Here is a 56,187-nt window from a genome sequence, read left to right as displayed (position 1 = left end):
GTGAAAGACAAATTGATTTTCCGGCACAAAATGGCGCAAAAAATTAGAAATTATTTGTCCGAAAAAGATTTTATCGAAGTAGAAACTCCGGTTTTAATTAAATCTACTCCTGAAGGAGCGAGAGATTTCGTGGTTCCAAGCAGAATGAATCCGGGACAATTTTATGCACTTCCACAATCGCCACAAACTTTCAAGCAATTATTAATGATTGGTGGAATGGATCGGTATTTTCAGATCGTAAAATGTTTTCGTGATGAAGATTTGCGTGCAGATCGACAACCAGAATTTACCCAAATCGATTGCGAAATGGCATTCGTAGAACAAGAAGATGTTTTGGAAATCTTCGAAGGTATGACGGGAACTTTATTGAAAGACATTACGGGGAAAGATTTCGGAAAATTCCCCAGAATGACTTTCGATGATGCCATGAAAAAATACGGAAACGACAAACCCGATATCCGATTCGGAATGGAATTCGTGGAAGTAAATGAACTCGTAAAAGGAAAAGATTTTAAAATATTTGATGATGCAAAATTGATTGTTGGTATCAATGCAGAAGGTTGTGCCGAATACACCAGAAAACAAATCGATGAATTAATCGACTGGGTAAAACGTCCGCAAATTGGTGCTTCTGGAATGATTTGGATTAAATTTCAACAAGATGGAATCATCACTTCTTCGGTTAATAAATTTTACAATGAAGAAGATTTAGCGAAAATAGTAGAAAAATTCGGAGCAAAAAAAGGCGATTTAATTTTATTAATGAGCGGAAACGAAAATAAAGTAAGAACCCAACTTTCTGCCCTGAGAATGGAATTAGGAAACAGATTAGGATTAAGAAATCCGAAAGACTTTGCGCCACTTTGGGTCATCGATTTTCCACTTTTGGAATGGGATGAAGAAACAGAAAGATTTCACGCAATGCATCATCCATTCACCGCACCAAAACCAGAAGACGAATATTTATTAGAAACTGAACCTGGAAAAGCTAGAGCAAATGCGTATGATTTAATTCTGAACGGAAATGAAATTGGAGGAGGTTCGGTAAGAATTTTCGATAAAGATTTACAGGCAAAGATGTTTCAATTATTAGGATTTACCCAAGAAGAAGCAGAATCACAATTTGGGTTTTTGATGAATGCTTTCAAATACGGCGCTCCTCCTCATGCTGGTTTGGCTTTAGGTTTTGACCGATTGGTTGCAATTCTGGATGGAAATGAGGTCATCCGAGATTATATTGCTTTTCCGAAAAATAATTCTGGAAGAGATGTGATGATTGATGCGCCTTCGAAAATTGCGGATGAGCAATTGGAGGAGTTGGAACTTAAATTGAATTTGATATCTTAAAAGTTTTGTTTTTTAAAATATAATCTTGTAATTCAAAATATTGTTTTTAACATTAGAGGAAATCATTATCGATTAGTTGCAATTATTATTTTTCAATCAAAAAAAGTTTACATAAGATTTATTGGAAATCATAAAGATTACGACAAAATTAATGTTTCAAATATTTAAAAAATGACAAAAACACAATATAAAGTTACTTGTGAAAGAATTGAAGAATTGTTGAAAGTTTTTGGTAATGAAACTTCTACAGATGATAAAAAATTTATTGAATTAGACTTTTTATCAGATTTGGTTGCAGATTATGAAGAAAAACATTTCCCTATTGAAACTCCTACTTTGCAATAGATTGTAAAACTAAGAACATTTGAATTAAATCATTGATTTCAAGGCAACTTCGCCACCAAACTTTCCGGCAATATTTTCAGGATAAAATAAATGATTTTCCATTTCCAATTGGGAACGATGGTGAAAGAATTTCCTGCGTTAACAACGAATTTCGCAACATAATCAGGCTCCATGATTAAGGATTGATTGAGTTCTAAACCTTCATTAATTTTTGTGTTGATATAACCAATCACCAAAACATTGACGATGATTTTTCGTTCCGCTAATTCTTGTCGAAGTCCCGCCAAATATTGGGTGAAAGCCGCTTTTGTACTCCCATAAATAAAATTACTTTTTCTTCCACGAACTCCAGACAACGAAGAAAGTCCAATAATTCTTTCTAAATTTTTGTTGGTTTTATCTGTCGCGATACTATTTAAAATAGAAACCGCACCGATGTAATTGGCTTTCATCATTTGAAAAGTTCCTTCGAAATTTTTCAATGCTTCCTGATTATCCACCAAAAAACCTGCAGCATATAAAACAATATGAGGTTTTTCGGAAAGTTCGTCGTAAAATTTCTGGTGAGAATCGAAATCTGCAGCATCGAAATAAACCACTTCAATTTGAGTAGAAAATTCCTGATTTTGAGTAACGAAATTTTTCAATTCTTCGGTGTTTCTGGAAGCAGCAATAACATGAAAACCCTTTGATAGATATTGTTTCATGCATTCTTTCGCTACATCGGAATTTGCACCAAGAACCAAAACTATTTTTTTAGAAATCGTTTTCATCAATTTATTTTGAACGCAATCTTTCCTTAATCATTTCAATATTTCTCTTCGCAGAATCTTCTAAAATTAAACTTGCACTCATCAAAATTCTTTCGGGCATTAATTGTTCGAAATGTTCCGTTCCTTCCCAGGAAACTATTTTAATTAATGCTAAAGCATCGTAACTTCTGGTTGATAATTTCTTTAAAAAACCATCGATTTGTTGGTCCATTTCTGAAATATTTTCAGAAACATTTTGATAAATATCGTGTTTTTCGCACCATTCTGCATTTCGGAAATCAGCGTCAATCGACATTGCAGAATAAGCAGATTTCCCAATTTTTCTTTCTACAAATGGTCCGATTACAAATGGTCCGATTCCGAGATTAAGTTCCGTTAAAGCCAATGCAGAATCTTTCGTGGCGAAACAATAATCGGCTGCACAAGCAATTCCTACTCCACCTCCTGTTGTTTTTCCTTGAACTCTTACGACGACTAATTTTCCACAATTTCGCATTGCGTTAAGAACTTTAGCAAATCCTCCGAAGAATTTTTTTGATGTTTCTAATTCTTCAATTTCTAAAAGTTCATCAAAACTTGCACCTGCACAAAAAGATTTTTCTCCGGCAGATTTTAATAAAATTGCTTTTACATTTTCATCTTTTCCGCATTCTAAAATAGTTTTCGCGAGTAATTCTAAAATTTCACCGGGAAGTGAATTGCTTTTCGGTGTTCCGAAAGTGATTTCGGCGATGTTGTTTTTTATTTCTGATGTTACAAATCCGTTGTTCATGATGCTTTATTTAGGGCCATTAAATATTTGTCGATGTATAATTGTTTTTCTTTGCTTTTGTATTGTTGAATAAATCGTGGATGTTCCAAAACGGTCATCTTGTCGAAAAACTTTTCTTCTTTGTTAATTTTATCAAGAAAAGTCGCATTCTTTTTTCCAAGAATAAAAACTTCCGAAGTATCTAAACCTAATTTAATATGATCTTTTAAACTTTTAATCATAAAAGGTTTTACGGCTTCAAAAAGATTTTTGTCATCATAATAATTGGCGTTTAATCCACCACGAATTGTTCGTCTTGTAATCGCCAAAGGAAAAGGAGAATTAATGTAAAATTCTTTATAAAAAAGTTCTGGTCCACCAAAATTTTCGATGACATCATATAAAAAAACAGAAGAAATTTCGTGGGTATGTGCAGATTTCATTTCAATTCCGCAAACGCTTTCCAGCCGTTTTGTATCGGTAAACGGAACACCTGTAACTCCGGCTCCATGACGACTCGGATTAATTCCGATGATGAATTTTCTTTGTGAATAATCGTTGTAAAATTTTTGATAAAACTCGGTCATCACCACTAAAGTTTCGGGGTTATCGAAAAATGGATTGAGTACGTCGAAACCTTCGGGAAGATTTCCGGAATATTTTAATTTTTTATTAAAAGCGACTACTTTTTCGCCGATTTTTTTTTGTTTTTGCACACAGATTTCACAGATTTTCACGGATGATGTGTTTAACTCTCTACAGATAGATTTTACAAAACTGCATCCAATATTTTCTATTAATACTTATAAGGGACTTTTTGACAGATTTTTTTCTTTTTTTGCACACAGATTTCACAGATTTTCACGGATGATGTGTTTAACTCTCTACAGATAGATTTTACAAAACTGCATCCAATATTTTCTATTAATACTTATTAAGGGACTTTTTGACAGATTTTTTTTTGAATTTTTTTTGCTCTTTTTTTGCACACAGATATTACGTTATTCTTTGCGCTGTATTGCACACAGATTTCACAGATTTTACTTTTATTTTGATTTTGATTTTTAATATCCGTTTATAATTCTAAAAATATTCTTATTTATTTCTGCGGTGTTAAAATTAACCAATAATCCTAAATGAAGATCTGTTATTTTCAGATAATTGAGTAATTGTTTATGATGAATTGGTAATATTTCTGTCACCGATTTTACTTCAACAATAATCCTATCTTCAACTAAAATATCACCTCGAAATGCAATTCCCAAATCAATCTCTTTATAAATTACAGAAATGGGAAACTGGCTTTTATTTCTAAACCTTGACTTTTAAGTTCAATTATTAATGCTTTTTCGTAAACACTTTCCAATAATCCTGAACCAAGCGTATTATACACCTCAAAAATTCCCTTTCGAATTGCGTAAGTTAATTCATTTTCTGTCATAACATTTTATATTAAAAACATTTTAAAAAAAATCTGTACAAATCTGTATGCCATTTAAGTACAATTAATCCAAGTTACTCTTTGCACTTTTCATTTTCATTTATCTGTGAAAATCTGTGAAATCTGTGTGCCAAAAATCAGTGATTAAGACAATCCAAATTGCTCAAAATGATGCGTCACATGTTTTTGATGAAAAAGTTCCATCATGTCTTTATTTAATTTTCCGAAGATAAAATGTAAATGCTCTGCTTCTGGATTTTCGCGGTAATAAATTTGATAGTTTTTTACGGATTCTAAAAAATTGGTTTTGGCTTCTTCCAGATTTTTATATTTTAATACGGGTAATTTTCCATCTTCAAGAAAAGGAGCGGGAAAATCTTTCGGCATTTTTCTAAAGTTGTAAAGCGAATCTTGAAAAGCTTCAATTTGTTCTTCGGGAGTTTTACAAGAATCGGTTTCTAATTCTCCGGTACTGTATTTCATGGTGGTTTCCAGATGTTCCAACATTTCTTGTACATTCATTCGACCCCATTTTGGTGAAGTTTCTTTGTTTAAAAGTTGAAGCCGCTTTGTAAAATCTTTGTAATCAATTTTAATGAAAGGCGATTTCTTCGCCACTAAGGTTAAGATCGTTGCAACACAAACTGTCTCTTCTCTTTGATTCACTACTTCAACCAACCACTTTACAACGCCACTTGGAATATTTCGTCCTTTTACGCCTTTGTTAATTTTTTCTTTTGCCGTTAAATAAACCGTAATCGTATCTCCTGCATAAACAGGTTTGAAAAAATTCGCGTTTTCTAACCCATAATTCGCGATCACTGGTCCTTTTTTACCGGACACAAATAATCCGGCCGCGGCGGAAAGGATGAAATAGCCATGAGCAACCATTTTATCGAAAATAGTTCCGTTGAGCGAAGTTGCATCAGTATGTGCATAAAAATGATCCCAAGAAACATTAGAAAAATTCACGATATCTGCTTCTGTTACGGTTCTTCCGGCAGTTTCCAAAGAATCGCCAATTTCAACTTCTTCAAAATAACTTCTGAAAGGATGTTTATCTGAAAAATTTTGTGTCGCGCCAGTTTGATAAATTTGTGTAATCGCCGTCAGAATATCCGGTGAACCTTGGATTGCTGTTTTCTGTAAAAAGAAATGAAGCCCATTTAACCCACCCATTTCTTCTCCACCTCCCGCTCTTCCGGGACCGCCATGCATTAAGGTTGGTAAAGGTGAACCATGGCCGGTTGATTCTTTAGCATTATCACGATTTAGGACAAAAATTCGTCCGTGCGAAGAAGCCATTTTCCAGGAGGTTTCTGCGACGAATTTTTCATCTCGGGAAATGATAGAACCGACTAAACTTCCTTTTCCACGTTTTGCTAAAGCTGCAGCTTCGTCGGCATCTTTGTACGGCATTATGGTTGAAACCGGGCCGAATGCTTCTACTTCATGAGAAGAGTTTTTTTCAAAAGGTTTATCGTTGTAGAAAACTTTCGGCGTCATGAAGGCTCCTTTTTCGTAATCAGCATCGATTAATTCCTGTTGACCGTCGTAAATTAATTCAGTTTCAGCTGATAATAAATCTATTTTTCCCTGAAGAACTTCCATTTCTTTTTTACCAACGATGGAACCCATTCTGGTTTCGCGGCTTAACGGATTTCCTATTTTGGTTTGATCTAAAGCTTTGCTTAACGCATTCTGAACGTCACCCACTAAATTTTCCGGAACGATTATTCTTCGGATTGCCGTACATTTTTGTCCGGCTTTGGTGGTCATTTCGGTGCGAACTTCTTTAATAAACAAATCAAATTCTGGTGTTCCGGGTTTTGCATCAAGACCGAGAATGGAACAGTTCAAAGAATCGGCTTCCATATTAAAACGGACAGAATTACTAGAAACTGAGGGTAAAGATTTTAATTTTTTCCCGGTAGAAGCAGAACCAGTGAAAAGTACTGAATCACCGTCCTGAACGAAATCTAAAATGTTTCCAGGTTCACCGCAAACCAATTGGATTGCTCCTTCCGGAAGAATTCCACTTTCAATCATATCCTGGAACACTGCGTTTGTCAGATAAGAACCTGGCGTTGCTGGTTTTATGATACTTGGAACTCCGGCTAAAAGAGAAGTTGATAATTTTTCTAACATTCCCCAAACCGGGAAATTGTAGGCATTAATTTGTACTGAAACTCCTTCGCTTGGCGTTAGGATGTGGGTTCCGATAAAAGTACCGTTTGCGCCAAGCTTTTGCGTATCACCATCAACCCAAAATGGCGTGTTGGGCAACATTCTTTTTGCAAGTCCCGAATAGGTGAAGAAAGTTCCGAAACCTCCTTCGATATCGACCCAGGAATCTGCGTGAGTTGCACCTGTTTTATAGGATAAATCGTAATATTTTTTCTTTCTTTCTAATAAATACAAAGCTACTTTCTTCAACATTTCACCACGATCGTAGAACGTCATGGAGGAAAGATTTTTGTAACCAACGGTTCTTCCGTAATCTAAAGCTGCTTCAAAATCGATTCCTTCGGTATCTGAAATTGCGACCAATTCACCATTAACTGCATTATAAAGTGGGACTTCATTTCCTGAACCTTCGATCCATTGTCCGCTGATGTAATTTTTTAGTTTCATTATTTATTAGATGTGGATTTTTTTAAACTTTTGAACAGCATTTTAATTAAGACATAGCATAAGAAGAAAATTAGAGCAATGTCAATGGTAAAAACCAATGATGGTAAAACATCACTTAAGATCTGTTTTTGCTCCAATGATTTTAAAGCCTCTTTATTTTCTGTATCATTAATGGCTTTCGAGATGCCGATTCCTTTTTGAAGAATATAGAAGGCTATAATATTAAGTGCAACCAAAAATATTCCTGCAGCTGCGAGTATCTTTTTACTTTTTGAATTCATTTATAATTTATATCGTTGATTGGAAAAACATTTACTCTTTCTTTTATTCTAAAATGACTTTTCCAGCAAACATTTTTTTCACTTCGTCAAGGGTATAGATTTTATACTCAAAATTTTCACCGTAAAGGTCCTTCGAATATTCTTCTACGGTTTGCGAAAAGCCTGCTTTTTTCCTTAATTCATTAACGTTAACAGGATCTTTTATCGGCCAAATAATAGAAATACCACCCATTTCCAGACCTTGAGAACCATATATTTGTTCTTCTTCTTTTCCCATAAGATATCGATCCAGCATTAAAGCATAACTTTGAAAAGGTAGCTCTTTTTTCTCAGCGGCAATTTTGACTATTGGTAAATATTTCGAAATCTTATCAGAATGTTGAATGACTAAAAAAGCGGCACGATTTGTTGGCTCGCCGACTAATGATTTTCCGGGGTAACCATATTTGGCAATGATGGTTTCAATTTTTTTAATGTTTTCTGCATCATATTTATTCATCAGTCCTAAAAGATTTTTATGCATCTCGTCGTAATCCATATTAAGACTGTCTGCAATATCCCGGCGTTCTTTCTCTGACATAGTAGGATCATATTGTCTGCGGAAGGCTTGATCTGTAAACATTATTGCATCCAATTCTTTCTTTAAATCAGTATTGATGCTCGTTCGGGAGTTACACGAAAGTACTGTAAAGCCGGTGATGAGGAAAAAAAGAATTTGATAAAAGAATTTCATTTGGCAAAGAATATCTATAGTGATTTTTCTAGGGGTTAAGATACTGAAATTTTCAATTTCGTTAAAATTTTGTTTCGGGGACGAATTTGCGCCCCGGCTTGAGTGGAGCTCTTTTTATTTTTTAGCGATGGGAAGAGCCAAGGGAAAAATAAAAAAGCGGGAACGGAAGACGGAAATGTGCGCCCAAATAAAGCATAAAAAATCCCTCTCAAAATGAATTGAAAGGGATCTTATAAATATGGTTAAGATTATCTTGCGCTCATGTCAACGTAATCACGTTTTGGTGAACCTTGATAAACCTGTCTTGGTCTTCCGATTGGATCGTTGTGTAATCTCATTTCTTTCCATTGAGAAATCCAGCCTGGTAAACGTCCTAAAGCGAACATCACGGTGAACATTTCTGTTGGGATTCCTAAGGCGCGGTAGATTATACCGGAGTAGAAATCTACGTTTGGATAGAGTTTTCTTTCGATGAAATATTCATCTTCCAAAGCTACTTTTTCTAGTTGTAAAGCGATGTCTAAAGCTTTGTCTTCAATTCCTAAGGCTGCAAAAATATCATCAGCTGCTTTTTTAATGATGCGTGCTCTTGGATCGAAGTTTTTGTAAACTCTGTGTCCGAAGCCCATCAAACGGAAATTGTCGTCTTTATTTTTTGCTTTTTCTACATATTTTGCAACGTCGCCACCATCTTTTTCGATCATTTCCAACATTTCGATTACTGCTTGGTTTGCGCCACCATGAAGTGGTCCCCAAAGTGCAGAAATCCCTGCTGAAACGGAAGCGAATAACCCTGTGTGTGCAGAACCAACCATTCTTACCGTAGATGTAGAACAGTTTTGCTCGTGATCTGCGTGAAGAATTAATAATTTATCTAAGGCATTTACAACCGTAGAATCCAAGTGGAATTCTTGGTTTGGACGACGGAAGCACATTTTGTAGAAGTTTTCTACATAGTTTAAGCTGTCATCACCGTGGTTGATGGGGAATCCCATTTTCTTGCGATACGTCCAGGCGCAAAGGTGAGAGAATTTAGCGATCAACATTTCTGCGGCGTGATCCATTTCTTCTTTTGAAGTTACATCAACTGCTTTTGGATTAAAAGCTGTTAAGGCAGAAGTTAGGGATGACAAAACACCCATAGGATGAGCTGAACGAGGGAATACGTCGATCAATCTTTTCATTTCATCTGCAACGAAGTTGTATTTTTTGATTCCTTTTTCGAACCCCGCAAACTGATCTGTTGTTGGTAAATCACCATTTAGCAAAAGATACATGACCTCTGTAAAACTTGATTTTTCTGCAATTTGCTCGATGGGATAGCCTCTGTAATACAATTCACCGTGGTCACCATCAAGATAAGTGATGTCGCTTAAAGTAGCGCCGGTATTTTTATATCCTAAATCTAAAGTAATCAGACCGGTTTGGTCTCTCAATTTTGAGATATCGATTCCTCTGTCACCGATGGTGCTTTCTATGATTGGATATTCAAAGGCTTTACCATCATAGTTTAATATAACTTTATTATCTGACATTATAATTTAATTTTTTACTAATTTATAAATATTGGAATGAAACCACAAGTGTTTTCAGCCCCAATCCATTAATTTTTTCTATTATCTTTTTATTTTGAAGGCATCTAAACCAGGGAACACTGCAGTTTCTCCTAAGGCTTCTTCAATTCTTAATAACTGATTGTATTTTGCCATTCGGTCTGAGCGTGAGGCTGAACCTGTTTTGATTTGTCCACAATTCATAGCAACAGCTAAATCTGCTATGGTAGCATCTTCAGTTTCACCGGATCTGTGAGACATTACAGAAGTGTAACGGTTATGCTGCGCCATTTGAACGGCATCCATTGTTTCAGAAAGGGTTCCGATTTGGTTTACTTTCACCAAAATTGAATTGGCAATTCCCTCTTTGATTCCACGAGCAAGTCTTTCAACATTGGTTACAAATAAATCATCACCAACAATCTGAACTTTATGTCCTAATTTATCTGTTAATAATTTCCAGCCTTCCCAATCATCTTCGTGCATCCCATCTTCTATGGAGATAATTGGATATTTCGCGGCTAAGTCTGCCAAATAATTGACTTGTTCGCTTCTGTTGAATTTCGCAGAATCTGGAGTTTCAAATTTACTATAATCGTAAATTCCATCTTTATAAAATTCTGAAGCGGCGCAATCTAAGGCAAACATAATGTCGTCTCCTACTTTATAGCCTGCTTTTTCTACTGCTTGTGAAAGGGTATCCAAGGCGTCTTCAGTACCTTTGAATTTTGGTGCAAAACCACCTTCATCCCCAACTGCTGTTGACAAGCCTCTATCGTGTAAAATTGATTTTAAACTATGGAAAATCTCGGTTCCTTTTCTTAATGAATCAGAGAAAGATTCTGCTTTAACCGGCATAATCATAAATTCCTGGAAGGCGATTGGTGCATCCGAGTGTGAACCTCCATTAATAACGTTCATCATTGGAACTGGAAGCGTGTTTGCATTTACACCTCCAACATATTTATATAAAGGCATTCTTAATTCAGTAGCGGCAGCTTTTGCAGCGGCTAGCGAAACTCCTAGGATTGCATTTGCGCCAATGTTTCCTTTATTTTTAGTGCCGTCTAATTCGATCATAATTTGATCGATAAAGTTTTGGTCATAAACGGGCATTCCGATTAATTCTGGAGCAATCACTTCTCTTACATTTTCAACTGCTTTCAGAACTCCTTTGCCACCAAACTCTTTCGCACCATCGCGTAATTCTACGGCTTCATGTTCACCTGTTGAGGCTCCAGAAGGAACAGCAGCACGACCCATCGCACCACTTTCTGTGAAAACATCAACTTCAATAGTAGGATTTCCTCTGGAATCTAAAATTTGTCTTGCTTCAATGTAAGAAATGTAACTCATTGTATAATTTTTTAGTATTATTTATTCTGAATTACAAATTTAGTTAAAATTGAATCATTGTAACGGTTTTAAACAATGATTTTAGCTATGTTTGAGTTAAAATTTAGTTAATTCTACCGCGATGATGGGAATTAGAAAAGTAATCATTAAATTTGATTAAACCCTAAAACTTTACCAATGAAAAATACATTGATTATTGCGCTAACTTCTATGCTACTCCTTAGTTTGAGTTGTGAAAAAAATACAGAAGGAAATAAAAGCGTCATCAAACAGGAAAATGAATATTCTGAAGATTTGCCTAAAGACAGTTTAGCAGAGATTCCGACGACCGTAGATCAGACCGCAGCAGAATACACGGAACGTTATGTAGGAGATGATGGCTCATCAGCATTAGTAACTTTTAAAAATACCGATGAAGAAAAAAGCATCAGTATTCGCAGTAATAATAAAACGATTTCTGCGCCTCAAAAAGAAGTGGGTGTTTATGGCAATTTCGACATTACCATTGAAACTAAAAATGACAGCATTATGATTACGCAGGAAAACAATGTGATTTATTTGAAAAAAGCGCGAGGTCAGTAATTGTAAGAATCAAGAAAAAATAGCCCAATAAGGAGCAAAAAATTAATGAAACTTTTTATTAAATGTGAACTTACTGCGACTTGGAAGTAAAGTGAGATTCTGTTATGAAATGAACCCTCCTTCATAAAATAAAAATCCGTCTCATATAAAAATGAGACGGATTTTAGTTTATAAGCTGGGGTAAATTATTCTCCCGCTTTTTCTTCTGTTGAATCAGCAGCCTCAGCTGTAGGCTCTTCAGTTTTAGCTTCTTCTTTAGCAGGAGTTTCTTTAACTTCAGCTACAGCTACAGCTGCTTTTGGAGTTGCTCTTCTGCTTCTTCTTGTTGCTTTTTTCTCGTCAGCATTCGGGTTGTAAAGATCATTGAAATCTACAAGTTCGATCATTGCAGTATCTGCAGCATCTCCCGGTCTGAATCCAGTTTTGATGATTCTAGTGTACCCACCATTTCTTTCTGCGATTTTAGGAGCAATTGTTCTGAATAATTCAGTAACTGCTTCTTTGCTTTGCAGGTAAGAAAAAACTGTTCTTCTGTTGTGTGTTGTATCTTCTTTCGCTTTTGTAAGGATCGGCTCAACATATACTCTTAAAGCTTTCGCTTTAGCGACCGTTGTGTTGATTCTTTTATGCTCAATAAGAGAACAAGCCATATTAGAAAGCAACGCACTTCTGTGTGAAGCTGTTCTAGATAAGTGATTGAATTTTTTACCGTGTCTCATTGTTTGTTATTTATCAGCGTCTAATTTATATTTAGCAATGTCGAAACCAAAGTTAAGACCTTTTGCATGCACTAATTCTTCTAATTCTGTTAAAGATTTTTTACCGAAATTTCTGAATTTCATCAAATCAGACTTGGTATACGAAACCAGTTCTCCTAAAGTTTCCACTTCAGCAGCTTTCAAGCAGTTTAATGCTCTTACCGACAGATCCATATCTACTAATTTAGATTTAAGGAGTTGTCTGGTATGTAAAGTTTCTTCGTCGTATTGGATTGATGCTTTTACGGCTTCAGTTTCTAAAGTAATTCTCTCATCGGAGAACAACATGAAATGATAAATTAAAATCTTAGAAGCTTCTGTTAAAGCATTTTGAGGGCTGATAGACCCATCAGTTTCAATATCTAATACGAGTTTTTCGTAGTCTGTTTTTTGCTCGACACGATAGTTCTCAACACTGTACTGAACTTTTTTGATTGGGGTATAGATTGAATCTATTGCGATGGTTCCGATTGGAGCGTTGCTAGATTTGTTTTGTTCGGAAGGAACATAACCTCTACCTTTCTCAATATTAAACGTGATTTCAAATTTCACATCTTTGTTCGTTGAACAGATAATCAATTCAGGATTCAATACTTCGAATTCCTGCATTGTTTTACCTAGATCAGCGGCAGTTACAGTAGTTTGACCAGACACTTTCGCAATCACTTGTTCTGCCGTAGCATTTTCAGATTTTGCTTTAAGTCTTAATTGTTTCAGGTTCAGAATAATTTCTGTTACATCTTCAATTACGCCTGGAATTGTTGAAAATTCGTGCTCTACGCCTTCTATTTTGATAGATGAAATAGCATATCCTTCTAGAGAAGAAAGTAAAACTCTTCTCAAAGCATTACCGATCGTAAGTCCGAAACCTTGCTCTAAAGGTCTAAATTCAAATTGCCCTTTGAATTCATTAGAGTTAAGAAGGATTACTTTATCGGGTTTAATAAATGTTAAAATTGCCATATAATATAGGTTGAGCAAAAATTTGAAAAATTATTATTTAGAGTAAAGTTCGACGATCAATTGTTCTTTGATGTCTTCCGGGATTTGGATTCTCTCGGGTGCAGATACGAAAGTACCTTCTTTTTTCTCATCGTTGAACTGCAACCACTCATAGTTTGATTTATAAGCTAAAGAGTCGGCAATTACTTCAAGAGATTTTGATTTCTCTCTCACTGCAACTACGTCTCCAGCTTTCATCGAATATGAAGCGATGTTTACCAATTCACCGTTTACGGTAATGTGTCTGTGAGAAACCAATTGTCTTGCTCCTGCTCTGGTTTTTGCAAACCCTAATCTGTACACTACATTGTCTAATCTAGATTCACATAATTGTAAAAGAACTTCACCTGTAACTCCTCTCGCTCTTACTGCTTTTTCGTAAAGATTTGCAAATTGTTTCTCCAAAATACCATAGGTATATTTTGCTTTCTGCTTTTCCATTAACTGAACAGCATACTCAGATTTCTTTGATCCTCTTCTTTTGTTAACACCATGTTGTCCTGGTGGTTGGTTTTTTCTTTTCTCGAAGTTTTTGTCGTCTCCGTAGATTGCAGCTCCAAACTTTCTTGCAATCTTTGTTTTTGGTCCAATATATCTTGCCATATTTTTTAAGATTTTAGATTCTAAATTTTAGATTTTAGATTTAAAAATGAAACATTCAAAATTTAAAATTCAAAATTTAAAATTTTAGATTATACTCTTCTTCTTTTTGGTGGTCTACATCCGTTGTGTGGCATTGGCGTCACATCAATGATTTCACTAACTTCAATTCCTGAATTGTGGATTGTTCTGATTGCAGATTCTCTACCTGCACCAGGACCTTTCACGTAAACCTTTACTCTGCGTAGTCCAGCATCGTGTGCTACGGTTGAGCAATTTTCTGCAGCCATTTGCGCTGCAAAAGGAGTATTCTTCTTAGAACCTCTGAAGCCCATCTTTCCGGCAGATGCCCAAGAGATGACCTCTCCACTTTTATTTGTTAAAGAAATGATGATATTGTTGAACGTCGCTTGGATATGTGCTTCACCAATTGCTTCAACTTTTACTTTTCTTTTCTTAACTGCTTTTGTCTGTTTTGCCATAATTCTTACCGATTATTTACTTGCTTTTTTCTTATTAGCAACCGTTTTTCTCTTTCCTTTTCGGGTTCTAGAATTATTTTTCGTTCTTTGTCCTCTTAAAGGTAATCCTAGTCTGTGACGTATTCCTCGTTGGCAACCAATATCCATCAATCGCTTGATGTTTAGTTGTGTTTCAGAACGCAATTCACCTTCCACTTTGATGTTTTCAGTGATGTAGTTTCTGATTAATGCCAATTCATCGTCATTCCATTCGTTGACTTTCTTGTCTTCGCTGATACCGGCTGCTTTCAAGATCTCAGAAGAAGTACTTCTTCCAACACCATAGATGTAAGTTAAACCGATTACGCCTCTTTTGTTTTTTGGTAAATCAATACCGGAAATTCTCGCCATAATTTAATTTTAGCCTTGTCTTTGTTTAAATTTTGGGTTCTTCTTGTTGATTACAAACAGAACGCCTTTTCTGCGAACAATTTTACAATCAGCACTTCTTTTTTTGATAGATGCTCTAACTTTCATTTCTACTTTGTTTAAAGTTTTTTAAAGGTAAAATGCAATCGTATGATTTCATTTGATCCTTGTTAATTTTCCAACGGTTAAATGCTTTCTTTCGATTACATTCCCTATCGTTTAAATATTTAAATGACAGTAAAATCAGATGATTTCACTTTGTTTCCTATTATAATAATCTTCAGATCACTCTGAAATTAGTATCTAAATGTTATTCTTCCTTTTGACAAGTCATAAGGAGATAGTTCTAATTTTACCTTGTCTCCAGGTAAAAGTTTAATGTAATGCATTCGCATCTTACCAGAAATATGTGCAATAAGTACATGCCCATTTTCTAGTTCAACACGGAACTGCGCGTTCGAAAGTGCTTCCGTAATTACGCCGTCTTGCTCAATATGTTTTTGTTTTGCCATTGATCTACTTACAGATTATTGTTTGTTCTGGATAATTTAGACTGCATTAAACCATCATAATGATGATTCAACAAATACGTATTGATCTGTTGCACCGTATCTAAGATTACTCCGACCATAATTAAAAGTGATGTACCCCCGAAAAACAGGGCAAACCGATCGGTCTGAACAAACGCTCCATACACAAGTGCTGGAAGGACTGCAAAGATAGCTAAAAAGAGCGAACCTGGCAAAGTTATTTTTGATAAAATATCATCCAGATAATCAGCAGTTTCCTTCCCAGGTCTTACCTTCGGAATTAGGCCTCCGTTTCTCTTTAAATCATCCGCCATTTGATTCACCGGAATTGTAATTGCGGTATAGAAAAATGAGAAAATGATAATTAAAATCGCAAACAATACATTATACTGCCAGCTGAATACATTTTTGAAACCTGCTAAGAAAGTGTTGGATTCATCAACCTTTGTTAATAATCCTGGCACGAACATTAAAGCTTGGGCAAAGATGATTGGCATTACTCCAGAAGCATTCACTTTTAGAGGAATCCATTGTCTTGCACCTTGCATTAAGTTTCTATTAACACCGCCTCTTGCTTGGGCTCTACTTACATACTGAATTGGAATTTTTCGCACCGCGACCGAAAGAACAATTGCTAACAGAACAACAACCATCCAGAATAGGACTTCAATCAGGATCATGATGGTACCAAAACCACCTTTACCTGTTTGTGTCGCAACTTCTTGAATGAATGCTCCTGGGAAGTCAGCTAGAATCCCTACCATTATTAAGATAGAAATACCGTTTCCGATTCCTTTATCAGTAATTTTTTCTCCTAACCACATGGCGAAGACAGAACCAGCAACCAATATTACAATACTTGGTAACCAAAACATAATAGACTGCGGATGTACATAGTAAGCCGAAGCGAACTGCGCATGTGGCAAGAACATTTGTGTGATTGAAGTAAGGTAAGAAGGTGCCTGTATCAAACAAACTGCAATAGTTAACCATCTTGTAATTTGGTTCAAAGTATTTCTACCACTTTCACCATCTTTCTGCAATTTCTGAAGGTATGGAATTGCCATACCCATTAACTGCACAATAATGGAAGCAGAAATATAAGGCATAATACCCAGGGCCATAATAGACGCCCGGCTAAATGCCCCACCTGTAAACGAAGAAAGCAAGCCAAGAAGTCCTGCTCCTTGCTTGTTGCCTCCTTGGTCTTTGTAAATATCCAAAAGATTTCCTACTTCTGCCATGTTAATAGCAGGTAGAGAAATATAAGATGCGAATCTATACACGAGGACAATCCCAAGAGTAAAAAGTATTTTTTCTCTTAGCTCCTTAAGACTCCAAATGTTTTTTAGTGTTTGTATAAATTCTTTCATTGTAAATATTAAAGAGTAATTGCTTTACCTCCAGCTTTAGCTATTGCTTCTTCTGCTGATTTTGTGAATTTATGTGCAGAAACTGAAATACCTGCTTTCAATTCTCCTCTACCCATAATTTTCACGATTTCGCTTTTTTTAGCTAAACCATTTGCTACCAATACCTCTTGGGTAATTTCAGTGATATTCTTAGTATCCGCTAAAATTTGAAGGGTATCAATATTAATTCCTCTATATTCTTTTCTGTTGATGTTGGTAAAACCGAATTTCGGTAATCTTCTTTGCAAAGGCATTTGACCACCTTCGAAACCGATTTTTTGCGAATAACCAGCTCTTGCTTGCTGACCATTGTGACCTTTCCCAGCTGTACCCCCTTTACCACTACCTTGTCCTCTACCGATTCTTTTAGTACTGTGAGTAGAACCTGCTGCAGGTCTAATATTATTTAAATTCATTATTTTTAGATTTGAGATTTAAAGATTAGAGCTAAGAGACCATGATAATATAGTCTCTTATCTCTTTGTCTAATTTCTATTTTTGTACTTCTAATAAGTGACTTACTGCCGCTACCATTCCTAGAATTGCAGGAGTATCGTCATGTTCTACCACTTGGTGAAGTTTTTTCAATCCTAATGCTTCAAGCGTTCTTTTTTGGGTTTTGGTTCTACCAATAGCGCTTCTTACTTGTTTTACTCTAATTTTTGCCATTGCTTTACTTATTAACCGTTAAACACTTTATTTAATGAAATACCTCTCAACCTTGCGATTTCTTCAGGTCTTCTGATGTCCAATAATGCTTTGAAAGTTGCCTTTACTACGTTATGTGGATTTGATGAACCTTTAGATTTAGAGAGAATATCTTTGATACCAGCAGATTCTAATACCATACGAACGGTACCACCAGCGATTACACCGGTACCGTGCGTTGCAGGTCTCAAGAAGATATCTGCTCCACCGTATCTTGCAGATGTTTGGTGAGGAATGGTATGTTCTTTCATAGGAATTTTAACTAAATTTTTCTTAGCATCTTCTACTGCTTTTGCAATAGCTGAGGCAACTTCTTTAGATTTTCCTAAACCGAAACCAACAGTTCCTGCTTCGTCTCCTACAACCACGATTGCAGAAAATCCGAAAGCTCTACCCCCTTTGGTTACTTTGGTAACTCTGTTTACTGAAACGAGACGATCTTTAAGTTCTAATCCTCCCGGTTTTATTTTTTCTATATTATCTAGTCCTAACATATTATCCGAAATTTATTGATTAGAATTTTAGTCCGCCTTCTCTCGCTCCATCAGCTAAAGCTTTCACTCTACCATGATATACGAAACCGTTTCTGTCGAACACTATTTTTTCAATTCCTGCAGCTTTAGCTTTTTCAGCGATTGCTTTACCAACTTCTGCAGAGATTTCTACTTTGTTTCCTTTAGCAGTCAGCGCTCTTGATGAAGCTGAGGCTAAAGTTTTACCATCTTTATCGTCGATCAATTGCGCGTAAATTTCTTTATTGCTTTTATAAACTGATAATCTTGGTAATTCTGCAGAGCCAGAGATTTTTCCTCTTACTCTACTTTTAATTCTATTTCTTTTTTGTACTTTGCTTAGTGCCATGTTCTTAAGTTTTAAAATTAAGCAGATTTACCAGCTTTACGTCTTACAATTTCTCCTACGAATCTAACTCCTTTTCCTTTATATGGTTCTGGTTTTCTGAAAGATCTGATCTTTGCAGCTACCATACCTAATAATTGTTTGTCGAAAGATGTTAAAGTAATGACTGGGTTTTTACCTTTTTCAGATAATGTTTCTACCACGACTTCTTTCGGGAGATCCAATACAATACCGTGCGAGAATCCTAAAGCTAAATCTAATCTATTTCCTTGATTAGATGCTCTGTATCCTACTCCTACAAGTTCCAATTTTTTTGTCCACCCTTCGGCAGTTCCTTGAACCATGTTATTGATTAACGCTCTGTAAAGACCGTGTAATGCTTTGTGTGATTTCGATTCAGAAGGACGGTCTAAAGTTAAGATTCCGTCTTCTTGTTTAAGAGTAATTCCCTCTTGTAATTGCTGTGTAAGTTCTCCTTTCGGTCCTTTCACAGTTACCAATCCGTCTTTCTCGGTTACGGTAACATTAGCGGGAATTTCTATAATTGATTTACCAATTCTTGACATTTTCCTTTGATTATTAATTAAAAAACATAGCAGATTACTTCTCCACCCACTTTTTCCTGACGTGCTTTTTTATCGGTCATCACTCCTCTTGAAGTTGAGATAATAGCGATACCCAAACCATTCAATACTCTTGGCAGTTCACCTGACCCTTTGTATTGTCTTAAACCTGGTCTTGAAGCTCTTTGGATGCTTTTGATGATCGGTTTGTTGGTTGTTTTGTCGTACTTTAAAGCGATTTTGATGTTTCCTTGAACAGCGTTATCTTCGAACTTGTAGTTCAAAATATACCCTTGATCAAACAAAATTTTTGTAATCTCCTTTTTGATTTTCGATGCAGGAATATCCACCACTTTGTGGCCTGCGCTTTGTGCGTTCCTTACTCTGGTTAGGAAATCTGAAATTGGATCTGTTACCATTTTTCTATATTAAATTATTGGTTTGTGATAGTTAGTATTGCTTCTGGCTTCTGGCTTCTGGCTTCTGGCTTTTTGCAAATAGCTATTCGCCAAATGCCATAGGCAACTTTACTATCTCGATTGTTCTAAATTATTACCAACTTGCTTTTTTCACTCCAGGGATTAGACCGTTGTTGGCCATTTCTCTGAAAGTTACTCTTGAAAGACCGAATGTTCTCATGTAACCTCTTGGTCTGCCAGTTAATTTACATCTGTTGTGTAGTCTTACTGGTGAAGCATCTTTTGGTAATTTTTGTAGGCCTAGATAATCGCCCGCTTCTTTCAAAGCTTTTCTTTTCTCTGCATACTTCGCTACCGTAGCTTCTCTTTTGCGCTCACGCGCTTTCATTGATTCTTTAGCCATCTTTTAGTTCTTTTTAAAGGGCATACCGAAATGCGTTAATAATGCTTTAGCTTCTTTGTCTGTTTTGGCAGAAGTTACAAAAGTAATGTCCATCCCTTGGATTTTTTTCACTTTATCAATTGCAATCTCTGGGAAGATGATTTGCTCAGTAATCCCTAAGTTGTAATTTCCTCTACCATCAAAACCATCCGCTTTGATCCCATTAAAATCACGGATTCGTGGTAAAGCTGAAGAAGTAAGTCGATCTAAGAACTCATACATTTGGTTGGCTCTTAAAGTAACTCTAGCTCCTACTGGCATACCTTTTCTTAATTTGAAAGCTGCTTCATCTTTCTTAGAAATAGTTCCTACTGCTTTTTGCCCGGTGATTGCGGTAAGTTCTTCTACTGCATAGTCAACAATTTTTTTGTCAGCTGTGGCAGCGCCTAAACCTTGCGATACAACGATTTTCAATAATTTAGGAACCTGCATCACAGATTTGTACCCAAATTCTTCCATCATTGTAGGAACAATTTTCTCTTTATATTGTTGTTTTGGTCTTGCTATATATTCCATCGTCGTTTAATTATAAAGTTTCACCGGTTGATTTAGCAACTCTTACTTTTTTATCACCTTCTACCTTAGATCCTGTTTTGGTTGCTTTACCGTTTTTGTCGATAAGCATAACGTTGGAAATATGGATTGATGCTTCTTTTTCTACAATTCCGCCTTGTGGATTTCCTGCAGATGGTTTGGTATGTTTTTTAACAATATTTAAACCAGCTACAACAACTCTTGCGTCTTTGCCTTCTTTTCTGATCACTTCAATAACTTCACCTTTTTTACCTTTAATTTCTTTCTTGCCGGTAGTGATGATTACGTTATCTCCTCTTTTGATTTTAACTTTTGTCATTTTTTGTAAATTTTAAAATTAAAGTACTTCAGGAGCTAATGAAATGACTTTCATATATTCTTTGTCTCTTAGTTCACGTGCAACAGGGCCAAAAACACGGGTTCCTCTCATTTCGCCGGTAGCATTCAAAAGAACACAAGCGTTATCGTCGAATTTGATGTATGAGCCATCTTTTCTGCGTACTGCTTTTTTCGTTCTTACCACTACTGCTTTAGAAATAGTTCCTTTTTTTGCTTGTCCTTGTGGTGTAGAATCTTTGATAGTAACTACGATTTTATCACCAACTGAAGCATATCTTCTTCTGGTTCCTCCCAGAACTCTGATCACGAGTACTTCTTTTGCACCTGTGTTATCAGCAACTTTTAATCTTGATTCGGTTTGTAACATTACTTAGCTTTTTCAATGATTCGTACTAATCTCCATCTCTTACTTTTACTTAAAGGTCTTGTTTCAGTAATTAATACTGTGTCTCCCTCAGTACACTCGTTGTTCTCGTCATGAGCGGTATATTTTTTCGTTTTTAGAACGAATTTACCGTACATCGGGTGTTTTACTCTCGTCGTTTCACTTACAACAATGGTCTTTTCCATTTTATTGCTAGAAACGATTCCGATTCTTTCTTTTCTTAAATTTCTATCCATGATAAAAGGAAAATTATGATTGTTGTTTTAGTGTTAACTCAGTTTCAAGTCTTGCGATTGTTCTTCTCAAGTCTTTAATTTGAATTGGATTTTCAATCGGGCTGATGCTGTGCGATAATTTCATTTTATAGAAATCTGCTTTTACTTCAGTCAATTTGTTTTGAATATCTCCTGCGCTTAGATTTTTGATGTCAGCTTTTTTCATTTTAATTAAATTATTGAGGTTGAACAAAATCGTTAGCTACTACAAATCTTGTAGTTACAGGAAGTTTTTGTGCTGCTAAACGAAGAGCTTCTTTGGCTACTTCGTAAGATACACCACCTACTTCAAACATAATTTTACCAGGTTTAACTACAGATACCCAATATTCTACAGCACCTTTACCTTTCCCCATCCTTACTTCGGCTGGTTTTTTAGTAATCGGTTTGTCTGGAAATATCTTGATCCATAACTGACCTTCTCTTTTCATATATCTTGTTGCAGCAATACGCGCTGCTTCAATTTGTCTTGCAGTGATCCAAGCTCCTTCGTTAGCTTTGATCCCGAAAGTTCCGTATGCAAGTTGACTGCCTCTTTGGGCAATCCCCTTCATCTTCATCTTGTGAACTTTACGGAATTTGGTTCTTCTTGGTTGTAACATAATTTCTAGGAATTTTAGATTTTAGATTTTAGATTTTAAAAAAGTAACGGTCATTTAAAAAATATCCTCCAAAATTTCATTAATTATTTTCTATCTCTTGGTCTACGGTCGTCTCTGTCTCTTCTGTCATTGCGATCGTTACGATCTCCTCTTCCTACAGGTCCTTTTTTCTGTTGTCCTACTAGTGGGCTAAGGTCTCTTTTACCGTACACTTCCCCTTTCATAATCCAAACCTTCACTCCTAGTTTACCGTACTGAGTAAGTGCTTCACCGATATGGTAATCTATATCAGCTCTAAAAGTTGACAATGGGATTCTTCCGTCTTTGAAAGATTCGCTTCTTGCCATCTCCGCTCCGTTTAATCTACCAGAGATTTGAACTTTGATTCCTTCAGCTCCCATTCTCATGGTACTTTGAATGGCCATTTTCACAGCTCTTCTATAAGAAATTCTATTTTCGATTTGTTTAGCTATACTGTCTGCAACTAAAACTGCATCGAGTTCAGGTCTTTTGATTTCGAAGATATTGATTTGGATGTCTTTATCCGTCAATTTTTTTAATTCTTCTTTTAATTTATCAACTTCCTGTCCTCCTTTACCGATGATTAATCCCGGTCTAGCAGTAGTAATTGTAATGGTTACTAATTTCAATGTTCTCTCGATGTAGATTTTTGAAATTCCACCTTTAGATAATCTTGCCTCAAGGTATCTTCTGATTTTGTAGTCTTCTGCGATTCTGTCTCCATAATCTTTACCACCATACCAGTTCGAATCCCATCCTCTGATGATACCTAATCTGTTACCAATTGGATTTGTCTTCTGTCCCATACCTTGATTATTTATTATCTTTAGTTCCTAAAATTAAAGTGATGTGGTTTGATCTTTTTCTGATTCTATGCCCTCTACCTTGTGGTGCAGGTCTTAGTCTCTTCAATTGTCTTGCACTGTCAACCATAATTTCCTTTACGATTAAGTTTGCTTCTTCGATATCAGCGCCTTCGTTCTTTGATTGCCAGTTTGCCATGGCAGAAAGAAGTACTTTTTCTAATTTATTAGAAGCTTCTTTTTTGGAATATTTAAGGATACTTAACGCCTTATCTACTTCTACTCCTCTAATGATATCAGCTACCAATCTCATTTTTCTTGGCGAAGAAGGGCAGTCATTATGCAACGCTTTGGCTACATCTTGATTTGCTATTTTACGTGCTAATGCACTTTCTCTTTTTCTTGATCCCATGATTATCTACCTCCTTTATTTTTGTTACCGCCGTGACCTCTAAAAGATCTTGTCGGAGAAAATTCGCCTAACTTATGACCTACCATATTCTCAGTTACATATACTGGGATAAAAGATTTCCCGTTGTGTACTGCGATGGTTTGTCCTACGAAGTCTGGAGAGATCATTGATGCTCTAGACCAAGTTTTGATTACTGTCTTCTTACCAGACTCTATATTTGTCTGAACCTTCTTATCTAAAGTATGATGAATGAAAGGTCCTTTTTTAAGTGATCTTGACATAATTATTTTCTTTTAGATATGATATGACGGTTAGACTCTTTATGTTTCTTTCTGGTTTTGTACCCTTTTGCTGGCATACCATTTCTTGATCTTGGGTGACCTCCAGAAGATTTACCTTCACCACCTCCCATTGGGTGATCTACCGGGTTCATTACTACTGGTCTTGTTCTAGGTCTTCTACCCAACCATCTGCTTCTACCTGCTTTACCAGAAACGGTAAGCATGTGATCGTGGTTAGATACTGCACCAATCATTGCCATACACTCTCCAAGAACCATTCTAGATTCCCCAGAAGGTAATTTAATGATCACGTATTTTTTATCTCTTGAAGTTAACTGTGCCGATGATCCTGCACTTCTTGCCATAATTCCACCTTGACCAGGTTTCAATTCGATACAAGAAATAACAGTTCCTAAAGGAATGTTTTTCAACTTCATGGCATTACCAATGTTTGGTTCTGCAGTTTCTGAGGAAATTACTTTTTGGTCTACTTTAATACCGGTTGGAGCGATGATGTATCTCTTCTCTCCGTCTGCGTATTCTAATAGCGCGATGAAAGCAGTTCTGTTTGGATCGTACTCAACAGATTTTACCGTAGCTTCAACATCAAACTTGTTTCTTTTGAAGTCGATAATTCTGTATTTTTGTTTGTGTCCACCTCCGGTGTAACGCATGGTCATTTTACCAGTATTGTTACGACCACCTGACTTACTAATACCAACGGTTAGAGATTTCTCTGGTTTGTTGGTAGTAATTTCATCAAAGTTGTTTACAACTCTGAATCTCTGTCCCGGGGTGATAGGTTTTAATTTTCTAACAGACATTACAATTATTTATAATTAATAAAATTTTATTGTTGTCATAAGGTTATCCCTTATGCGATTTTAGTTGGTTGCAAAAATATCAATCACTTCTCCTTCTGCAAGAGTCACAACTGCTTTTTTCAATTTGCTTGTTTTTCCAACTTGTAATCCTTTTTTGGTGTGTTTCGAGGAAACTTTAGGCGCATAAATCATGGTTCTAACGTCTGAAACTTTAACACCATAAGCATCTTCTATCGCTTTTCTGATTTGGATTTTATTCGTTTTAGGGTTAACTAAAAAAGAATAATGTCCTCTCAAATCGGTAAGATAATTTGCTTTTTCTGAGATGATTGGTTTAATAATAATAGACATGATTTATTTTCTTAAATTTTCTTGAAATTTCTCTAGAGCACCTTCTAAAAATACGATCTCTCCAGCGTGTACCAAATCGTAAGAACTGATTTCGTTATAAGTCAAAACTTTAACTTTCGCTAAGTTTCTTGAAGACAAATAAACATTTTTGTTCGCTTCTGGTAAGATGTAAAGAGATTTTTTACCTTCAAATCCTAACGCATTGTTTAAGGTGATAAATTCTTTGGTTTTAGGAGCTTCGAAATTGAAGGCTTCTAATACTTTAATAGAATTATCTCTCATTTTTTGTGAAAGAACTGACTTTTTAGCTAATCTTTTCAAAGCCTTATTCAATTTGAATCTGTAGTCTCTCGGTTTTGGGCCGAAAATTCTACCTCCTCCTTTGAAAATTGGGGATTTGATACTTCCGTATCTTGCAGAACCCGAACCTTTTTGTTTCTTAAGTTTCCTGGTTGATCCTGAGATTTCGTTTCTTTCTTTTGATTTGTGCGTACCTTGTCTTTGTGCAGCAAGATATTGCTTAACCTCTAAGTAAACCGCGTGCTGGTTTGGCTCTATTCCGAAGATTGCTTCGTCTAGAGTTACACTTCTTCCGGTTTCTTTTCCTGATGTATTTAATACTACTAGTTCCATTTTCTGATAATTACATAAGAATTTTTCGCTCCCGGAACAGCACCTTTTACTACTAAAAGATTTTGTTCTTCATCTACTCTTAACACTTCTAGGTTTTGTACGGTAACTTGCTTACCACCCATTCTTCCTGCCATACGCATTCCTTTGAATACTCTAGAAGGATCTGATCCTGCACCGATTGAACCTGGGGCTCTTAATCTGTTGTGCTGACCATGAGTCGCTTGCATTACCCCACGGAAATTGTGTCTTTTCACAACCCCTTGGAAACCTTTACCTTTTGAAGTTCCTGTTACATCAACATATTCGCCTTGAGCAAATAGATCAACTTTCACTTCATCTCCTACGCTTAGCTTCTCTACGAAAGCATGATAGAATTCTACCAATTTAGCTTTAGGATTAGAACCCGCCTTTTTGAAATGGCCGGCTAACGCTTTACCAACGTTCTTTTCACTCTTGTCATCGAAACCAAGTTGAGCAGCTTTGTACCCATCCTTTTCTATGGTTCTGACCTGTAAAACCGAGCAAGGACCTGCTTGGATAACGGTACAAGGAATATTCTTCCCAGCCTCGTCAAACAGCGATGTCATCCCGATTTTTTTACCAATAATACCTGACATGTTTATATATATCTAATTAAGTTCTTGTTGATCAATCAAGGTTTGGGTGATTTCTACGTTTGAAATAGGCGCACTTCTTCCTTAAATTGAGTGTGCAAATGTATGAAGAATATTTGAATTGACAAATAATGATTAAAAATATTTTTAACTTTTTTGCTTGAACGTAAGAGACTTGCAATAAAAAAAAGATCCGCAAACATTGAGAATCTTTTTTCAGAAACAATTACTAGAAATTTAATTTAAATAATTATTCTTCTTTTTTCTATTTTCTACAATCCTATCTCGCATTTCTTTAGTTAATGGAGTATTTAGAAGTTTTTGAGCTTCTGCTGCAGGATTTTCATCTACTTGTTTTCGCTTCTTAATAAAGTCAGTATAATTCGTTTTAATGAATCTATCTATTGGCTGGATTACTTCTGCCAAGTTTTGAATTGATAGTAGTGTAATCAAGAAATATTTTTCAGAATCGTAAACTTCAAGAACCAACCCGGGTAAGTCTTTAAAAGTGTAGGGTCCTTCTGCTATAGGAATTTCTGTAGTAAACCATGCAGTATAAATACGATTGTTATAAACTCCTGTTGCTTCTGCACACTCATAATCTCCAATTCGTTTTTTAGATTCACCAATCTTCCAATTAATTTTATGATTAGGTGAATAAACAAACTGGTCTTTACCTATTCTATCGAAAATCTGCAATTCTTGGTTATTTTTGTAAACCTCGTGAACTAATTTAACCGTGGGAATTTTGGAAAAATCTACCACCATTGAACCGGTCGTTTTCAGTTCGGCAAGGCTTTTATTAAATGCTAAATGCCGCAATGAATCAAAAGACCGTTTTTGTTGACTTTTATATAAAGAAACTTGATCCCCTATTTGCAAAACCATTATTTCATTGCCTTTACTTTCAACATTCAAAGTATCTTTCAGAAATTCAACATTATATTTACAAACCAAATGAGAATTGTTTGTTGAACTTTTATTCTGCGAAAAAGAATTCCCGTTTAATACTAGAATTAAAATGAGTAGAATAGACTTTTTAAACATAAAACTTAAGTTTAAAGAAATTAATCATAATTAAATATTAAAACTACACTTATAAACTAAACTATGCAAATTGTTAAATCTAATTTATAAACTTATGTTCGTTAAGTTTTATCAAAAAAAAAAGCAACTTCATTAAAATGATATTTAATAAATTTAAGCAATGAAAAAATTTTTCTTCCTCTTTTCGATTTTAATAATGACTTCTTGCAACCAAGAAAGTATAAAATCTTATACTTTTTATTATTGGCGAACTCACCTTTCTTTAAATAAGACAGAAAAAGCCGCTTTACAAAAAGCAACCAGTCCTTATATATACACTCGGTTTTTTGACATCGAAAAAATAAATGGCAAATTTCAGCCGATTGCAGTGATTACCAAAGATTCTACCTTTGAAACCGATAAAGAAATCATACCCGTAATTTTCATTAAAAACGATGTGTTTTACGGAATCACCATGGAAGAAATAAATTTCCTGGCCGAGAACATTTCTACACTCATTAAAAAAAAGCAGGCTAATCTAAAATTTATAGAAGCCCGCGAAATCCAAATTGACTGCGATTGGACTGCAGGCACAAACAAAGAATATTTTGCGTTTCTGGGAAAGCTGAAAGAGTTTTCAGGAAAAACAATCACTTGTACCCTTCGACTTCACCAGGTGAAGAACAGTAAACTGTCCGGAATTCCGCCCGTGCAAAAAGTATATTTGATGTGCTACGCCACTTCTTCCCCTCTAGAGAATACTAATCGGAATTCTATTCTTGATATTCCGACTTTGAAAAATTATCTGAAAAATGTTGATCTATATCCTTTGGCGATGGATATTGCTTTGCCCATTTACTCCTGGGGAATTGTGACCAACCATGTGGGAAAACATAAATTAATCAATGCGATGTCTGTAAAAGATTTAGAAAATGTTAACTTTAGAAAAATTTCTGAAACCGAAGTTGAAATTATGAAAGACGGTTTCTATTTCGGAAATTTCCTGAACAAAGGTTTCACTCTTAAAGTTGAAGAAATATCAGAACAACAATTAAAAGAGGTCAAACGTTTCTTAGATAAAAAATTGCCAAAATATTCCACTATATATTATCAGTTAGATCATCGTTTTATTGACCAACACCAATTTTAGTTATGAAAAAAATTATGCTATCCGCCGGTTTCTTTTTCTTGATGTTTTCCAAAGTAAATGCTTGCGCTTGGTACGATCCAGATTATGAATATTTTAATCTGTTCACCCAAAGCATCATTAAAGATAAAACCTATTTGCCGTTTCTGCACACCTTGTCGAATCGGTTTTATGGACATGAACATTACGAAATCCCAAATGAAAATATAGAAGCTTGGCAAAAATATTTTGAGAATTCGCTGAATTATGCTGAAACAAAATTGCTCGTAGAAAAAATGCCGATGAGCGAGTTGAATGCCTTTAAAAAAGGGAATTCTAATAATCCTGTGCTGAAAAAATTAGGAAATTACCAAAAACATTTAGAAGCGATTGACTATTTGATTGAAGCCAAATATTTGGAACCCTTTATGAAAATCAGCTATGGTGAAAATACAGATTCTTTTTACAATGATAGCGACCAACCTATTAAAAATGCAACTAACCTTGATTACAACAAAACGATTTCCGCTTTAACATCTTTATATAACGCAGCGAAAAATCCTGAAATTAAATTAAGATATGGCTATCAACTGGTGCGATTTAACCATTATGTTCACCAATATCAAAAATCAGTCGATGCATTTAAAACTTATGTAGAACCCTTGCAATTGAAATCTGCTCCATATTATTTGGCGTTAGATCAATTTGCAGGAGCCCAACGTGGCTTACAATTATTTGATGAAGCCAATTGGAATTTCTTTCAGGTTTTTATCAACAGTAAAAGCAGAAAAGAAAACGTATTTACCTCCATGAAGTTATCGGATTCGGTGAAGTTTGATCATTTATTAGAAAGAGCAAAAAGTCCGCAGGAAAAAAACATGGCCTACTTTCTTTTGGGTTATGAGGATTTCAGCAATCCAATCCCCATGATGGAAAAAATGTACGACCTTGATCCAAACTCAGAAATCCTAAAAGTTTTAGCGGCTAGAAGCATCAATGAGCTCGAACGAAATTATTTGCCAATTTATCTAAACAATGATAACCCGGACAACGCGGCCCAAGGTGCGACCAATCAAAAAAACCCTTCAGATAAAATAAAAAATGAAATTGTAAGTGAAATTGGTTTTTGGCAGCGTGTAAAAAATTTCTTCCAAAATTTATTCAAATCAGACCAACAGAGTTCACCCGGAAAAGCGGCCGATCAAAGTGACAAAGAATTACTTAACAACCCCAACCGAATTCCGTTTTACTCTAAAAACAATTATTTGTGGTCAGATGAGCCGACCGTAAATTTTCTAAATGATTTTGAAAAGCTGACTTCGAAAATTAAAGAAAAATCAGACGATGAGTTTTGGCAAATTGCAGCTGCCTATCTCTCTTTTCTGAAAAAGGATTATGAAAAAAGCGCAGAAATATTAACACAAATTAAAACCGCGAACCCAGAATATCAAGGTGAAATCGACCGCATGAAAATGCTCAATGACATTTCATCTGAACCAAAAATTACGGCAGAATATGAAGCATATTTAATGAAGACCTATCCGCAGCTCTTTACTGAAATCACTGCCAATGAGGAAAATCATCCTTATACGTATGGTGAAGACCAACCGTCGACCAAGGAATTTATTCGCGATGTTTTAGCCAACCGGTATTATATTCAAGGTGAAGAAGGAAAATCATTTTTAATGAGTAACCGATTATCTGATCTGCAATACAATCCCAACTCGAAATTGGTAAAAAGTGTGCAAGATTTTTACAAAAAAGAGCACAAGTCGACTTTGGAGCAAAAAATAATCGCTAAAAATATTGATGATGTTGGCAATATCGATGCCTTCTTTAATGTAATCTATGGCGACCGAGAAATGCGCTTAGCCAACTTCGAGAAAGCAAAAAAATTCTACGAACTGGCGCAAGATTTTAGTGGCATACCACGGATTGAATATTTATGGAATGATGCTGATCAACCAGAAATCAAGAAAATGAAATTTGACGAATCTTATAATGGATTTCATCAAATCTCCTCCTTAATCTTCGGGCATAACATTTGGGAAAGTTTTGAAAGTCCGGAAAGTATAAGTATGGAACCGGTAGATTTTGCCACATTCCCATTCATTAAAGATAAAATGAATAAACTCGAATTGGCAACGGCATTGATTCAATTACAAAAAATTGGACAGGCTAAAGATGATCAGGCTGTGCAGGCGAATCAAATGATTGGCAATGTGTTGTACAACACCTCTGTTTTAGGTTATTATCGGGAAGTTTTCGTGATGGATGTTGACAATTCCAATGGCCCTAAATTTCATTTTTACAATAGTGATCAGCCTACTTTTCAATATTATTATAAAAACTTCAGCTCGACGAGTTTTATAGAACCCGACAATTTTGATCTGTCGATTCACTATTATCAAAAAGCCTTAAACTTATCAAATAATGCGGAACAGAAAGCCAGAATCCTCTTTCAAATGGCGAGTGCAGAACAAGGGAAATTTTACCAATATCAGGAAAAACAAACCTTTGATTTAAGTTATGACGATCCAGATTATTCGACAAAAGAAGCGGCGTATATAAAAAATGTAGATCACACAAAAAATCAGAAATACCGAACGTACTTCGCTGAACTGAAAAACAAATATGGCAACACGCAGACTTCAAAAGCTTTGCAGGGAAGTTGCTCCTACTATGACTACTTTATGAAAAAACAATAAATAATAAAAAGGAATCAATTCGATTCCTTTTGTTGGTTTTGAAGCCATTCTTCGTGTCGGGTTTGAAATTTAGCGTATTTGAAATTTTGGTTTCTTTTGGCGGCGTCAATAGAATGCGAGGAGTGAATATCAATATCTTCTTCAGCTTCATCGGCTAACTTTGCGTAAAATAAATGAAGTTGATCAAGTTCTTTTTCGGTAAGATCTTCAATATCTACAATCCGATTGCTCGCACGTTCATTGGAAGCAATGATTTCATTTAATTTTATCTGAATAGCCTTGGAATCCTTATTTTGAGATTTCTGAATAAGGAAAACCATCAGAAAAGTAATAATGGTAGTTCCGGTGTTAATGACCAGCTGCCATGTTTCGGAATAGTTAAAAATAGGTCCAGAAACTGCCCAAATAATAACTATTGACAGGGCGCCCAAAAATGCGAGGGAACTTCCGGTGAAAGTTGTTGCCAGATTGGCGAACTTTTCAAAATATGATTTTTTCGACTGTGCCATTTCACTTATAATTTGTACAAAGGTAAATTATAAATGAAAGAGAAATCTATTTTGTGGGATATTTAATGGCCCTATCCAATTCGATGGGATTGTTTTCTTTACGCATTCTTTCCTGGGTTTGGAGCGTAAGATCTTTGAACTGCTCTATCGATTTCACTTGTGTTCCCATCACGTAGTATTTTGTGTCACCAGAACCTGATTTAAAATCTTCTTTGAAATCTTGCAAAGGATCATTGAATAATTCTAATTGCTTTTTTAGCAACATTTTTTCACTAACCAAAATCGGTTTATCCCCCGCAAATGTTTCTAAAATATCACGGGTATCATACGTTTCTTTGAGTTGATAACTTTTGATTAAACTGAATTTAAAATTGTTTTTATCATCGGAAATCTCAAATACTAAACCTGGTAATCCTCTAAATTTATACGGTCCTTCATTTAAATTCACTTCAGAATTAAACCAAGCGGTCCAGTTTCTACCGCCGAAATTGGTGGTTGCTTTTTGTAGTTTGTAATTTCCAACATTTTTTGTTTCTGAGGAAAGTTTCCAAGTCATTTCGTCTTTGGTTTCTATTTTAAAAAAATCGTTTAATAAGACGAACGAAGTATTTTCGTTGGTATTTCTTTTTCGTGTGAGCGCGGGTAAAACTTCTTCCCAGATATAACTTCTTGTTTTTTGTACTTTATTGATGGAGTCTTTTTCCGCGTAGATGTGCGGATAGAATTTTACCTCGTCTGGATTGACATCGAGAATCATATTATCCTTGGAGAATTCTTTTGCTAACGAATCGCTTTTGAATTGGTATTCGTAGATAAAACGGTGGGTTTGTGCGGAAAAGAAAAGGGGAAAGATGAGAAGGAGAAATAGTTTTTTCATTGATTGGGTTTTCTAAGCCAAAAATAGGGATTTTTTATAAACCTTCAAGGTTTTTAAAACCTTGAAGGTTTGAGTTTTGAAAAAAATTCTTTGGTTAGAAAAACTGCCTGAATTTCTAGCCCCGATTGCAATGGAAATCCTTTTTCTTTTCGCTTCGGCGGGAAGAAAAAGATTGGAATGAAAAGCGGGTACGATTCTTCGAACAAATGCGAAAATTTGGTTGCTCCCAAAAAAAATCCCTCTTCTTTCGAAAAGGGATTTGCTATCATAGCAAAGGTGATTTTATCACACTTTAATTTCTACATCAACTCCTGAAGGAAGCTCTAATTTCATTAGGGCATCTACTGTTTTGGAAGAAGAAGAATAGATGTCCATCAATCTTTTGTGTGCAGATAGTTGGAATTGTTCTCTTGCTTTTTTGTTAACGTGAGGAGATCTCAACACGGTGAAGATTCTCTTATTCGTTGGCAAAGGAATCGGACCGTTTACAACAGCACCGGTAGCTTTTACCGTTTTTACGATTTTCTCAGCAGATTTGTCTACCAAATTGTAATCGTAAGATTTTAATTTTATTCTGATTCTTTGTGACATTTTGATCTAATTTAAATATTAACCTCTTGCTTTTTCGATTACTTTTTCAGCGACATTTTGAGGAGCTGCTTCGTATTTTTCGAATTCCATTGAAGATGTTGCTCTACCTGAAGACAGGGTTCTCAATGAAGTTACATAACCGAACATTTCTGAAAGTGGAACGAATCCTTTGATTACTTTCGCGTTGTTTCTGTCATCCATACCGTTTACGGTTCCTCTTCTTCTGTTAAGGTCGCCTACGATATCTCCCATGTATTCTTCTGGAGTTACTACTTCCAGTTTCATGATTGGTTCCATGATTACTGGTTTCGCTTTTTTACCTGCTTCTCTGAAGCCCATTTTTGCTGCAAGCTCGAAAGATAATGCATCTGAATCCACTGCGTGGAAAGATCCGTCTTTCAAAGTTACTTTAATTCCTTCTACTTCAAATCCTGCTAAAGGACCGTTTTTCATAGATTCTTTGAAACCTTTTTCTACCGATGGAATAAATTCTCTTGGAATGTTACCACCTTTGATTTCATTTACGAATACTAGACCAGCTTTACCGTCGTCGGTTGGGCCTAATTCAAACTGAATATCTGCAAATTTCCCACGTCCACCTGATTGTTTTTTATAAACTTCTCTGTGGGCAGCAACTTGGGTAAGGTTTTCTTTGTATTCTACTTGCGGCTCACCTTGGTTCACCTCAACTTTGAATTCTCTTCTCATACGATCGATCAAGATATCCAGGTGAAGTTCACCCATTCCTGAAATAATCGTTTGACCAGAAGCTTCGTCAGTTTTCACTTGGAAAGTAGGATCTTCTTCTGACAATTTTGCCAAAGCGTTCCCCATCTTATCCTGATCTGCTTTTGTTTTAGGTTCTACAGCGATACCGATTACTGGATCTGGGAACACCATCGATTCTAGAACGATTGGGTTTTTCTCATCACACAAAGTATCTCCTGTTTTGATATCTTTAAATCCAACTGCTGCACCAATATCTCCTGCTTCAATATATTCTACAGGATTTTGCTTATTAGCGTGCATTTGGTAAATTCTAGAAATTCTTTCTTTGTTACCTGATCTTGTGTTTAACACATAAGAACCTGCATCAAGTCTTCCTGAATATGCTCTAAAGAATGCTAATCTTCCTACGAAAGGATCGGTAGCAATTTTAAATGCTAAAGCGGAGAAAGGCTCAGTAACTGAAGGTTTTCTAGAAACCTCTTCTTCTGTTTTTGGGTTGGTACCGTAGATTGCTTCTTTATCCATTGGTGAAGGCAAGTATTTACATACTGCATCCAACATAAATTGTACTCCTTTATTCTTAAATGAAGAACCACAAGTCATTGGGATAATCGACATATCGATGGTTGCTTTTCTTAAAGCTTCGTTGATTTCGTCTTCTGAGATTGAATCTGGATCTTCGAAGAATTTCTCCATCAAAGTATCATCATAATCAGCAACTGCTTCAACTAATTTTTCTCTGTAGGCGTGTACTTCTTCCAACATATCTTCCGGAATTGGAACAACGTCGAAGGTAGCACCTAAAGTATCATCATGCCATTTGATAGCACGGTTTTTAATTAAATCTACAACTCCAGTGAAGTTTTCTTCAGCACCGATTGGCAAAACGATTGGCACTGCATTAGATCCTAACATTTCCTTTACTTGGTTTACAACCATAAGGAAGTCAGCACCTTGTCGGTCCATTTTGTTTACGAATCCCATTCTCGCAACATTATAGTTGTCTGCCAACCTCCAGTTGGTTTCAGATTGAGGTTCAACACCATCAACCGCTGAGAATAAAAATACCAAACCATCTAATACTCTTAATGAACGATTAACCTCAACGGTAAAATCTACGTGTCCTGGGGTATCGATAATATTAAAGTGGTATTCGTGAGAACCTGGCGTAGGCTCACCTTCATGTCTTGGGAAAATCCATTTACAGGTAGTTGCTGCAGAAGTAATGGTAATCCCTCTTTCTGCTTCCTGCTCCATCCAGTCCATTTGTGATGAACCTTGGTGAGTTTCTCCTAATTTGTGAACTTTACCTGTGTAAAATAAAATTCTTTCTGTCGTGGTGGTTTTACCGGCATCAATATGCGCGGCAATACCAATATTTCTTGTGAATGTAAGATCTCTTGCCATTTCAGATTAGAATTTAAAGTGTGAAAATGCTTTGTTTGCTTCAGCCATTCTGTGAGTGTCTGTTTTCTTTTTGTAAGCAGCACCTTCTTCTTTAGCAGCAGCGATCACTTCAGAGGCTAATTTCTGAGCCATTGATTTATCGTTTCTTGCTGTAGAATATTTGATTAACCATTTCATCGCCATAGAAATTTTTCTATCAGCTCTAATTGGCATTGGAATCTGGAAGTTTGCACCACCGATTCTTCTTGAACGTACTTCTACGTGTGGCATAACATTAGTTAGGGCATCTTTCCAGATTTCCAAACCTTCTTTTTCGTTATCCCCTTTTTTACTTTCTACAATATCTATTGCATCATAGAAAATTTTGAATGCGATTGATTTTTTACCATCAAACATCAAATTGTTTACAAATCTTGTTACCAGTTGATCATTAAATTTAGGATCCGGTAACAACGGTCTTTTTTTCGCTTTTGTCTTTCTCATTGTTTCGCTTCTTTACTAATTAATGATTACTTTTTCTTCCCTTTTGCTGGTGCTGCCGCAGCTTGACCTGGTTTTGGTCTTTTTGCTCCGTACTTAGATCTTCTTTGAGTTCTTCCAGCTACACCTGCGGTGTCCAAAGCTCCACGAACAATGTGATAACGTACTCCCGGTAGGTCTTTCACCCTTCCGCCTCTAACCAATACTATCGAGTGCTCTTGAAGATTGTGTCCTTCGCCCGGGATATAGGCGTTAACTTCTTTACCATTAGAAAGTCTTACCCTTGCCACTTTTCTAAGTGCAGAGTTAGGTTTCTTTGGAGTTGTGGTGTATACTCTTGTACATACACCTCGTTTTTGTGGACAGGATTCAAGGGCCGCCGATTTGCTCTTCTTGGCAAGCGAGACTCTTCCTTTTCTTACTAATTGTTGAATAGTAGGCATTAAATTGCTTTTTATTTTAGGGGGCAAAAATAGGAAATTATTTTGAATTGACCACCCTAGATTCCGTAATATTTTTAACTAATTTAAAAAAATATGGAGTGAAGCTAGCAGCAGAACCATTTTCAGGAAAAAATTAACTTCATATTTTAAAATAGTATTTTTAAAAATTACTGTAATTATACTCGGTTTTTAGTTCATTCACGAATATAAAATCACGGGTACGGCTAATTTTTATACGAGGTTGTTTAAATCTGTTTTAAAAATAACAAATTTGTTTTTCCCTGACCCTAAATAAAAAAACGGCAATTTTAATTAAAACAGCCGTTCATATATTGATGTAAAGAAGTTCATTTGAAAATGAATTTATACGCAGATCATTTGAAGATAATCAACACGGCAAGCGCCAATGACTATTGACCAAAGTTGATTTACGACTTACTATTTTTCTCGAATTTTTTTTCTTCTTGTTGGATGGAATTCATGATCAGATTGCCGTTGTATTTTCCACCCATTTCTATTTCGATCGCCTGCACGATGATATCACCATTAACAAGGCCTGTTTTTTTAATTTGAACTTCGGCTGCTTTAATATTTCCCGTAATTTTACCAAAAACAATAATCTTCTTGGTTGAAATATCACCAGACACTTGCGCCTTCTCGCCGACAATCACTAATTTCTGAACGTCTACATTACCATTTACTTTTCCATCAACACGAATGCTAGCGAGAGAAGTTAAGTTTCCTTCAACCACCAAATCTTCACCGATAATCGTAGTGATTGCTTCATTGGTTACTTTAGAATTGGTTACGTTGGAGTTTGAATTAAATTTGAACATCAGTCTTTATTTAAAATTTAGATATAATTCTGGGTTGATTCTTTCCCCTTTAAAATGCACTTCATAATGTAAATGCGGTCCCGTACTCCTACCCGTACTTCCCACTGCACCGATCACTTCACCCGACTGTACTTCTTGTCCTGCTTTTACTTTGATTTGAGAGAAATGTCCATATAGCGTTTGTAAATTGTAACCATGGTCGATGATTACACAATTTCCATATCCACCTTTCACGCCTGCGAAACTCACTTTACCGTGCGCTGTAGACTTAACTGGGTCTCCGGTATTTCCTCTGAAATCCATACCTGAATGGGTTTCTGCACCTCCTCCCGAGAATGGATTTTCACGAGTTCCAAAATGAGAAGTGATTTCTCCATGATGTGGTTTTCCCAAAGGCACATTGGTAATTGCGTTTTCTATTTCTTTTATATAACCTACATAGAAACTGCTGACTTCGTTAACATCTTGAATATCAAAACCTTCTTCACCTCCAACATTTTTCATTGAGAATTTTTGCAAGCCACGTTCTTGCATAAATCCGTTAATTTTCAACATGCTTTGATTGATGGATTGAAAGGATTCCTGTAGTTTTTGCATATCAATTTTACTTTTGATATAATTTGCTCGGTGCAACTCTTCTTTATATATTTCACTCGTTTTTTGGTAAATAAAAACACCTAAAACAAGAAGAAGAACAGATAAGACACCACCGATTACGAATATAAATTTCTTCCAATAAAGCAGTACGAAGGTAGGAATAACCATAATTCTGTTACCGTTACCTTCCGCATTTATAAAATGAACAGAAGTCGTTTTTTTAAACATAACATTTATTTGGACGACAAATTTAACTATTTTTAATTAATTACACCAAAAAACAGAGATATATTTCACAAAACAACCGTTTTCATGACTCAAATCATAAAAATAACGACTAAAATCAAACAAAAACACATCTACATATTTCTAGTTTTATCCCAATAACAGTACTTTTCAGCATTAATAATTTTTAATAACTAATTCTCTTTACCAATTGAACAAAAAAAACCGCCTCTTCAAATAAATGACGAGACGGTTTTAAGTATTTAAAAAAACTTTAGTGTCCTAAGACTTCTTTTACTTTATTGGCTGCTTCTTCCAAAGTAATTACAGAATGCACTGGCAAACCAGACTCATCAATCAATTGTTTTGCTTCAACTGCATTGGTTCCTTGTAATCTCACAATCAATGGAACTGGCAAACTTCCCATGGCTTTATAAGCATCTACGATACCTTGTGCTACACGGTCACAACGAACGATACCACCAAAGATGTTAATCAAAATAGCTTTTACATTTGGATCTTTCAAAATAATCCCGAATGCTTTCTGAACTCTTTCCGCATCAGCGGTACCACCAACATCCAAGAAATTCGCTGGGTTACCACCAGATAATTTAATGATATCCATAGTCGCCATTGCAAGACCAGCACCATTTACCATACAAGCGACATCACCATCTAACTTCACGAAGTTTAATCCAGCTTCACCAGCTTCAACATCAGTAGCATCTTCTTCTCTTGTATCTCTTAATTCTGCCAAATCTTTATGACGGAATAATGCGTTGTCATCTAAAGAAACTTTAGCATCAACGGCAATAATTTTATTGTCAGAAGTTTTTAAAACCGGGTTGATTTCAAAAAGCGAAGCATCAATTCCTACGTAAGCACTGTATAAATTGGTAATAAATTTCACAAAATCTTTATGAGCAGTACCTTCTAAACCTAAGTTGAATGCAATCTTTCTTGCTTGGAAACCTTGTAATCCAACACTTGGATCTACGGTTTCATTATGAATTAAATGAGGAGTAACTTCTGCCACATGCTCGATGTCCATTCCACCTTCAGTAGAATAAACAATCATATTTTTACCTTGGGCTCTGTCTAAAAGAATAGAAACGTAAAATTCTTTGGTTTCCGTTTCTCCTGGATAATATACGTCTTCAGCGACCAAAACGAAATTCACTTTTTTACCTTCTGCAGAAGTTTGTGGAGTGACCAACTGCATTCCAATGATGTTTCCAGCATTTTCTTTCAGCTTATCCATGTTTGGAGAAAACTTAACACCGCCACCTTTTCCACGTCCACCTGCGTGAACTTGTGCTTTAACGACCCATCCTTCGCTACCATTCATTTCAGTCAGTTTTTTCGCTGCTGTTTCTGCTTCTTCCACAGTGTTTGCGATAAAACCTCGTTGGATGTTAACTCCGTATTTTGCCAAAATTTCTTTGGACTGGTACTCGTGAAGATTCATAATATTTTAATTAGATATTTATTTTTTTTAAAGATTGACAAATTTAAGAAAATTTGAGAAGATAACCGTTGAACGCCTTAAAATTTTTGCCGAAAACCTTTTTAAGGTTTTTAAAATTACTGAATTGCAGGTTTTGCCTTTTCATAAAAAGTCGTAGCAATCCCCACCAATATTATAATACTGCCGACCATTTGTACCACCGTTATTTTTTCATTGACGAATATTGCAGCCAGAATCGTCGCGAATATTGCTTGGCTCAATAAACTCAAAGAAACCCTTGTCGCTCGCATGTTTTTTGTCGCATAACTAATAAGCAACCAGGCAATTAGCTGACAAACAACACCCTGAACCGCGAGAGAAACCCATGCTTGAGATGAAAAACCAACGAAACGCTCAGCAAAAAAAACATTAATAATGAAAAGAAAAATAGTGCTGAAAATCATGCTGTAAGTCATAAAAGTAATGACTTCTAGATTTGCCAGCACTTATTTACTGGCTAAAATATAAAGCGCATAAAATAATCCGGAAAGAATACCGAGAAAGAAGGCAAAATCTAAACTCAATTCTAAAATCGTATCGATTCCCACAAAAACCATCATTCCCATTAACGCGATTAAAGTGCCGATCCAGAAGCTTTTTCGGGGGCGATAACTCAAGAATACAAAAGAAAAAATGCCGACCCAAATCGGTGACAGATTCGTAAGTAGGGTTGCCTGCGTAGCAGAAGAATTTTGAATTGACACATTCCAGACTGCAATATCTGAGGCAAACAAAACGCCACAAATCATCATTGGCAAAAGCATTTTGATGTTGTCTACCTTAAGCTTTTTCTGGTAAATCGCAATCGGAAAAATAATTGCCGTGGCAATTGCCATCCGATAAAATGCCGAAATAAGTCCCGAAGTAAGATTCATTTTCACAATAACCGGGAAAATAGAAATGCACAAAATTCCGATGAATAATGCAATTCTGGGTTTAGTCATTTTGAATAAGTTACTTTTAAATTGTTACAAATAGTTAAATCCCACATTATTAATTCAAATACCCAAATCTTCTTAAATCTTGTTGACCATTGACGATCTTGGTTGCACCATCTTTTAAAAGCAATACTCGATCAGAAATTTCTAAAACATTTTGATATTGATGATCTGTAATTATAATTCCTTTATGTTTTGCTATCTGTTTGATCAGCAATTTTATTTCTTCAATAATTTTCGGCGAAAGAGAATGAAACGGTTCATCTAAAAGCAAGAATTTACAATCTGAAAAAAGCATAATTAAAATTTCTACCAAACGATTTTCTCCACCAGAAAGATTTTTTGGCTTTTCATTTAAAAAATTGATAATTAAATGGTGCCGTTTCAATATTTCTGCATCCTCTTTATTACAGAAAAGTGAAATGATGGTTTTTATTTTTAAATGTTTTGGTAAAAAATGATCTTGTGCAAGATAATGGATCAAATTTCTATTATCAATAACAGATTTAATTATTATTTTCCCTACTCTAACAAATTTATTCTCGGCTTTCACTGTTCCAAAAATAATTTCCATAAGGGTAGATTTTCCACTGCCATTTCTACCAAGAATTCCTACTATTTCGCCTGTGTTGCAAGTAATAAAAATATCCTGAAGCAATTTCTTTTCTCCAAAGGATTTCTCTATACTATCTATGTGCAAATTCATAATTACTATGCAAAAAAGTGAAGAATAAAACTTATCAACAGTGTCATTACCCAAAGAAACATTCTGCTTAAACCAAAATTTGCGTAAAAATAATACTCATTTTTATTTCTGATCTCATAAATCATAAAATGAAAAAATGGATTAAAAAGCAAATAAGATAATGCAAAAGTCTTAAAACTAAAACCCATTAATACTGCAACAACGGTGCTTAAAACGGTTGTGACAACAAAAATATTTTTATAGAAATACCAATATGCTGATACGACCTTCAATCTTAAAATTTGTTTTTAATAAAATAGAAAATCAACATTGCCCAACTGATGATCATCAACAAACCACCTAAAGGCGTTATTGGACCTACTATTTTGGAAGGAATACTGGCAACTTCACTGAAAGCCAATAAATAAATACTCATTGAAAAAAGGAAAATTCCGCCGATCATCAATATAGAGATCCATCTTTCTGCGGAAGTTTCAAATTTTAAGATGTAACCCACAATCAACAAAAAAAATGCGCCATACATTTGGTATCTCACGCCAGTTTCAAAACTTTGAAGTTTGTCCAAAGAAATTACTTTCTTCAATGCGTGCGCACCAAAAGCGCCTAAAATTACAGAGACCAATCCGTAAACTGCTCCGAAAATTAAGGTTGTATTTTTCATAGGTAGATTTTTATTTAATTAAGATGATAGGGAATCGCCCATCTCAAAAGCTGTTTGTTTGCAATTGTAATGAAAGGCGAATTCAATTTATAATTTTCCTGTTTGATAAATAATGACAAGTTTGCCGATGATCGACAAAATGCCAATGGCAATAAACATCCAAGAGAATTTTTTGGACTTGGCAAATCCTGGATCTTTGGTGACTTTTAGAAAAATACCAAAAATGAGTAGCAAAACGCCTAAAAAAAGTTGAAACATTTTATTTATTTCTCAGGTTATTAAATTCTGTAATCACTTCGTGATGGGTCACCGTTTTGTCTTTGAAATAGGTAACGAAATGATTTTTTTCTTCATCGGTCGCTCCCAATTGATTCAGAATATTGAACAAGTGCATTTTCATGTGACCTTTTTGAATTCCTGTGGTTACCAAAGAGCGTAGCGCTCCAAAATTCTGCGCTAAGCCCGAAACCGCTAAAATACTCATAAGCTCCTGTGCAGATGGTTTTCCCAACAAAGCCAAAGAAAACTTAACCAGCGGGTGAAGATTCGTTAAACCGCCCACAACTCCTACAGAAATCGGTAAATCGATCCAGAATCTAAAAACTCCGTTGTCGATGGTGCAATGGGTTAAGCTGGAATATTTTCCATCTTTTGCGGCGTATGCATGCGCGCAGGCTTCAGTTGCCCGAAAATCATTTCCGGTAGCAATTACCACTGCATCTACTCCATTCATAATTCCTTTATTGTGGGTAGTTGCACGGAAAGGTTCAATCTCGGCAATCGTTACCGCACGTTTAAATTTGGTTGCAAATTCTTCATTAGAGATACCACTATCGTCTTTCAAGTCTTCAATTTTGCAGGAAACTTCGGCTCTTACAATACAGTCTGGTGTGAAGTTAGACAGAATATTCATCACAATTTGCAAAGAATCTTTTTCCTCTTGTGTGAAACTCTCTTCTCTTTGCACTTCTTCTGTTAAAGTTTTTCCAAACTGCTCCAAACAGGAATTGATAAAATTGGCACCCATGGAATCCACGGTATCGAAACTCGCTTTCAATTGGAAATAGTTTTCTAAATCTGCAGTTTTATCGATGAGTCGGATGTTTAAAATCCCACCACCGCGATTCCGCATGTTTTTGGTAATTTCTTCCGTAGCTTCAAATAATTTTTTCTTTAAATTAAAATTGAAGAAATGTAAGATTTTATGAGGTTCTACTTTCATCATAAAATGAGTGTGACCTAATTTTTTCGTGTTGATGATGGTTGTTTTGAAACCCCCTTTATCAATCCAGAATTTTGCTGCTTTCGAAGCTGCCGCTACAACCGAACTTTCTTCCACCGCCATCGGCAAAGCCAGTAGCTTCCCATCGATCAAAAAATTGGGTGCAATTCCGTAGGGCATATAAAAATTAGAAATCGTGTTTTCTGAAAATTCTTCGTGCAATTTTTGCAAAGTAGGATCGTCATTCCAATACTGTTGAAGAACTTGTTCGTAACTACGGTCTTCATTCAGATATTCTTTGATAAGCCAATCGATTTTTCCTTGTTTCGAGCGTTTAGAAAAACCTTCAACCGGTTGGTGATTCATAAAGATAAATTTTTGAATTTCAAAGATAGGAATTTTTTAGAGTCCTATCGGTTATTGAGCTGCTGAGTTATGGCGAAGGTATCATAAAAAAATATTTATCACGTTGTAGAATTAACACCGTTTAATAATGAAAAAAATATTCTTTTTAGTTTTTTTACTTTTTCTTTTTAATTGTAAAAAGACGGCCGAGTTTATACCGGAAAATAGGGACGTAAAAAATCCTGAAATTTCAGAAACAAAAACTTCAATAAAAATTAATCCCGATAAAAATAGCATCAAAGAACGATTATATCCGCCAGAAGACTATATTTGGGTGGAAGAAAAAGCAGGAAGCTTTGGTGAATATCTGGAAAAACATAAACTGAAAAACTACAATTCACCCATCTTAAAATATGATGGAACCGAAATTGCCACCCAAAATCTTCACGAAGCGATCTTCGATATCGACATTGGAAGCAAAGATTTACAACAATGTGCAGACGCATTTATACGATTAAGAGCCGAATATTTATTTAAATCGAAAAACTTCGATGAAATAAAATTTCATTTTACAAGCGGAGATTTAATGACTTGGAATGATTACAAAAATGGGGTTCGCGCGGTTGTAAATGGTAATAATGTCAGTTTCAGAAAAACGCAAAATTTGGATGACTCCTACGAAAATTTTAGAAAATATTTAGATTTAATATTTACCTATGCAGGCACAATTTCTTTAAACAAAGAAACAAAACCTGTGCTAAAAACATCAGATTTAAAATCTGGCGATATATTAATTACCGCCGGAAGTCCCGGTCATATCGTTTTCATTGCAGGAGTTGCAGAAAATAAAGAAGGGAAAAGATTATTCCTTTTGGCCGAAGGTTTTACGCCGGCTCAATCGATTCATTTATTGAAAAATCCTATTAATAAAAATATCTCACCGTGGTATGAATTGGATGTAAATTCCCCTGCAACCTTTACGGCAAGATACATTTTTAAGCCAAGTAATTTTCGTAGGTTTTAAGCTTCCAACTGTGTTCCCAAAAATTCCCATTCTTGCAAAGCCAAATCCAATTCTTCTTTTTTTGTATTATAGATTTCCAAAGTTTCAGCCGAGGGATTTTCAGTAGCAAAAGTGGCTTCCATCTCTTCGATTTTTAGTTCGAGTTCAGAAATTCTTTCTTCTACTTTTTTGATTTTATTCTGAATATTTTTTTGATCTTTCGTAACAAGGGTGGTTTTCACTTCCACCGGTTTTTCTACTTTCTTTTCAACTTCAGGCTCTGATCTTAATTCTTGTAGTTTTGATTTTTCTGCCGAAATTTCGCGGATACTTTCTTTCTGACGGAATTGCAGATAATCATTGATGTCGCCCAAAAATTCTTTCATTCTTCCATCACGGAACTCGAAAATTTTATCGCTTAATCCTTGTAAAAATTCACGGTCGTGTGAAATCACTATTAAAGTTCCTTCGAATTTTTGTAATGCCAGCTTGATAATTTCTTTAGACTGAATATCCAAGTGATTTGTAGGCTCATCCATAATCAAGGTATTGAAAGGACGCAGTAATAATTTACACAAAGCCAAACGGTTTCTTTCACCTCCAGAAAGCACTTTGGTTTTTTTAGTCACATCATCACCCTGAAAAAGAAAACTTCCCAGTAGATCACGAACTCTCGGACGCGTTTCTTCGGTCGCCGAATCTTCTGCTTCTTCTAAAACGGTTTTATTCGGTGTTAAAACTTCCTCTTGGTTTTGAGCAAAATAACCAATATTTACGTTGTGACCCAAATTCCATTCGCCAGTATAATCGGTGATTTCACCGGATAAAATTTTGGCTAAAGTTGTTTTACCTTGACCGTTCTGACCCAGTAAAGCGATTCTTTGGCCACGTTCGATGAAGAAATCTACCTTATCAAAAATTTGTTTTTTACCGTAGGCTTTTCCAAGATTTTTCGCTTCAAAAACTACTTTTCCAGGAGTCACCGCAGGTTGAAATCGAATATTAAATTTTGAAACATCATCCGTATCAACTTCAATTCTTTCGAGTTTATCTAATTTTTTAATTAAAGACTGCGCGAAAGAGGATTTGGTTGCAGAAGCGCGGAAACGGTTAATATTATCTTCCATTTGCTTAATTTCCACATCCTGATTTTTCTTGGCTTGGATTTGCTTCTCTTTTCTTTCTAAACTTAATTCTAAATATTTGGTATAATTGGCTTTATAATCATCAACTTTTCGGTTATTTATATCAAAAGTCCGGTTACAAACGGAAGTCATAAACTGTTTGTCGTGGCTCACCAATACTATGGAGCCCGGATATTCTTTCAAAAAACTTTCCAGCCAAATGATGGATTCCATGTCCAGGTGATTGGTTGGCTCATCAAGGAGCATCAAATCATTTTTCTGCAAAAGAAGTTTCGCCAGTTCAATTCTCATTCGCCAACCTCCTGAAAATTCATCGGTTATTTTATGAAAGTCATCTGCTTTAAAACCTAACCCCAGCAAAATTTTCTCTACATCGCCTTCCAAATTGTAGGCATCATGGTGCATCAAAAGATCGTTAAGCTCCGTCATTCGGTGAATAATATTTTCGTACGCCTGACTTTCATAATCGGTTCTGGTTACCAATTGGTGATTCACCTCATCCAACTCATTTTTCATGGCATTAATTTGTTCAAATGCCTGCATGGTTTCATTCCAAACCGTTCTTCCTTTCACGAAATCTAAATCCTGTTTTAGGAAGCCCATTGTTACATTTCCTTCGGGAACAATACTGCCTTCGTAGAAATTAATTTCGCCAGTAATCATCTTTAACAAAGTAGATTTACCTGCTCCATTTTTACCGACCAAACCAATTTTATCATCTTTTTTGATGGTAAAATTTACATTTTGAAAAAGGTAATTCCCGGAGTGATGAAGGCCTAAATTTTGAACAGAAATCATATTATTGCATACTAGTTGATAAGTGAATTTTCGAGGTGCAAAAGTAGTGAAACTAATTGAATTACAGCCTATGTTGAGACCCGACTTACTTAAAATTTCAACATAAATATTTACCTTTACCTTAATTTTAAAAAATCACCATGAAAAAATTAATTGGCCTGTTTACGTTCTTATGCTTTATTTCTGCGCAAGCGCAATCGTTAAAGGTCATGACTTACAATATTCGTCTCTCCTTAGATTCTGACAAAGAAAACTCTTGGACCAACAGAAAATCTGAAGCATTGGATTTATTGAACTATTATCATCCTGAAGTGTTGGGCGTACAAGAGGCGGTTCCGCAACAAATGGTCGATATTAAAAAAAGTTTGAATCATTACGATTTTGTAGGAGTTGGTCGCGATGATGGAAATAATAAAGGCGAATACTCGGCAATATTTTATGATACAGAAAAATTAAAAGTGGTAGAATCAGGAACTTTTTGGCTGAGTGAAACCCCTAATATTCCCTCGAAAGGTTGGGATGCTGCTTATCCTCGCATTTGCACCTACGCATTGTTTAAAATGAAAAAAGGCGGTAAAAAATTCTGGGCTTTCAATGTTCATTTTGATCATATTGGAAATGAAGCACGTAGAAATTCAGCATCTTTAATTTTAGATAAAATCAAAAAAATCAACCCTAGAAACTTTCCTGTTATTCTTACAGGTGATTTTAATTTAACTGAAGAAACGGTGCCTATTCAAATACTTTCCACAAATTTAAATGATTGCTATAAACATTCTGTGAAAAAGCCATATGGTCCAAAAGGCACCTTCACCAATTTTGACACAAACACGGTGCCTACACAGCGAATCGATTATGTATTTGTAAAAAACATGACCTGCGAAACCTATCGTGCCATAAATGATCGGCGAGAAAACCTACTTTATCCATCTGATCACTTCCCTGTTTTGGTAGAACTTCGTTTTTGATATTGAGGTTATGCTCTGCATGAAATAATTTCGAATTGGTGCTTTTATAGGAAGGAGTTTGCAACTTTTTTCCCGCTTACTGTACTGATTTTATTAAAATTTCTTTGCAGTTAAAAGATTGTACTCCTTATTCTTTTATTATTGAGTGATTCTCCTATTTGAAATTCTAATCTATTATCGACCTTCTAGAGCAATTTGTAAGTAAAATTCATTTTGCAGACGTGCTATATTTTTGCAGACCGATAAGTTTCCTAAATATTCTAATTAATTTGCACTATGAAATCTTGGGTTAAATCACCTTGCGCAATCCCGTCATTTCCCTTATCGTAAAAGTAATTATTAAAGTAATTTTGTATTGTTAATTTACTAAAAACTAAAACCTTACAAAATGAAAACACTGAAATCAATTTTAGAAAAAGATCAATCTAAAAAAACAAAAACCCAATTAATTGACATTTTAACTGGCGTTGAAAAATTACTTTCGCCGTCGGTTTACGAAAAAATAAGTGGGATTTCTCCTTCGGAATTAGAAGAGGTTTCTAAGAAAGAAATCTTGGAAATTTTTAACACCTTTAAAAGCAAATACGAAGACAAATGGGAAAGCTCCTTGGCAGGTATTTCTGCCAGTACTTTAAAACTAATCTTTGGACAAATGGCGGCAGACGATAATATATTTTCAACATCCGACGCTTCCGACGCTAACTTTGCCGCTGAATTGGGAAGCATTGATTTCGCAACAATTATTGGCGGCCCACTCGACGCGTGCGTAAAAGCACAATCCAATGCCTCGATTAGCACCGTCAATTTTATTAATGAAGTTGGTTTTGAAGGGGAAGGCGCGGAGAAAAAACTAAGAATGGCAGAATTTATTTACAAAAAAAATGCGCCGAATCCAGCTTATATTTCGGAAACAGAGACTCCTGATGAAGACCCGACCATCCCTACAGATATGGAAATTAAAGTTCCATTCATTGCTTTGCTAAATGTTCCAAGTTTTCGAATTGAAAGTTGCGAAGTGGATTTTAATGTAAAATTAAACTCTACTTACACGAAAGATGTAAGCAGCGAATTCGGTATTAATGCTGGAGTTTCAGGAGGATTTGGCCCCGTTAAGTTTAAAGTTGATGTTTCTTACAAACGTTCATCTAGCACGGGCATAAAAATAGAAAAAGAGTATTCCCTAGGTGTTAAAGTAAGAGCCACCAACGACGAAATGCCCGCTGGTCTCGAAAAAGTTTTAGGTCTCTTGTCACAATAAATTTTAAACAATGGTAAAGTTATCAGATTACCTGGATTATCTCAATACGGAGATTATCCAGGCGCGAAAAGCAGCGGATGAATACGCGGTAAAGATTGCAAAAGAATATGCCGATCATGAATATCTAAAATATTTTAAAGTACCGCGTTATACGATGCAAACCATAAAAATGGACATCCCACTTAAAATCACAGACATTGATGCCGATTCAAAATTTAATTTTAAAAATGAACCTCAGGTTTTTTTAAAGGAGGTGAATGACAAAATAAGAGCGATTAATCTTTCTAAAAATCTTCAAATATCAACCTTAGAAGATAAAGATTTAAGAACAAAAGAATTTCAAACCCTATTTAAAACATTAGAAAATAAAGATCAAAAGTTCACTAAGAATCTCGGAACAGATATTAAAAAAATAGATTTTACGAGCCAAATAAAATCTTTAAACCTGAATGTCTTTAAACCACAAGGGAATGAAAATGAGGTTGAAAACAATGCACTCATCAATATTTTGCAGGAGTCGATCCGGGACCGATACAATCTGGTCAGTTCAAAAATTAAAAATATTTTTATAGACCCAAATACGACAGGAGCCGAAGATAAAGAGAAACTTTTTATAAACCTGCATGTAGAAATGGAAGAAGAAGGCATCCGGATTTTGACTTTCAAAGATAGAGATGGTAATGAAATTGAGGAAATAACTTTTGAATAAATGCAAGAATTCATCCATCATAAAGTACAGGTTTATGAAAATTTCCTAAAAAATTTTAATGAAATCCAAATTTTATTTGGAAAGAGGTCTTATGATTTTGAACGGCAATTCGAAGATTTTGCGGATCAACTTTTATCCTATTTTAAAACCAATGGAAACACCACGATTGAAGCTGAAATTCTAAAAATCACCAATATGCTTTCACTGGTGAAAAAAGGATTTAATCCAGTATCCCTACAGAAAATACAAACTGGGAGAAGAGAAGCTTTTTGGGGCTTTGCGTTCAATGCCTTAGAAAACGTATATGAAATACTGATGAAATTATTCACTACAGAGCATATTAAATTGGAAGAGGGAGAAGAAATCATTTCTAATCTGATGATTGGTCTTATTCAAAATGGTTTACTGAGTGACCCTACCATAAAAAGCCTCAACTCTATCGAAAAAATTGAAGTTTACTGGTTAAATATCATGAGTCAGAATGAAAGTTTTTCAAGTATAGATAAAAAACTTAAGATGTCTTTAATGACCGAAGATATTTATCTTTTATTTGAGAAAAATCTTTCTAAAATAAATACCTAAAATAAAGAAAAATGGCACAAGAAAAATACATCGTTCTACTAAAGAACCAAGAGAAATCTTCTTTAAAAAAATTGGAAAAAGAGTTTTCAGTCAGTTTTTTTCTTTCCGAAAATCTTTCCAAAGAAAACCGATCCTTCGATATTATTAATGAAAATCAAGGAGTGCTGTATCAAAATTTAAATGTTATGGTTGTTGATGATTTAGATCCAGATCAATTAAACGCTGCTATAAAAAATGACAAAAATCCCATTATTTACTATGAGAAAGAAAGAGATTTTTACACCGCCACAGAGTTGGCTATGTTACAAGATTTAAAATTAAAGGCAAAAATTCTTACTGAAAAAATTAATGAACTTGAGGATTATATCCTACACAAACCTTTACCACCAATTTCACTTACCAATTTCGAATGGGGCTTAAAAGCAATCGGAATCGATAAAACACAGTTTTCCGGAAAAGGAATTGATCTTTGTATATTAGATACTGGTTTTGAGGCGTCTCATCCCGATTATATAGGGAGAAACATCGAGGGTAAATCATTTATCGAAGGAGAGGATTGGGACAAGGATCCTTTGGGTCACGGTACACATTGCGTAGGAATTGCGGCGGGAAACTGCAGGTTAGATAATCAAAAACGCTATGGTATAGCAAAAGATTGCAACATTAAAATCGGAAAAGTTCTAAATAATAATGGCAAAGGCTCTACTTCTAGCATCATCGATGCGATTGATTGGGCAATTTCTAAACAGTTTAAAATCATTTCACTTTCGCTGGCATCACCAGTTAAATTTAATGAATTTCCTTCTCCATTATTTGATGTGGTCGGAAAACGAGCCCTAGAGAGTAATTGCTTATTAATTGCTGCTGCTGGTAACGATAGCAAACGACCAGCTTTACCTTTACCGGTTTCTGCACCTGCAAATTCTGAATGTTTTATGGCTGTTGCGGCGATTGATAGCCAAATGAGAGTTGCTTCATTTTCTAATGGTGGAATTAATGCAGTAAACGGTGGAAATATTAATGTAGCTGCTCCAGGCGTTGATATTTTTAGCAGCTATACGCAGAAGAAAGGCAATCTGTCTGGCTATAAGCTGATGAGCGGGACAAGTATGGCAACACCCCACGTTTCTGGCATGGCAGCTCTTTATATGGAAGAATTCCCGCAACTTTCTGCGCTTGAAATCTGGAAACTTTTAGAGGATCGTGCCAAAAGCATTACTTCTCTGAAATACCGAGATATTGGGAATGGTTTAATTCAAAAAAATTGAGTTATGATTTATTTTGCCACCTTAAGATCTACAGCTCAATTCAGCTCAGTAAAAAAAAATCTACAAGAAAGAGGCTTAGAAATTCTAAAATATTATCCGAAATTAAAAGTTTTGAAAATAGAGAGTCAAAAAAAATTAAAACTTATCGAATTTCCCGACTTTGTAACTTTAGAAGAAGAAAAAACTGATTTTTCTGTATAAAAAAAGAATCCACCGATGAAAGTGGATTCTAAAAACACAAATGATGAAAAAAAATTTGTTCTATCGCATTTGATTGCTTTAGAACGCAGCAAAGAAATATAATATTTATGAGACTACAAAATTTTTAAGTGATTTTTTTCTATTTTCATTATAGACATACTCCTATAACAAGTAAAAAAAAAGAATCCACCGATGAAAGTGGATTCTAAAAACACAAATGATGAAAAAAAAATTTATTCTTCTACCTGTTACAGTTTTAGAATACCACAAAGGAATATCTTTTTATTTGAAATTCAAAATTAAATACGATAGTTTTTCATAATATTTATCATAAAAATTTATATCACCTTTTTGAAATTTCAAATTACATAATTTTTAATTCAGCTCAACCTAATTATTCCATTGCCCGAAAGACCAACCCGCTTTCATCGAAATAATCCAAGGTGATTCTATCGCCGTCATTAACGGCTCCTGCCAAAATTTCCTTTGATAATTTATTCAAAACCTCATGCTGCAAAACCCTCTTCAGTGGTCGTGCACCATAGCTGGGATCGTACCCTTTGTTGGTAATATATTGAATTGCATCTTCTGTAGCGGTCAAAATGATTCCACGTTTAGCCAACATTTCATTAAATCCACGCAACTGATAATTAACAATTTTACCTATTTCTTTTTTATTCAGAGGTTGAAAGAGAACAATCTCGTCAATTCGATTTAAAAACTCTGGTCTTAAAGTCTGCTTTAATAATGCAAAAACCTCTTCTTTTGTTTTTTCAACGACCTCAATAACATTATCATCGGTAAGATTTTCAAAATTTTCTTGTATTAAATGAGACCCTAAGTTCGACGTCATGATTACAATAGCATTTTTAAAATTCACCACACGACCTTTATTATCGGTCAATCTTCCATCATCCAAAACTTGTAAAAGAGTGTTGAAAACATCGGGATGCGCTTTTTCAATTTCATCTAAAAGTACGACAGAATAAGGTCTTCTGCGCACCGCTTCCGTTAATTGCCCACCTTCATCATAACCAACATATCCTGGGGGAGCGCCAACCAACCGCGACACAGAGTGTCTTTCCTGATATTCACTCATATCAATTCTGGTCATATTATTTTCATCATCAAAAAGATATTCTGCGAGCGCTTTTGCGAGTTCCGTTTTACCAACACCGGTTGTTCCAAGGAATAAAAATGAACCAATTGGTTTTTTTTCATCGCTTAATCCTGCACGATTTCTTCGGATTGCATCTGCTACTGATTCTATGGCTTCTTCCTGGCCAACAACTCTTTTGTGGAGTTCGTCTTCTAAATGGAGTAACTTTTCTCGTTCAGACTGAATTAATCTGGTAACAGGAATTCCCGTCCATTTAGAAATAACTTCAGAAATATTCTCCGCCGTGACCTCTTCTTTGATGAGTTCATTTTGATGGTTTTGCATTTCGAGCTCCAATTTTTGTAAATCAGCTTCTTTTTCTTTAATTTTTCCGTACTGAATTTCGGCAACTTTTGCATAATCACCTGCTCTGGAAGCGCGTTCTGCTTCCAATTTTAGTGCTTCAATTTCTTTCTTAATGGAAGTTAGATCCTCTGATTTTTGTTTCTCTTTGAGCCATTTCGCATTGATTTCATTTCGCTCTTCCGAAACCTTGGAAATATCTTCTTTCAAATGACCCACTTTAATATCATTTCCCTCCCTAGAAATAGCGGCTAACTCAATTTCCATCTGCATTAATTTTCGGTCTAAAACATCCAATGCTTCTGGTTTTGAATTGATCTCCATTCGTAATTTTGCAGAAGCTTCATCAATTAAATCGATGGCTTTATCCGGTAAAAAACGATCCGATATATAGCGTTGAGATTGCTCTACGGCAGCTATAATCGCTTCATCCTTGATGCGAACTTTGTGGTGCGCTTCGTATTTATCTTTAATTCCACGCAAAATTGATATTGCAGATTCCGTATCGGGCTCTTCCACCATTACTTTCTGGAAGCGTCTTTCTAAGGCTTTATCTTTTTCAAAATATTTTTGATATTCATTTAAAGTGGTTGCACCAATGGCACGAAGTTCACCTCTCGCTAAGGCAGGTTTCAAAATATTCGCTGCATCCATTGCACCTTCTCCACCACCCGCACCAACTAAAGTGTGGATTTCATCGATGAATAAAATAATTTGTCCATCAGACTTAATCACTTCATTAATCACCGATTTCAATCGTTCTTCAAATTCACCCTTATATTTTGCACCCGCAATTAGTGCACCCATATCTAAAGAATACAAAGTTTTATCCTGGAGATTTTCAGGAATGTCGCCGGAAATAATCCGGTGGGCAATGCCTTCTGCAATCGCAGTTTTACCCACGCCAGGCTCTCCGATTAGGATGGGATTATTTTTCGTTCTTCGGGATAGAATTTGCAAAACACGGCGGATTTCTTCATCCCGACCAATCACCGGATCCAATTTTCCTTCTGCGGCAAGGTCATTAAAATTTTTGGCGTATTTATTTAAACTTTGGTAGGTTTCTTCGGAACTTGCAGAAGTTGCTTTCGACCCTTTGCGCAGTTCTTTTATGGCCATTTCTAAACCAGTTTTGGTGATGCCCATATCTTTGAGCATTTTCGAAACATCAGCACCCACCTCAAAAAGCGACAGCCATAAATGTTCGATGGTTACAAATTCATCGCCCATTTTTTTTGCCACATTTGGCGCATCGAGTAAAACTTTATTGGCAGATTGGGACAGGTAAATATTTCCACCTTCTACTTTCGGTAGTTTTTCGATATTCTCGCGATTTCTCTCTCGTACCAAAGCCAATTCAGCCTCTGATTTCTTTAACAAAAACAGAGAGATATTCTCATCGACTTGAAAAATACCTTCCAATAAATGTTGGGGCTCAATACTCTGATTCCCGAATTCCATGGCGATTTGTTGGGCTTTCTGAATAGCTTCCTGTGATTTTACGGTATATTGATTTAAATTCATCGTAATTATTTTTTAATTTGTAGAAACAGTAAGAATCCCTATAAAGTTACGAATTCTCACTCTTCTTATTCAATTATTTATTTATTCTAATTCCTAAGCTTCAAAAAGTATTCTTTTACCAATAATTAAATAAATGCGGTCATAATTTCCGAAATTCACAAACAAAACGCTTTTTATTCGGTCGAAATTTCCGCATTTCAATTATTTATGATTTTGAACAGAGCGAAATGGCAGAAAATACCGTTTTAATCATTCGATTATCAACAATGAAATGAAACCTTTTCTTCGCTTTCAAAAAATAAGTATATTTGTTGAACTCACTATTATCGATATTTTAAAATAACATGCATCATTTTCATCAACTAAAAGCAACTAAAGTATCCAAGGAAACCAACGATTGCATTCATATTGCCTTTGAAATTCCCGAGGACTTAAAACACGAATTTTCGTTCAAGCAAGGCCAATATCTAAATGTGCGGTTTATTTTTGGGGAAGAAGATTTGCGCAGAAGCTATTCGATTATCAATGCGCCAAGTGAAGAAAATGCTACGCTTGAAATTCTGGTTAAACACTTGGATCAAGGAAAAGTGTCAACTTATCTTAATCAAAAATTAAAACCAGGTGATTTGGTTGAAGTAATGGCGCCCTCTGGACATTTCCATACCCATTATCACGCTTCCAACCAAAAAACGTATGTGGGCTTGGCTGCGGGAAGTGGCATTTCTCCCGTTTTATCGAATATCAAAGAAGCACTTTATCAAGAACCTTTAAGCTCGGCTTATTTATTTTTCAGCAATAAGAGCTTCACCGATATTATTTTCAAAAAGGAAATCGATCATTTGGTTGAGAAATTTGAAGGAAGACTTAAAGTTATTTTCCTTTTATCCAGAGAAAAACATTTTGAAGACGAGCTTTTTGAAGGAAGAATTTCAGCAGAAAAACTAGACCTCCTTTTCCAACGATTTACGGATATTCCTGTGCAGGAATCAACGTATTTTATTTGTGGCCCCTCAGAAATGATTAAGGGAATTTCTGAGTATTTGAAAAAAGAAAAAAAAGTTCCTTCGCTTCAAATCATGTACGAATATTACGCTGCGCCTGATGAAGAAGGTAATGCGGAAATGAGCGATGAATTCAAAGCGATCCCTAATTTAGAAAGCATGGTTACTTTAATTATTGATGATGATGAATATTCATTTCACCTTAATTCGAAAAAGAAAAGCATTTTGGATCAAGCATTGGATGAAAAACTTCCGGTTCCTTTTGCCTGCAAAGGTGGCGTTTGCTGCACGTGTAAAGCACAGGTGATGGAAGGAGAAGTGTTTATGGAAAAGAACTTCGCATTGACCGAGGACGAGGTGGCGCGAGGTTTTGTGTTGACTTGTCAATGTCACCCAACGACCAATGTGGTGATGTTGAATTACGATGTATAATCGATGAAATATTAAAAAAAACAGAAAATGGCAACTTATAAATTTACGTCACTCATCGAAATTGACAAAGAATTTAAAATCGACGGATTAAATATCTGGAATTATTACTGGCACTGCTCCGAACGTAAACTCGAAGTCAGAGGTCCATTTGAAGGAAATATCTATTTCTTTAATGAATATGAAATTCGAACTCCCGAAAAAACAATAGTTTTTGTGGCAGGCGAATTTTCTACAGGTCAAATTGGAATTTATTTGAGAGAAGAAAATGCCATGGCGGCAACTCCTCTAAAATAGCTCATATCACGAGCAATAAATCAATCAACATGAATCAAGAAAAATTTTTAGAATACGTACAAGCAGAAAATAAAGTAGAACCAAAAGATGTAATGCCCGATGATTACAGAAAACTGTTGGTTCGCCAGATTTCACAACACGCCCACTCCGAAATTGTGGGGATGTTGCCAGAAGCCAACTGGATTTCGCGAGCACCAACTTTAAGGCGAAAAATGGCACTTTTAGCCAAAATTCAAGATGAAGCAGGTCATGGATTATATTTGTACGCCGCAACCGAAACTTTGAACAACGGTGAAAACGGTGCAGATCGAGATTCCACCTATAATGATATGCTTTCTGGAAAAGCAAAATATTCCAGTATTTTCAATTATCCTGCACTTTCTTGGGCAGATATTGGTGCGATTGGTTGGCTGGTTGATGGTGCTGCAATTATGAATCAAGTAATGTTGATGGGAAATTCTTACGGACCCTATTCCCGCGCGATGGTCAGAATTTGCAAAGAAGAATCTTTTCACCAAAGGCAAGGTTATGAAATTCTGATGACACTTTGCCGTGGA

The 56,187-nt window shown here is 35.5% G+C and carries 68 protein-coding genes and 2 pseudogenes (2 of these 70 running past the window's edge); 16 read left to right on the top strand and 54 right to left on the bottom strand.

Annotated features, from left to right (window positions below):
- The 3 genes in view from aspS to QWY78_RS00580 are tightly spaced (at most 30 nt apart) and all read left to right on the top strand, a layout consistent with a single transcriptional unit that may run on beyond the window.
- Window positions 1-1,347: the 3' portion of an aspartate--tRNA ligase gene (gene aspS, locus QWY78_RS00590; protein ID WP_290215726.1), read on the top strand. 408 nt of this gene lie to the left of the window's left edge; only the last 1,347 of its 1,755 coding nucleotides appear in the window; its start codon lies beyond the left edge, outside the window; its stop codon occupies window positions 1,345-1,347.
- Between the two features lie 30 nt (window positions 1,348-1,377).
- Window positions 1,378-1,515: a type II toxin-antitoxin system HigB family toxin gene (locus QWY78_RS00585; RefSeq protein WP_353960517.1), complete on the top strand. Its 138-nt coding sequence runs from the start codon at window positions 1,378-1,380 to the stop codon at window positions 1,513-1,515.
- 3 nt (window positions 1,516-1,518) lie between these two features.
- Window positions 1,519-1,692 (top strand): XRE family transcriptional regulator, encoded by a 174-nt coding sequence (locus QWY78_RS00580; protein WP_290215725.1) that lies wholly within the window; start codon window positions 1,519-1,521, stop codon window positions 1,690-1,692.
- A gap of 38 nt (window positions 1,693-1,730) precedes the next feature.
- On the opposite strand, the gene QWY78_RS00575 is transcribed toward QWY78_RS00580, so the two are convergent.
- From QWY78_RS00575 to eno, 9 genes and pseudogenes are all read right to left on the bottom strand, one after another.
- The gene (locus QWY78_RS00575; protein WP_290215724.1) at window positions 1,731-2,465 is read right to left on the bottom strand and encodes an SDR family NAD(P)-dependent oxidoreductase; all 735 of its coding nucleotides are present in this window, start codon (window positions 2,463-2,465) and stop codon (window positions 1,731-1,733) included.
- 4 nt (window positions 2,466-2,469) lie between these two features.
- On the bottom strand, window positions 2,470-3,237 hold the full coding sequence (locus QWY78_RS00570) for an enoyl-CoA hydratase/isomerase family protein (RefSeq protein ID WP_290215723.1): 768 nt from the start codon (window positions 3,235-3,237) through the stop codon (window positions 2,470-2,472).
- On the bottom strand, window positions 3,234-3,932 hold the full coding sequence (locus tag QWY78_RS00565; RefSeq protein WP_290215722.1) for an SMUG2 DNA glycosylase family protein: 699 nt from the start codon (window positions 3,930-3,932) through the stop codon (window positions 3,234-3,236). The genes QWY78_RS00570 and QWY78_RS00565 overlap by 4 nt, the downstream gene beginning before the upstream one ends.
- Window positions 3,933-4,280: 348 nt before the next feature.
- Window positions 4,281-4,657, bottom strand: a pseudogene (locus QWY78_RS00560) (GxxExxY protein).
- A 144-nt stretch (window positions 4,658-4,801) separates the two neighbouring features.
- Window positions 4,802-7,294 carry a phenylacetic acid degradation bifunctional protein PaaZ gene (paaZ, locus tag QWY78_RS00555; protein WP_290215779.1) on the bottom strand — a complete coding sequence of 831 codons (2,493 nt, stop codon included), beginning with the start codon at window positions 7,292-7,294 and terminating at the stop codon, window positions 4,802-4,804.
- On the bottom strand, window positions 7,291-7,572 hold the full coding sequence (locus QWY78_RS00550) for a hypothetical protein (protein ID WP_290215721.1): 282 nt from the start codon (window positions 7,570-7,572) through the stop codon (window positions 7,291-7,293). The genes paaZ and QWY78_RS00550 overlap by 4 nt, the downstream gene beginning before the upstream one ends.
- 43 nt (window positions 7,573-7,615) lie before the next feature.
- Window positions 7,616-8,305, bottom strand: a complete 690-nt coding sequence (locus QWY78_RS00545) for a DUF6624 domain-containing protein (RefSeq protein ID WP_290215720.1) — start codon at window positions 8,303-8,305, stop codon at window positions 7,616-7,618.
- A 248-nt stretch (window positions 8,306-8,553) separates the two neighbouring features.
- Window positions 8,554-9,840, bottom strand: coding sequence for a citrate synthase (locus QWY78_RS00540; RefSeq protein WP_290215719.1), 1,287 nt, complete (start codon window positions 9,838-9,840; stop codon window positions 8,554-8,556).
- An 81-nt stretch (window positions 9,841-9,921) separates the two neighbouring features.
- Complete coding sequence (eno, locus tag QWY78_RS00535) at window positions 9,922-11,214, bottom strand: phosphopyruvate hydratase (protein WP_290215718.1); 1,293 nt, start codon at window positions 11,212-11,214, stop codon at window positions 9,922-9,924.
- Window positions 11,215-11,391: 177 nt separating this feature from the next.
- Here eno and QWY78_RS00530 point away from each other — a divergent pair, with 177 nt between their 5' ends.
- Window positions 11,392-11,796 carry a hypothetical protein gene (locus QWY78_RS00530; protein ID WP_290215717.1) on the top strand — a complete coding sequence of 135 codons (405 nt, stop codon included), beginning with the start codon at window positions 11,392-11,394 and terminating at the stop codon, window positions 11,794-11,796.
- Between the two features lie 185 nt (window positions 11,797-11,981).
- On the opposite strand, the gene rplQ is transcribed toward QWY78_RS00530, so the two are convergent.
- The 29 genes from rplQ to QWY78_RS00385 all read right to left on the bottom strand — a co-directional run bounded on the left by rplQ (window position 11,982) and on the right by QWY78_RS00385 (window position 27,099).
- Window positions 11,982-12,515 (bottom strand): 50S ribosomal protein L17, encoded by a 534-nt coding sequence (gene rplQ / locus QWY78_RS00525; protein ID WP_290215716.1) that lies wholly within the window; start codon window positions 12,513-12,515, stop codon window positions 11,982-11,984.
- A gap of 6 nt (window positions 12,516-12,521) precedes the next feature.
- Window positions 12,522-13,517, bottom strand: a complete 996-nt coding sequence (locus tag QWY78_RS00520) for a DNA-directed RNA polymerase subunit alpha (RefSeq protein ID WP_290215715.1) — start codon at window positions 13,515-13,517, stop codon at window positions 12,522-12,524.
- A 33-nt stretch (window positions 13,518-13,550) separates the two neighbouring features.
- Entirely contained in the window at window positions 13,551-14,159 is a 609-nt protein-coding gene (gene rpsD / locus QWY78_RS00515; protein WP_290215714.1) for a 30S ribosomal protein S4, read from the bottom strand.
- A gap of 89 nt (window positions 14,160-14,248) precedes the next feature.
- Complete coding sequence (gene rpsK, locus QWY78_RS00510) at window positions 14,249-14,638, bottom strand: 30S ribosomal protein S11 (protein WP_290215713.1); 390 nt, start codon at window positions 14,636-14,638, stop codon at window positions 14,249-14,251.
- A gap of 12 nt (window positions 14,639-14,650) precedes the next feature.
- A complete protein-coding gene (gene rpsM / locus QWY78_RS00505) occupies window positions 14,651-15,028 on the bottom strand; it encodes a 30S ribosomal protein S13 (RefSeq protein WP_133439512.1) in 378 nt (125 codons plus the stop codon).
- 9 nt (window positions 15,029-15,037) lie between these two features.
- Complete coding sequence (rpmJ, locus tag QWY78_RS00500) at window positions 15,038-15,154, bottom strand: 50S ribosomal protein L36 (RefSeq protein ID WP_007839480.1); 117 nt, start codon at window positions 15,152-15,154, stop codon at window positions 15,038-15,040.
- 188 nt (window positions 15,155-15,342) lie between these two features.
- Entirely contained in the window at window positions 15,343-15,558 is a 216-nt protein-coding gene (infA, locus tag QWY78_RS00495) for a translation initiation factor IF-1 (protein WP_031503426.1), read from the bottom strand.
- Between the two features lie 8 nt (window positions 15,559-15,566).
- Complete coding sequence (gene secY, locus QWY78_RS00490) at window positions 15,567-16,949, bottom strand: preprotein translocase subunit SecY (protein WP_290215712.1); 1,383 nt, start codon at window positions 16,947-16,949, stop codon at window positions 15,567-15,569.
- 8 nt (window positions 16,950-16,957) lie between these two features.
- The gene (gene rplO / locus QWY78_RS00485; RefSeq protein ID WP_290215711.1) at window positions 16,958-17,404 is read right to left on the bottom strand and encodes a 50S ribosomal protein L15; all 447 of its coding nucleotides are present in this window, start codon (window positions 17,402-17,404) and stop codon (window positions 16,958-16,960) included.
- Between the two features lie 76 nt (window positions 17,405-17,480).
- Entirely contained in the window at window positions 17,481-17,657 is a 177-nt protein-coding gene (gene rpmD / locus QWY78_RS00480; protein ID WP_290215710.1) for a 50S ribosomal protein L30, read from the bottom strand.
- A gap of 11 nt (window positions 17,658-17,668) precedes the next feature.
- Window positions 17,669-18,190, bottom strand: coding sequence for a 30S ribosomal protein S5 (rpsE, locus tag QWY78_RS00475; RefSeq protein ID WP_290215709.1), 522 nt, complete (start codon window positions 18,188-18,190; stop codon window positions 17,669-17,671).
- A 19-nt stretch (window positions 18,191-18,209) separates the two neighbouring features.
- Window positions 18,210-18,557, bottom strand: a complete 348-nt coding sequence (gene rplR, locus QWY78_RS00470) for a 50S ribosomal protein L18 (protein WP_290215708.1) — start codon at window positions 18,555-18,557, stop codon at window positions 18,210-18,212.
- 17 nt (window positions 18,558-18,574) lie between these two features.
- On the bottom strand, window positions 18,575-19,120 hold the full coding sequence (gene rplF / locus QWY78_RS00465; protein WP_290215707.1) for a 50S ribosomal protein L6: 546 nt from the start codon (window positions 19,118-19,120) through the stop codon (window positions 18,575-18,577).
- A 17-nt stretch (window positions 19,121-19,137) separates the two neighbouring features.
- Window positions 19,138-19,536, bottom strand: coding sequence for a 30S ribosomal protein S8 (gene rpsH / locus QWY78_RS00460; RefSeq protein WP_290215706.1), 399 nt, complete (start codon window positions 19,534-19,536; stop codon window positions 19,138-19,140).
- A gap of 133 nt (window positions 19,537-19,669) precedes the next feature.
- Window positions 19,670-19,939, bottom strand: a complete 270-nt coding sequence (rpsN, locus tag QWY78_RS00455; RefSeq protein ID WP_133439502.1) for a 30S ribosomal protein S14 — start codon at window positions 19,937-19,939, stop codon at window positions 19,670-19,672.
- 3 nt (window positions 19,940-19,942) lie between these two features.
- Complete coding sequence (gene rplE / locus QWY78_RS00450) at window positions 19,943-20,494, bottom strand: 50S ribosomal protein L5 (RefSeq protein WP_290215705.1); 552 nt, start codon at window positions 20,492-20,494, stop codon at window positions 19,943-19,945.
- 10 nt (window positions 20,495-20,504) lie between these two features.
- A complete protein-coding gene (gene rplX, locus QWY78_RS00445; protein WP_290215704.1) occupies window positions 20,505-20,831 on the bottom strand; it encodes a 50S ribosomal protein L24 in 327 nt (108 codons plus the stop codon).
- Between the two features lie 18 nt (window positions 20,832-20,849).
- The gene (rplN, locus tag QWY78_RS00440) at window positions 20,850-21,218 is read right to left on the bottom strand and encodes a 50S ribosomal protein L14 (protein ID WP_290215703.1); all 369 of its coding nucleotides are present in this window, start codon (window positions 21,216-21,218) and stop codon (window positions 20,850-20,852) included.
- The gene (rpsQ, locus tag QWY78_RS00435) at window positions 21,218-21,475 is read right to left on the bottom strand and encodes a 30S ribosomal protein S17 (RefSeq protein ID WP_088263399.1); all 258 of its coding nucleotides are present in this window, start codon (window positions 21,473-21,475) and stop codon (window positions 21,218-21,220) included. Before rpsQ ends, rplN begins: the two co-directional genes overlap by 1 nt.
- A 10-nt stretch (window positions 21,476-21,485) precedes the next feature.
- On the bottom strand, window positions 21,486-21,677 hold the full coding sequence (gene rpmC, locus QWY78_RS00430) for a 50S ribosomal protein L29 (RefSeq protein WP_290215702.1): 192 nt from the start codon (window positions 21,675-21,677) through the stop codon (window positions 21,486-21,488).
- Window positions 21,678-21,687: 10 nt separating this feature from the next.
- A complete protein-coding gene (rplP, locus tag QWY78_RS00425) occupies window positions 21,688-22,113 on the bottom strand; it encodes a 50S ribosomal protein L16 (RefSeq protein ID WP_290215701.1) in 426 nt (141 codons plus the stop codon).
- Window positions 22,114-22,196: 83 nt separating this feature from the next.
- Window positions 22,197-22,940 carry a 30S ribosomal protein S3 gene (rpsC, locus tag QWY78_RS00420; protein ID WP_290215700.1) on the bottom strand — a complete coding sequence of 248 codons (744 nt, stop codon included), beginning with the start codon at window positions 22,938-22,940 and terminating at the stop codon, window positions 22,197-22,199.
- 7 nt (window positions 22,941-22,947) lie between these two features.
- Window positions 22,948-23,349, bottom strand: coding sequence for a 50S ribosomal protein L22 (gene rplV, locus QWY78_RS00415; protein WP_290215699.1), 402 nt, complete (start codon window positions 23,347-23,349; stop codon window positions 22,948-22,950).
- Window positions 23,350-23,351: 2 nt separating this feature from the next.
- Window positions 23,352-23,630: a 30S ribosomal protein S19 gene (rpsS, locus tag QWY78_RS00410; RefSeq protein ID WP_039341565.1), complete on the bottom strand. Its 279-nt coding sequence runs from the start codon at window positions 23,628-23,630 to the stop codon at window positions 23,352-23,354.
- 2 nt (window positions 23,631-23,632) lie between these two features.
- Entirely contained in the window at window positions 23,633-24,454 is an 822-nt protein-coding gene (gene rplB, locus QWY78_RS00405) for a 50S ribosomal protein L2 (protein ID WP_290215698.1), read from the bottom strand.
- A 60-nt stretch (window positions 24,455-24,514) separates the two neighbouring features.
- Window positions 24,515-24,805 (bottom strand): 50S ribosomal protein L23, encoded by a 291-nt coding sequence (gene rplW / locus QWY78_RS00400; protein WP_290215697.1) that lies wholly within the window; start codon window positions 24,803-24,805, stop codon window positions 24,515-24,517.
- 3 nt (window positions 24,806-24,808) lie between these two features.
- On the bottom strand, window positions 24,809-25,438 hold the full coding sequence (gene rplD / locus QWY78_RS00395) for a 50S ribosomal protein L4 (protein WP_290215696.1): 630 nt from the start codon (window positions 25,436-25,438) through the stop codon (window positions 24,809-24,811).
- A complete protein-coding gene (gene rplC, locus QWY78_RS00390) occupies window positions 25,429-26,055 on the bottom strand; it encodes a 50S ribosomal protein L3 (protein ID WP_290215695.1) in 627 nt (208 codons plus the stop codon). Before rplC ends, rplD begins: the two co-directional genes overlap by 10 nt.
- A gap of 234 nt (window positions 26,056-26,289) precedes the next feature.
- The gene (locus QWY78_RS00385) at window positions 26,290-27,099 is read right to left on the bottom strand and encodes a GLPGLI family protein (RefSeq protein ID WP_290215694.1); all 810 of its coding nucleotides are present in this window, start codon (window positions 27,097-27,099) and stop codon (window positions 26,290-26,292) included.
- A 160-nt stretch (window positions 27,100-27,259) separates the two neighbouring features.
- On the opposite strand from QWY78_RS00385, the gene QWY78_RS00380 reads away from it, so the two are divergent.
- On the top strand, window positions 27,260-28,228 hold the full coding sequence (locus QWY78_RS00380; RefSeq protein ID WP_290215693.1) for a hypothetical protein: 969 nt from the start codon (window positions 27,260-27,262) through the stop codon (window positions 28,226-28,228).
- Window positions 28,229-28,230: 2 nt separating this feature from the next.
- Entirely contained in the window at window positions 28,231-30,912 is a 2,682-nt protein-coding gene (locus tag QWY78_RS00375; protein WP_290215692.1) for a hypothetical protein, read from the top strand.
- Window positions 30,913-30,926: 14 nt separating this feature from the next.
- Here QWY78_RS00375 and QWY78_RS00370 read toward each other — a convergent pair whose 3' ends face one another.
- The 14 genes and pseudogenes from QWY78_RS00370 to QWY78_RS00305 form a co-directional block, all read right to left on the bottom strand.
- Window positions 30,927-31,421, bottom strand: a complete 495-nt coding sequence (locus QWY78_RS00370) for a low affinity iron permease family protein (protein WP_290215691.1) — start codon at window positions 31,419-31,421, stop codon at window positions 30,927-30,929.
- A 46-nt stretch (window positions 31,422-31,467) separates the two neighbouring features.
- A complete protein-coding gene (locus QWY78_RS00365; RefSeq protein ID WP_290215690.1) occupies window positions 31,468-32,298 on the bottom strand; it encodes a GLPGLI family protein in 831 nt (276 codons plus the stop codon).
- A 285-nt stretch (window positions 32,299-32,583) separates the two neighbouring features.
- On the bottom strand, window positions 32,584-32,889 hold the full coding sequence (gene rpsJ, locus QWY78_RS00360) for a 30S ribosomal protein S10 (protein ID WP_002661363.1): 306 nt from the start codon (window positions 32,887-32,889) through the stop codon (window positions 32,584-32,586).
- 18 nt (window positions 32,890-32,907) lie between these two features.
- Window positions 32,908-35,025 carry an elongation factor G gene (fusA, locus tag QWY78_RS00355; protein WP_290215689.1) on the bottom strand — a complete coding sequence of 706 codons (2,118 nt, stop codon included), beginning with the start codon at window positions 35,023-35,025 and terminating at the stop codon, window positions 32,908-32,910.
- 6 nt (window positions 35,026-35,031) lie between these two features.
- Complete coding sequence (gene rpsG / locus QWY78_RS00350) at window positions 35,032-35,508, bottom strand: 30S ribosomal protein S7 (RefSeq protein ID WP_290215688.1); 477 nt, start codon at window positions 35,506-35,508, stop codon at window positions 35,032-35,034.
- A gap of 26 nt (window positions 35,509-35,534) precedes the next feature.
- A complete protein-coding gene (gene rpsL / locus QWY78_RS00345) occupies window positions 35,535-35,948 on the bottom strand; it encodes a 30S ribosomal protein S12 (protein WP_290215687.1) in 414 nt (137 codons plus the stop codon).
- Between the two features lie 428 nt (window positions 35,949-36,376).
- Complete coding sequence (locus QWY78_RS00340; RefSeq protein WP_290215686.1) at window positions 36,377-36,784, bottom strand: bactofilin family protein; 408 nt, start codon at window positions 36,782-36,784, stop codon at window positions 36,377-36,379.
- A 6-nt stretch (window positions 36,785-36,790) separates the two neighbouring features.
- Window positions 36,791-37,609 (bottom strand): M23 family metallopeptidase, encoded by an 819-nt coding sequence (locus QWY78_RS00335; RefSeq protein WP_290215685.1) that lies wholly within the window; start codon window positions 37,607-37,609, stop codon window positions 36,791-36,793.
- Between the two features lie 271 nt (window positions 37,610-37,880).
- Window positions 37,881-39,074: an ADP-forming succinate--CoA ligase subunit beta gene (gene sucC, locus QWY78_RS00330; protein ID WP_290215684.1), complete on the bottom strand. Its 1,194-nt coding sequence runs from the start codon at window positions 39,072-39,074 to the stop codon at window positions 37,881-37,883.
- Window positions 39,075-39,190: 116 nt separating this feature from the next.
- A pseudogene (locus tag QWY78_RS00325) lies at window positions 39,191-40,057 on the bottom strand (DMT family transporter).
- A 49-nt stretch (window positions 40,058-40,106) separates the two neighbouring features.
- Window positions 40,107-40,757: an ATP-binding cassette domain-containing protein gene (locus tag QWY78_RS00320; RefSeq protein ID WP_290215683.1), complete on the bottom strand. Its 651-nt coding sequence runs from the start codon at window positions 40,755-40,757 to the stop codon at window positions 40,107-40,109.
- Between the two features lie 274 nt (window positions 40,758-41,031).
- Entirely contained in the window at window positions 41,032-41,418 is a 387-nt protein-coding gene (locus QWY78_RS00315; RefSeq protein WP_290215682.1) for a DUF423 domain-containing protein, read from the bottom strand.
- Window positions 41,419-41,505: 87 nt separating this feature from the next.
- The gene (locus tag QWY78_RS00310) at window positions 41,506-41,676 is read right to left on the bottom strand and encodes a hypothetical protein (RefSeq protein WP_290215681.1); all 171 of its coding nucleotides are present in this window, start codon (window positions 41,674-41,676) and stop codon (window positions 41,506-41,508) included.
- A 1-nt stretch (window position 41,677) separates the two neighbouring features.
- A complete protein-coding gene (locus tag QWY78_RS00305) occupies window positions 41,678-43,006 on the bottom strand; it encodes a hydroxymethylglutaryl-CoA reductase, degradative (protein ID WP_290215680.1) in 1,329 nt (442 codons plus the stop codon).
- A 127-nt stretch (window positions 43,007-43,133) separates the two neighbouring features.
- On the opposite strand from QWY78_RS00305, the gene QWY78_RS00300 reads away from it, so the two are divergent.
- Window positions 43,134-44,009, top strand: a complete 876-nt coding sequence (locus tag QWY78_RS00300) for a DUF4846 domain-containing protein (protein WP_290215679.1) — start codon at window positions 43,134-43,136, stop codon at window positions 44,007-44,009.
- Here QWY78_RS00300 and QWY78_RS00295 read toward each other — a convergent pair.
- Window positions 44,006-45,931, bottom strand: coding sequence for an ABC-F family ATP-binding cassette domain-containing protein (locus tag QWY78_RS00295; protein ID WP_290215678.1), 1,926 nt, complete (start codon window positions 45,929-45,931; stop codon window positions 44,006-44,008). The genes QWY78_RS00300 and QWY78_RS00295 overlap by 4 nt on opposite strands.
- Before the next feature lie 140 nt (window positions 45,932-46,071).
- Between QWY78_RS00295 and QWY78_RS00290 the strand changes: the two genes are divergently transcribed.
- From QWY78_RS00290 to QWY78_RS00265, 6 genes are all read left to right on the top strand, one after another.
- Window positions 46,072-46,899: an endonuclease/exonuclease/phosphatase family protein gene (locus tag QWY78_RS00290; RefSeq protein WP_290215677.1), complete on the top strand. Its 828-nt coding sequence runs from the start codon at window positions 46,072-46,074 to the stop codon at window positions 46,897-46,899.
- Window positions 46,900-47,287: 388 nt separating this feature from the next.
- Entirely contained in the window at window positions 47,288-48,157 is an 870-nt protein-coding gene (locus QWY78_RS00285) for a DUF2589 domain-containing protein (RefSeq protein ID WP_290215676.1), read from the top strand.
- A 10-nt stretch (window positions 48,158-48,167) separates the two neighbouring features.
- A complete protein-coding gene (locus QWY78_RS00280) occupies window positions 48,168-48,866 on the top strand; it encodes a hypothetical protein (RefSeq protein WP_290215675.1) in 699 nt (232 codons plus the stop codon).
- Window positions 48,867-49,448: a hypothetical protein gene (locus QWY78_RS00275; protein WP_290215674.1), complete on the top strand. Its 582-nt coding sequence runs from the start codon at window positions 48,867-48,869 to the stop codon at window positions 49,446-49,448.
- Window positions 49,449-49,459: 11 nt separating this feature from the next.
- The gene (locus tag QWY78_RS00270; RefSeq protein ID WP_290215673.1) at window positions 49,460-50,716 is read left to right on the top strand and encodes a S8 family peptidase; all 1,257 of its coding nucleotides are present in this window, start codon (window positions 49,460-49,462) and stop codon (window positions 50,714-50,716) included.
- A gap of 3 nt (window positions 50,717-50,719) precedes the next feature.
- Window positions 50,720-50,917, top strand: coding sequence for a hypothetical protein (locus QWY78_RS00265; RefSeq protein WP_290215672.1), 198 nt, complete (start codon window positions 50,720-50,722; stop codon window positions 50,915-50,917).
- A 394-nt stretch (window positions 50,918-51,311) separates the two neighbouring features.
- Here QWY78_RS00265 and clpB read toward each other — a convergent pair whose 3' ends face one another.
- Window positions 51,312-53,903, bottom strand: coding sequence for an ATP-dependent chaperone ClpB (gene clpB, locus QWY78_RS00260; protein ID WP_290215671.1), 2,592 nt, complete (start codon window positions 53,901-53,903; stop codon window positions 51,312-51,314).
- Window positions 53,904-54,247: 344 nt separating this feature from the next.
- On the opposite strand from clpB, the gene QWY78_RS00255 reads away from it, so the two are divergent.
- The 3 genes in view from QWY78_RS00255 to paaA are tightly spaced (at most 29 nt apart) and all read left to right on the top strand, a layout consistent with a single transcriptional unit that may run on beyond the window.
- A complete protein-coding gene (locus QWY78_RS00255) occupies window positions 54,248-55,336 on the top strand; it encodes an FAD-binding oxidoreductase (RefSeq protein ID WP_290215670.1) in 1,089 nt (362 codons plus the stop codon).
- A 27-nt stretch (window positions 55,337-55,363) separates the two neighbouring features.
- Window positions 55,364-55,630 (top strand): hypothetical protein, encoded by a 267-nt coding sequence (locus tag QWY78_RS00250; protein WP_290215669.1) that lies wholly within the window; start codon window positions 55,364-55,366, stop codon window positions 55,628-55,630.
- 29 nt (window positions 55,631-55,659) lie between these two features.
- On the top strand, window positions 55,660-56,187 hold the 5' portion of the coding sequence (gene paaA / locus QWY78_RS00245) for a 1,2-phenylacetyl-CoA epoxidase subunit PaaA (protein WP_353960516.1). It continues 414 nt past the right edge of the window; 528 of the gene's 942 nt are visible here — the first part of the coding sequence; the start codon lies at window positions 55,660-55,662; the stop codon falls past the right edge of the window.

The organism is Kaistella yonginensis (assembly GCF_030409525.1).
GTDB lineage: Bacteria > Bacteroidota > Bacteroidia > Flavobacteriales > Weeksellaceae > Kaistella > Kaistella yonginensis.
This window is presented reverse-complemented; position numbering and strand designations above follow the sequence as displayed.

Bases quoted from the DNA above. Each gene is read 5' to 3' on its own strand.
- rpsN (WP_133439502.1), bottom strand. From the start codon at position 19,939: ATGGCTAAAGAATCAATGAAAGCGCGTGAGCGCAAAAGAGAAGCTACG.
- QWY78_RS00540 (WP_290215719.1), bottom strand. From the start codon at position 9,840: ATGTCAGATAATAAAGTTATATTAAACTATGATGGTAAAGCCTTTGAA.
- QWY78_RS00315 (WP_290215682.1), bottom strand. From the start codon at position 41,418: ATGAAAAATACAACCTTAATTTTCGGAGCAGTTTACGGATTGGTCTCT.
- rpsS (WP_039341565.1), bottom strand. From the start codon at position 23,630: ATGTCAAGATCACTTAAAAAAGGACCTTTCATTCATCATACTTTAGAT.
- QWY78_RS00305 (WP_290215680.1), bottom strand. From the start codon at position 43,006: ATGAATCACCAACCGGTTGAAGGTTTTTCTAAACGCTCGAAACAAGGA.
- rplF (WP_290215707.1), bottom strand. From the start codon at position 19,120: ATGTCAAGAATTGGTAAATCAATTATAGAAATTCCCGCTAATGTTACC.
- rpmD (WP_290215710.1), bottom strand. From the start codon at position 17,657: ATGGCAAAAATTAGAGTAAAACAAGTAAGAAGCGCTATTGGTAGAACC.
- rpsL (WP_290215687.1), bottom strand. From the start codon at position 35,948: ATGCCTACTATTCAACAATTAGTAAGAAAAGGAAGAGTCTCGCTTGCC.
- QWY78_RS00295 (WP_290215678.1), bottom strand. From the start codon at position 45,931: ATGATTTCTGTTCAAAATTTAGGCCTTCATCACTCCGGGAATTACCTT.
- QWY78_RS00370 (WP_290215691.1), bottom strand. From the start codon at position 31,421: ATGGCACAGTCGAAAAAATCATATTTTGAAAAGTTCGCCAATCTGGCA.
- QWY78_RS00340 (WP_290215686.1), bottom strand. From the start codon at position 36,784: ATGTTCAAATTTAATTCAAACTCCAACGTAACCAATTCTAAAGTAACC.
- QWY78_RS00300 (WP_290215679.1), top strand. From the start codon at position 43,134: ATGAAAAAAATATTCTTTTTAGTTTTTTTACTTTTTCTTTTTAATTGT.
- QWY78_RS00335 (WP_290215685.1), bottom strand. From the start codon at position 37,609: ATGTTTAAAAAAACGACTTCTGTTCATTTTATAAATGCGGAAGGTAAC.
- rplD (WP_290215696.1), bottom strand. From the start codon at position 25,438: ATGGAACTAGTAGTATTAAATACATCAGGAAAAGAAACCGGAAGAAGT.
- QWY78_RS00385 (WP_290215694.1), bottom strand. From the start codon at position 27,099: ATGTTTAAAAAGTCTATTCTACTCATTTTAATTCTAGTATTAAACGGG.
- QWY78_RS00365 (WP_290215690.1), bottom strand. From the start codon at position 32,298: ATGAAAAAACTATTTCTCCTTCTCATCTTTCCCCTTTTCTTTTCCGCA.
- rpsD (WP_290215714.1), bottom strand. From the start codon at position 14,159: ATGGCAAGATATATTGGACCAAAAACAAAGATTGCAAGAAAGTTTGGA.
- QWY78_RS00310 (WP_290215681.1), bottom strand. From the start codon at position 41,676: ATGTTTCAACTTTTTTTAGGCGTTTTGCTACTCATTTTTGGTATTTTT.
- rpsH (WP_290215706.1), bottom strand. From the start codon at position 19,536: ATGGTAACAGATCCAATTTCAGATTTCCTAACCAGAGTAAGGAACGCA.
- clpB (WP_290215671.1), bottom strand. From the start codon at position 53,903: ATGAATTTAAATCAATATACCGTAAAATCACAGGAAGCTATTCAGAAA.
- sucC (WP_290215684.1), bottom strand. From the start codon at position 39,074: ATGAATCTTCACGAGTACCAGTCCAAAGAAATTTTGGCAAAATACGGA.
- QWY78_RS00275 (WP_290215674.1), top strand. From the start codon at position 48,867: ATGCAAGAATTCATCCATCATAAAGTACAGGTTTATGAAAATTTCCTA.
- QWY78_RS00575 (WP_290215724.1), bottom strand. From the start codon at position 2,465: ATGAAAACGATTTCTAAAAAAATAGTTTTGGTTCTTGGTGCAAATTCC.
- QWY78_RS00550 (WP_290215721.1), bottom strand. From the start codon at position 7,572: ATGAATTCAAAAAGTAAAAAGATACTCGCAGCTGCAGGAATATTTTTG.
- eno (WP_290215718.1), bottom strand. From the start codon at position 11,214: ATGAGTTACATTTCTTACATTGAAGCAAGACAAATTTTAGATTCCAGA.
- rpmJ (WP_007839480.1), bottom strand. From the start codon at position 15,154: ATGAAAGTTAGAGCATCTATCAAAAAAAGAAGTGCTGATTGTAAAATT.
- QWY78_RS00270 (WP_290215673.1), top strand. From the start codon at position 49,460: ATGGCACAAGAAAAATACATCGTTCTACTAAAGAACCAAGAGAAATCT.
- QWY78_RS00255 (WP_290215670.1), top strand. From the start codon at position 54,248: ATGCATCATTTTCATCAACTAAAAGCAACTAAAGTATCCAAGGAAACC.
- rplE (WP_290215705.1), bottom strand. From the start codon at position 20,494: ATGGAATATATAGCAAGACCAAAACAACAATATAAAGAGAAAATTGTT.
- rplP (WP_290215701.1), bottom strand. From the start codon at position 22,113: ATGTTACAACCAAGAAGAACCAAATTCCGTAAAGTTCACAAGATGAAG.
- rpsK (WP_290215713.1), bottom strand. From the start codon at position 14,638: ATGGCAAAACAGACAAAAGCAGTTAAGAAAAGAAAAGTAAAAGTTGAA.
- rpmC (WP_290215702.1), bottom strand. From the start codon at position 21,677: ATGAAAAAAGCTGACATCAAAAATCTAAGCGCAGGAGATATTCAAAAC.
- rplQ (WP_290215716.1), bottom strand. From the start codon at position 12,515: ATGAGACACGGTAAAAAATTCAATCACTTATCTAGAACAGCTTCACAC.
- QWY78_RS00265 (WP_290215672.1), top strand. From the start codon at position 50,720: ATGATTTATTTTGCCACCTTAAGATCTACAGCTCAATTCAGCTCAGTA.
- rplX (WP_290215704.1), bottom strand. From the start codon at position 20,831: ATGACAAAAGTTAAAATCAAAAGAGGAGATAACGTAATCATCACTACC.
- rplN (WP_290215703.1), bottom strand. From the start codon at position 21,218: ATGTTACAAACCGAATCAAGATTAAAAGTTGCTGATAACACAGGTGCA.
- rplO (WP_290215711.1), bottom strand. From the start codon at position 17,404: ATGAATTTAAATAATATTAGACCTGCAGCAGGTTCTACTCACAGTACT.
- QWY78_RS00375 (WP_290215692.1), top strand. From the start codon at position 28,231: ATGAAAAAAATTATGCTATCCGCCGGTTTCTTTTTCTTGATGTTTTCC.
- rpsJ (WP_002661363.1), bottom strand. From the start codon at position 32,889: ATGTCACAAAGAATCAGAATAAAATTAAAATCTTACGATTACAATTTG.
- QWY78_RS00250 (WP_290215669.1), top strand. From the start codon at position 55,364: ATGGCAACTTATAAATTTACGTCACTCATCGAAATTGACAAAGAATTT.
- rplB (WP_290215698.1), bottom strand. From the start codon at position 24,454: ATGTCTGTTAGAAAATTAAAACCTATCACCCCGGGACAGAGATTCAGA.
- rpsC (WP_290215700.1), bottom strand. From the start codon at position 22,940: ATGGGACAGAAGACAAATCCAATTGGTAACAGATTAGGTATCATCAGA.
- QWY78_RS00580 (WP_290215725.1), top strand. From the start codon at position 1,519: ATGACAAAAACACAATATAAAGTTACTTGTGAAAGAATTGAAGAATTG.
- QWY78_RS00285 (WP_290215676.1), top strand. From the start codon at position 47,288: ATGAAAACACTGAAATCAATTTTAGAAAAAGATCAATCTAAAAAAACA.
- QWY78_RS00570 (WP_290215723.1), bottom strand. From the start codon at position 3,237: ATGAACAACGGATTTGTAACATCAGAAATAAAAAACAACATCGCCGAA.
- QWY78_RS00320 (WP_290215683.1), bottom strand. From the start codon at position 40,757: ATGAATTTGCACATAGATAGTATAGAGAAATCCTTTGGAGAAAAGAAA.
- rplV (WP_290215699.1), bottom strand. From the start codon at position 23,349: ATGGGATCAAGAAAAAGAGAAAGTGCATTAGCACGTAAAATAGCAAAT.
- rplR (WP_290215708.1), bottom strand. From the start codon at position 18,557: ATGGCACTAAGCAAAGTACAAAAAAGAAATAGAATTAAAAGTAGAGTA.
- QWY78_RS00520 (WP_290215715.1), bottom strand. From the start codon at position 13,517: ATGGCAATTTTAACATTTATTAAACCCGATAAAGTAATCCTTCTTAAC.
- QWY78_RS00545 (WP_290215720.1), bottom strand. From the start codon at position 8,305: ATGAAATTCTTTTATCAAATTCTTTTTTTCCTCATCACCGGCTTTACA.
- rpsE (WP_290215709.1), bottom strand. From the start codon at position 18,190: ATGTTAGGACTAGATAATATAGAAAAAATAAAACCGGGAGGATTAGAA.
- rplC (WP_290215695.1), bottom strand. From the start codon at position 26,055: ATGTCAGGTATTATTGGTAAAAAAATCGGGATGACATCGCTGTTTGAC.
- QWY78_RS00380 (WP_290215693.1), top strand. From the start codon at position 27,260: ATGAAAAAATTTTTCTTCCTCTTTTCGATTTTAATAATGACTTCTTGC.
- QWY78_RS00530 (WP_290215717.1), top strand. From the start codon at position 11,392: ATGAAAAATACATTGATTATTGCGCTAACTTCTATGCTACTCCTTAGT.
- infA (WP_031503426.1), bottom strand. From the start codon at position 15,558: ATGGCAAAACAAAAACATATTGAGCAAGACGGCGTAATTACGGAAGCA.
- rplW (WP_290215697.1), bottom strand. From the start codon at position 24,805: ATGTCTATTATTATTAAACCAATCATCTCAGAAAAAGCAAATTATCTT.
- rpsG (WP_290215688.1), bottom strand. From the start codon at position 35,508: ATGAGAAAGACAAAAGCGAAAAAAAGACCGTTGTTACCGGATCCTAAA.
- QWY78_RS00280 (WP_290215675.1), top strand. From the start codon at position 48,168: ATGGTAAAGTTATCAGATTACCTGGATTATCTCAATACGGAGATTATC.
- secY (WP_290215712.1), bottom strand. From the start codon at position 16,949: ATGAAAGAATTTATACAAACACTAAAAAACATTTGGAGTCTTAAGGAG.
- QWY78_RS00290 (WP_290215677.1), top strand. From the start codon at position 46,072: ATGAAAAAATTAATTGGCCTGTTTACGTTCTTATGCTTTATTTCTGCG.
- rpsM (WP_133439512.1), bottom strand. From the start codon at position 15,028: ATGGCGAGAATTTCCGGTATTGATTTACCAAAAAACAAAAGAGGCGTA.
- fusA (WP_290215689.1), bottom strand. From the start codon at position 35,025: ATGGCAAGAGATCTTACATTCACAAGAAATATTGGTATTGCCGCGCAT.